This window comes from Neisseria sp. P0006.S004 (assembly GCF_051963015.1).
Lineage (GTDB): Bacteria > Pseudomonadota > Gammaproteobacteria > Burkholderiales > Neisseriaceae > Neisseria.
Map to the genome: position 1 here is coordinate 228,873 of NZ_JBQCUS010000001.1, position 57,671 is coordinate 286,543.

At 49.3% G+C, this 57,671-nt stretch carries 47 protein-coding genes and 2 tRNA genes (1 of these 49 only partly in view); 29 read left to right on the top strand and 20 right to left on the bottom strand.

Going from position 1 to position 57,671, the window contains the following annotated elements; genetic code table 11:
- Positions 1-79 precede the first annotated feature (79 nt).
- From ACTHR2_RS01055 to pyrC, 3 genes are all read left to right on the top strand, one after another.
- Positions 80-304: a sulfurtransferase TusA family protein gene (locus tag ACTHR2_RS01055; protein WP_003681929.1), complete on the top strand. Its 225-nt coding sequence runs from the start codon at positions 80-82 to the stop codon at positions 302-304.
- A gap of 12 nt (positions 305-316) precedes the next feature.
- Positions 317-910 carry an NMCC_0638 family (lipo)protein gene (locus ACTHR2_RS01060; protein ID WP_263341324.1) on the top strand — a complete coding sequence of 198 codons (594 nt, stop codon included), beginning with the start codon at positions 317-319 and terminating at the stop codon, positions 908-910.
- 97 nt (positions 911-1,007) lie between these two features.
- Positions 1,008-2,042, top strand: coding sequence for a dihydroorotase (pyrC, locus tag ACTHR2_RS01065; protein ID WP_263341326.1), 1,035 nt, complete (start codon positions 1,008-1,010; stop codon positions 2,040-2,042).
- A gap of 133 nt (positions 2,043-2,175) precedes the next feature.
- Here the strand turns inward: pyrC and ACTHR2_RS01070 are convergent, their stop codons facing one another.
- Positions 2,176-2,739 (bottom strand): RBBP9/YdeN family alpha/beta hydrolase, encoded by a 564-nt coding sequence (locus ACTHR2_RS01070; RefSeq protein ID WP_003681918.1) that lies wholly within the window; start codon positions 2,737-2,739, stop codon positions 2,176-2,178.
- Positions 2,740-2,971: 232 nt separating this feature from the next.
- A complete protein-coding gene (gene cysD / locus ACTHR2_RS01075) occupies positions 2,972-3,904 on the bottom strand; it encodes a sulfate adenylyltransferase subunit CysD (RefSeq protein WP_107723672.1) in 933 nt (310 codons plus the stop codon).
- Positions 3,905-4,102: 198 nt separating this feature from the next.
- Here cysD and trhA point away from each other — a divergent pair, with 198 nt between their 5' ends.
- A complete protein-coding gene (gene trhA, locus ACTHR2_RS01080) occupies positions 4,103-4,729 on the top strand; it encodes a PAQR family membrane homeostasis protein TrhA (RefSeq protein ID WP_049331323.1) in 627 nt (208 codons plus the stop codon).
- 58 nt (positions 4,730-4,787) lie between these two features.
- On the opposite strand, the gene ACTHR2_RS01085 is transcribed toward trhA, so the two are convergent.
- Positions 4,788-6,218: an alanine/glycine:cation symporter family protein gene (locus ACTHR2_RS01085; protein WP_107697005.1), complete on the bottom strand. Its 1,431-nt coding sequence runs from the start codon at positions 6,216-6,218 to the stop codon at positions 4,788-4,790.
- Between the two features lie 365 nt (positions 6,219-6,583).
- On the opposite strand from ACTHR2_RS01085, the gene ACTHR2_RS01090 reads away from it, so the two are divergent.
- The gene (locus ACTHR2_RS01090; protein ID WP_049331317.1) at positions 6,584-7,312 is read left to right on the top strand and encodes a YebC/PmpR family DNA-binding transcriptional regulator; all 729 of its coding nucleotides are present in this window, start codon (positions 6,584-6,586) and stop codon (positions 7,310-7,312) included.
- 60 nt (positions 7,313-7,372) lie between these two features.
- Here ACTHR2_RS01090 and ACTHR2_RS01095 read toward each other — a convergent pair whose 3' ends face one another.
- The 4 genes from ACTHR2_RS01095 to tgt form a co-directional block, all read right to left on the bottom strand.
- Positions 7,373-7,864 carry a disulfide bond formation protein B gene (locus ACTHR2_RS01095; protein ID WP_003745954.1) on the bottom strand — a complete coding sequence of 164 codons (492 nt, stop codon included), beginning with the start codon at positions 7,862-7,864 and terminating at the stop codon, positions 7,373-7,375.
- 205 nt (positions 7,865-8,069) lie between these two features.
- The gene (locus tag ACTHR2_RS01100) at positions 8,070-8,468 is read right to left on the bottom strand and encodes a c-type cytochrome (RefSeq protein ID WP_263341336.1); all 399 of its coding nucleotides are present in this window, start codon (positions 8,466-8,468) and stop codon (positions 8,070-8,072) included.
- A gap of 120 nt (positions 8,469-8,588) precedes the next feature.
- The gene (gene hemH / locus ACTHR2_RS01105; protein ID WP_263341338.1) at positions 8,589-9,599 is read right to left on the bottom strand and encodes a ferrochelatase; all 1,011 of its coding nucleotides are present in this window, start codon (positions 9,597-9,599) and stop codon (positions 8,589-8,591) included.
- 85 nt (positions 9,600-9,684) lie between these two features.
- The gene (gene tgt, locus ACTHR2_RS01110) at positions 9,685-10,800 is read right to left on the bottom strand and encodes a tRNA guanosine(34) transglycosylase Tgt (protein ID WP_003745960.1); all 1,116 of its coding nucleotides are present in this window, start codon (positions 10,798-10,800) and stop codon (positions 9,685-9,687) included.
- Between the two features lie 237 nt (positions 10,801-11,037).
- Here tgt and ACTHR2_RS01115 point away from each other — a divergent pair.
- The 13 genes from ACTHR2_RS01115 to accD all read left to right on the top strand — a co-directional run bounded on the left by ACTHR2_RS01115 (position 11,038) and on the right by accD (position 22,773).
- Positions 11,038-11,114 (top strand) — tRNA-Val (locus tag ACTHR2_RS01115).
- A gap of 52 nt (positions 11,115-11,166) precedes the next feature.
- Positions 11,167-13,080 (top strand): threonine--tRNA ligase, encoded by a 1,914-nt coding sequence (gene thrS, locus ACTHR2_RS01120; RefSeq protein ID WP_070843132.1) that lies wholly within the window; start codon positions 11,167-11,169, stop codon positions 13,078-13,080.
- A 17-nt stretch (positions 13,081-13,097) separates the two neighbouring features.
- Positions 13,098-13,619, top strand: a complete 522-nt coding sequence (gene infC / locus ACTHR2_RS01125; protein WP_079453677.1) for a translation initiation factor IF-3 — start codon at positions 13,098-13,100, stop codon at positions 13,617-13,619.
- 142 nt (positions 13,620-13,761) lie between these two features.
- The gene (rpmI, locus tag ACTHR2_RS01130) at positions 13,762-13,959 is read left to right on the top strand and encodes a 50S ribosomal protein L35 (RefSeq protein WP_003675505.1); all 198 of its coding nucleotides are present in this window, start codon (positions 13,762-13,764) and stop codon (positions 13,957-13,959) included.
- Between the two features lie 12 nt (positions 13,960-13,971).
- Positions 13,972-14,331 (top strand): 50S ribosomal protein L20, encoded by a 360-nt coding sequence (rplT, locus tag ACTHR2_RS01135; protein ID WP_003675502.1) that lies wholly within the window; start codon positions 13,972-13,974, stop codon positions 14,329-14,331.
- A gap of 248 nt (positions 14,332-14,579) precedes the next feature.
- Positions 14,580-15,572 carry a phenylalanine--tRNA ligase subunit alpha gene (pheS, locus tag ACTHR2_RS01140; RefSeq protein WP_263341349.1) on the top strand — a complete coding sequence of 331 codons (993 nt, stop codon included), beginning with the start codon at positions 14,580-14,582 and terminating at the stop codon, positions 15,570-15,572.
- 37 nt (positions 15,573-15,609) lie between these two features.
- Entirely contained in the window at positions 15,610-16,407 is a 798-nt protein-coding gene (locus tag ACTHR2_RS01145; RefSeq protein WP_263341351.1) for a restriction endonuclease, read from the top strand.
- A 2-nt stretch (positions 16,408-16,409) separates the two neighbouring features.
- Positions 16,410-17,516, top strand: coding sequence for a site-specific DNA-methyltransferase (locus ACTHR2_RS01150; RefSeq protein WP_263341353.1), 1,107 nt, complete (start codon positions 16,410-16,412; stop codon positions 17,514-17,516).
- A 91-nt stretch (positions 17,517-17,607) separates the two neighbouring features.
- Entirely contained in the window at positions 17,608-19,971 is a 2,364-nt protein-coding gene (gene pheT, locus ACTHR2_RS01155; RefSeq protein WP_440375247.1) for a phenylalanine--tRNA ligase subunit beta, read from the top strand.
- Positions 19,972-20,085: 114 nt separating this feature from the next.
- Positions 20,086-20,388: an integration host factor subunit alpha gene (locus tag ACTHR2_RS01160; RefSeq protein ID WP_003680933.1), complete on the top strand. Its 303-nt coding sequence runs from the start codon at positions 20,086-20,088 to the stop codon at positions 20,386-20,388.
- Positions 20,372-20,719 carry a hypothetical protein gene (locus ACTHR2_RS01165; RefSeq protein ID WP_263341358.1) on the top strand — a complete coding sequence of 116 codons (348 nt, stop codon included), beginning with the start codon at positions 20,372-20,374 and terminating at the stop codon, positions 20,717-20,719. Before ACTHR2_RS01160 ends, ACTHR2_RS01165 begins: the two co-directional genes overlap by 17 nt.
- A 326-nt stretch (positions 20,720-21,045) precedes the next feature.
- Entirely contained in the window at positions 21,046-21,831 is a 786-nt protein-coding gene (trpA, locus tag ACTHR2_RS01170; protein ID WP_263341360.1) for a tryptophan synthase subunit alpha, read from the top strand.
- A 75-nt stretch (positions 21,832-21,906) separates the two neighbouring features.
- Entirely contained in the window at positions 21,907-22,773 is an 867-nt protein-coding gene (accD, locus tag ACTHR2_RS01175) for an acetyl-CoA carboxylase, carboxyltransferase subunit beta (RefSeq protein ID WP_070826505.1), read from the top strand.
- 63 nt (positions 22,774-22,836) lie between these two features.
- Here the strand turns inward: accD and ACTHR2_RS01180 are convergent, their stop codons facing one another.
- The 6 genes from ACTHR2_RS01180 to ACTHR2_RS01205 form a co-directional block, all read right to left on the bottom strand.
- A complete protein-coding gene (locus ACTHR2_RS01180; RefSeq protein ID WP_004519479.1) occupies positions 22,837-23,283 on the bottom strand; it encodes a GatB/YqeY domain-containing protein in 447 nt (148 codons plus the stop codon).
- Positions 23,284-23,385: 102 nt separating this feature from the next.
- Positions 23,386-23,598 (bottom strand): 30S ribosomal protein S21, encoded by a 213-nt coding sequence (rpsU, locus tag ACTHR2_RS01185; protein WP_003680926.1) that lies wholly within the window; start codon positions 23,596-23,598, stop codon positions 23,386-23,388.
- Positions 23,599-23,875: 277 nt separating this feature from the next.
- Entirely contained in the window at positions 23,876-25,723 is a 1,848-nt protein-coding gene (locus ACTHR2_RS01190; RefSeq protein WP_263341367.1) for a lytic transglycosylase domain-containing protein, read from the bottom strand.
- A 178-nt stretch (positions 25,724-25,901) separates the two neighbouring features.
- The gene (locus tag ACTHR2_RS01195; protein ID WP_070712314.1) at positions 25,902-26,369 is read right to left on the bottom strand and encodes an FxsA family protein; all 468 of its coding nucleotides are present in this window, start codon (positions 26,367-26,369) and stop codon (positions 25,902-25,904) included.
- Between the two features lie 167 nt (positions 26,370-26,536).
- Complete coding sequence (locus tag ACTHR2_RS01200) at positions 26,537-28,054, bottom strand: polyamine aminopropyltransferase (RefSeq protein ID WP_349306316.1); 1,518 nt, start codon at positions 28,052-28,054, stop codon at positions 26,537-26,539.
- Positions 28,055-28,178: 124 nt separating this feature from the next.
- On the bottom strand, positions 28,179-29,249 hold the full coding sequence (locus ACTHR2_RS01205) for a porin (RefSeq protein ID WP_070823476.1): 1,071 nt from the start codon (positions 29,247-29,249) through the stop codon (positions 28,179-28,181).
- Between the two features lie 327 nt (positions 29,250-29,576).
- Between ACTHR2_RS01205 and ACTHR2_RS01210 the strand changes: the two genes are divergently transcribed.
- The 5 genes from ACTHR2_RS01210 to ACTHR2_RS01230 all read left to right on the top strand — a co-directional run bounded on the left by ACTHR2_RS01210 (position 29,577) and on the right by ACTHR2_RS01230 (position 36,831).
- Positions 29,577-31,196: an ABC transporter substrate-binding protein gene (locus tag ACTHR2_RS01210; protein WP_263341375.1), complete on the top strand. Its 1,620-nt coding sequence runs from the start codon at positions 29,577-29,579 to the stop codon at positions 31,194-31,196.
- 75 nt (positions 31,197-31,271) lie between these two features.
- Positions 31,272-33,068: an aminopeptidase P family protein gene (locus tag ACTHR2_RS01215; protein WP_263341377.1), complete on the top strand. Its 1,797-nt coding sequence runs from the start codon at positions 31,272-31,274 to the stop codon at positions 33,066-33,068.
- Between the two features lie 232 nt (positions 33,069-33,300).
- A complete protein-coding gene (gene oppB, locus ACTHR2_RS01220) occupies positions 33,301-34,221 on the top strand; it encodes an oligopeptide ABC transporter permease OppB (protein WP_036490316.1) in 921 nt (306 codons plus the stop codon).
- A 72-nt stretch (positions 34,222-34,293) separates the two neighbouring features.
- On the top strand, positions 34,294-35,202 hold the full coding sequence (oppC, locus tag ACTHR2_RS01225) for an oligopeptide ABC transporter permease OppC (protein WP_003683112.1): 909 nt from the start codon (positions 34,294-34,296) through the stop codon (positions 35,200-35,202).
- Between the two features lie 24 nt (positions 35,203-35,226).
- Positions 35,227-36,831, top strand: a complete 1,605-nt coding sequence (locus ACTHR2_RS01230) for an ABC transporter ATP-binding protein (RefSeq protein ID WP_440375248.1) — start codon at positions 35,227-35,229, stop codon at positions 36,829-36,831.
- Between the two features lie 241 nt (positions 36,832-37,072).
- Here the strand turns inward: ACTHR2_RS01230 and ACTHR2_RS01235 are convergent.
- Together ACTHR2_RS01235 and yaaA are read right to left on the bottom strand one after the other, a co-directional pair.
- Positions 37,073-37,163: transfer RNA gene (locus tag ACTHR2_RS01235), tRNA-Ser, on the bottom strand.
- A gap of 79 nt (positions 37,164-37,242) precedes the next feature.
- A complete protein-coding gene (yaaA, locus tag ACTHR2_RS01240; protein ID WP_263341383.1) occupies positions 37,243-38,022 on the bottom strand; it encodes a peroxide stress protein YaaA in 780 nt (259 codons plus the stop codon).
- 170 nt (positions 38,023-38,192) lie between these two features.
- On the opposite strand from yaaA, the gene ACTHR2_RS01245 reads away from it, so the two are divergent.
- Positions 38,193-38,582: a RidA family protein gene (locus tag ACTHR2_RS01245; protein ID WP_263341385.1), complete on the top strand. Its 390-nt coding sequence runs from the start codon at positions 38,193-38,195 to the stop codon at positions 38,580-38,582.
- 69 nt (positions 38,583-38,651) lie between these two features.
- A complete protein-coding gene (locus tag ACTHR2_RS01250; protein ID WP_263341387.1) occupies positions 38,652-39,482 on the top strand; it encodes a symmetrical bis(5'-nucleosyl)-tetraphosphatase in 831 nt (276 codons plus the stop codon).
- A gap of 53 nt (positions 39,483-39,535) precedes the next feature.
- Here the strand turns inward: ACTHR2_RS01250 and ACTHR2_RS01255 are convergent, their stop codons facing one another.
- Both ACTHR2_RS01255 and ACTHR2_RS01260 read right to left on the bottom strand, forming a co-directional pair.
- Complete coding sequence (locus tag ACTHR2_RS01255; protein WP_440375249.1) at positions 39,536-40,909, bottom strand: FAD-binding oxidoreductase; 1,374 nt, start codon at positions 40,907-40,909, stop codon at positions 39,536-39,538.
- A 95-nt stretch (positions 40,910-41,004) separates the two neighbouring features.
- Positions 41,005-41,259 carry a hypothetical protein gene (locus ACTHR2_RS01260; protein ID WP_440375250.1) on the bottom strand — a complete coding sequence of 85 codons (255 nt, stop codon included), beginning with the start codon at positions 41,257-41,259 and terminating at the stop codon, positions 41,005-41,007.
- A gap of 508 nt (positions 41,260-41,767) precedes the next feature.
- Here ACTHR2_RS01260 and ACTHR2_RS01265 point away from each other — a divergent pair.
- From ACTHR2_RS01265 to ACTHR2_RS01280, 4 genes are all read left to right on the top strand, one after another.
- Positions 41,768-42,250: an FKBP-type peptidyl-prolyl cis-trans isomerase gene (locus ACTHR2_RS01265; RefSeq protein WP_003683125.1), complete on the top strand. Its 483-nt coding sequence runs from the start codon at positions 41,768-41,770 to the stop codon at positions 42,248-42,250.
- Between the two features lie 217 nt (positions 42,251-42,467).
- Positions 42,468-46,754 (top strand): 1,4-alpha-glucan branching protein GlgB, encoded by a 4,287-nt coding sequence (glgB, locus tag ACTHR2_RS01270; RefSeq protein WP_440375251.1) that lies wholly within the window; start codon positions 42,468-42,470, stop codon positions 46,752-46,754.
- 145 nt (positions 46,755-46,899) lie between these two features.
- Positions 46,900-48,885 (top strand): glycogen debranching protein GlgX, encoded by a 1,986-nt coding sequence (glgX, locus tag ACTHR2_RS01275; protein WP_440375252.1) that lies wholly within the window; start codon positions 46,900-46,902, stop codon positions 48,883-48,885.
- Positions 48,886-49,200: 315 nt separating this feature from the next.
- Positions 49,201-51,681 carry a glycogen/starch/alpha-glucan phosphorylase gene (locus ACTHR2_RS01280; protein WP_263341401.1) on the top strand — a complete coding sequence of 827 codons (2,481 nt, stop codon included), beginning with the start codon at positions 49,201-49,203 and terminating at the stop codon, positions 51,679-51,681.
- 129 nt (positions 51,682-51,810) lie between these two features.
- On the opposite strand, the gene ACTHR2_RS01285 is transcribed toward ACTHR2_RS01280, so the two are convergent.
- The 3 genes from ACTHR2_RS01285 to tdfG all read right to left on the bottom strand — a co-directional run.
- Complete coding sequence (locus tag ACTHR2_RS01285; RefSeq protein ID WP_263341403.1) at positions 51,811-53,304, bottom strand: surface lipoprotein assembly modifier; 1,494 nt, start codon at positions 53,302-53,304, stop codon at positions 51,811-51,813.
- 218 nt (positions 53,305-53,522) lie between these two features.
- Entirely contained in the window at positions 53,523-54,449 is a 927-nt protein-coding gene (locus ACTHR2_RS01290) for a Slam-dependent surface lipoprotein (protein ID WP_263341405.1), read from the bottom strand.
- 279 nt (positions 54,450-54,728) lie between these two features.
- Positions 54,729-57,671, bottom strand: the 3' portion of a protein-coding gene (gene tdfG / locus ACTHR2_RS01295; RefSeq protein WP_263341407.1) for a TonB-dependent receptor TdfG. 705 nt of this gene lie beyond the right edge of the window; only the last 2,943 of its 3,648 coding nucleotides appear in the window; its start codon lies off the right edge, out of view; its stop codon occupies positions 54,729-54,731.

Below are 57,671 nucleotides of genomic sequence, written 5' to 3' on the forward strand. Positions count from 1 at the left end.
TTTATGGGCTTGCAGGGTGGGGTGCAAGTAAGTGCGGTATAATTGACGTTAATTCTGATTAATATGACGAGTTTTCATCATGAATACACAAACTCTGGATGTCATCGGTTTGAAATGCCCTCTGCCGATTTTGCGTGCCAAAAAAGCTTTGGCGCAAATGCAGGAGGGCGAAGTGCTGACCGTATTGGCTACTGATGGCGGCGCGCCCGGCGATTTTGAAGCGTTTTGCCGTCAGACCGGACATGTCTTGTTGGAATCGAGCGAGGCTGACGGCGTGTTCAAGCTGGTGTTGAAGCACAAATAAAGGCCGTCTGAAATGTCTAAAGCCGTCGCGTTGTCTGCCGCCGTATTGGCCGTCTGCCTCAGTGCATGCGGCAATGAAGGCGTTTCGCCGCAGAACGCTGCCGATTATGCCCAAAATGTAACCGACTTGTTCCGCCAAAGCTGCGTGGCCGCAGACGGCGATGCCGCCCTTGTCGGCGAGTTTGCCAATGCCAACAAACTGGTTTTATTGTCGAAAAAAGATATTACCGATTTGCCTGCCGGAATGATGGATTTGGAGGCATTAAGCATTTGGAAGAAAACGGTAAACGGCGCGGATTATTATTTGAGCCTGACCGAAGACAGTTGTAGTGTGCGCACGGCTAAAGCCGACGACCATCTGATTTTTAAACAATTTTTGGCTTTGGCAGAAAATCCGCCGCAAGGTTTGAACGCTGAGTTGCGTGCCGATAATTTGTCGGAAGCCCCGTTGCCTATGCGTCAGATTTCCTACGCATGGCGCGCGTCCGGCAGTCCGAAAGAAACCTTGCTGACCGTCAAAACAACGTCGTCCGAGCATTTTCCGGTACAGGCTGTTTTTTATTTGACCCATCATTCTTACGACAATAAGGCCGCCGTTTTGCCTTAGGCCGGTTGACGATTGAAACATCAAATTAATAGAAACCGTTACCGCCGAATAAAGGCCGTCTGAAACATTATCAAACCAAACCACTCGAAAGTAAGCTATGCAAACCCTGACCATCATCCGCCCCGACGATATGCACTTACACCTGCGCGACGGTGACGCGCTCAAAGCCGTTGCCCCGTACACCGCCCGACAAATGGGCCGCGCGGTTATCATGCCCAACCTGAAGCCGCCCGTTGTTAGCGTTGCCGATGCCCAAGCATACAAAGCGCGCATTATGGCCGCCCTGCCAGAAGGCAGCGCCTTCCAGCCGTTGATGACGCTTTATTTGACCGACAACGCTACTCCCGAACTCGTGCGTGAAGCCAAGGCTGCCGGTATCGTGGCTTTCAAACTTTATCCTGCAGGCGCGACCACCAATTCCGATTCCGGCGTGACTGACTTGTTCAAACTGATTCCCGTGTTGGAAGAAATGGCAAAACAGGGTATTTTGTTTTTGGTTCACGGCGAAGTAACTGATTCAGAAATCGATATTTTCGACCGCGAGGCCGCCTTTATCGAGCGCGTGATGAAGCCGGTTTTGGCACAAGTGCCGAATCTTAAAGTAGTGTTTGAACACATTACCACTGCAGAAGCCGCCCGACTGGTATTGGAAGCAGGCGATAATGTTGCCGCGTCCGTGACGCCGCAACACTTGCTGCTCAACCGCAACGACCTTTTGGTCGGCGGCGTGCGCCCTCATCATTTCTGCCTGCCCGTACTCAAACGCGAAACCCACCGTCAGGCCTTGGTTGCCGCCGTTACCGGCGATAAGGCGCACAAATTCTTCCTCGGCACGGATTCTGCGCCACATGCTAAAACTGCCAAAGAAAATGCTTGCGGTTGCGCCGGTATGTTCAGCGCGATGACTGCTATCGAGCTTTATGCCGAAGTGTTTGAGAAAGCAGGCGCGTTGGACAAACTGGAAGCCTTTGCTTCTAAAAACGGCCCGCGTTTCTACGGTCTGCCTGAAAATATCGATACCATCACATTGCTCAAACAAACGCAAACCGTACCTGCCAGCGTACCTTACGGCGATGGCGAACTTGTACCGATGAGGGCCGGCGGTGAGATTGAATGGACGGTGCAATATTAAATTTGCCGTCAATAAGGCATAAAAAGAAACAACCTGCTTGAAAGGGCAGGTTGTTTTTTATTGTCGTTCAGACGGCCTGTCATGGGGAAGGGAAGCATACAAGGCCGTCTGAAAACCGGATTAGAGTGTGTGTTTATTCGGTCAACATGGGTTTCAGTGCTTCCCAAGCCTGCGGCAGTTGGGTAAAGCCGTCCGAAGCCATCAAATGGCCGCCTTCGGGAATATGGGTAACAGGGCTTTTGAGTTTGGCCGCCATGTCTAAAGTCAGTTCGGGCGGAACATGGGTATCGTTGTCGGAAACCAGACAGTGTTTGGGCATGTCGATTTTGCGCAGGATGTCGAAATCGGGGGACGCTGCTTTAATGTAGGCATCGAGTGCGGGCAGGGGAGGCAACGTATCGGCAAAACCCGCGGCAAGCAGCAGACCGCCGATTTTTTGCGGCTGTTGTCGGCTGAGGAAGTGAAGGAGGGTAATGCAACCGAGGCTGTGGCCGACTAGGAAGGTATGGGCATCAGGCTTGCCGATGTGCTGGTCAAGGGTAAACTGCCACGCGGTCGTGCTTGGTTTGTCGGGATTGGGCATGGCGAGGGAGATTGCTTGTGCGCCGGTGCTTTTGACTTGGGCGCAAAGCCAGTCAAACCAATTGCCGTGCGGATTGCCTTCAAAGCCATGTACGATATAAACGCGTCGATTCATGTTTTTCCTCCTTCAGACGGCCTGAGACTTTTGTCTAAATCTCTGCCTGTAAGCGTTCATTATACCATGTTTGTTTATGTTTTATTGTTTGTCGCTTGGTAAGGATTTTTAATTAAGCTTTTGTTGTTAAATGATATTTGCAAGAATAATAAAGCAAACAACACGGCAGGGGCGGATGGCGTTGCCGTGTTGTTCGGGTTTGAAATATATAGGGGTCGTCTGAAAAAACGGTTTAGAAATAGCCTTGTTTTTTGCGCTCTTCCATTGCCGCTTCCGATACGCGGTCGTCCATGCGTGTGGCGCTGCGTTCGGAAATGGTTGCGGCGGCGGTTTCGGCAATGATGTCTTCCGGCGTGGCGGCGGTGCTGGCAACAGGGCAGGTGCAGGAAATATCGCCGACGGTGCGGAAACGGACATCACGGATTTGGGCAACTTCGCCTTCGCGTTTTGGGGTCAACGGGGTAACGGGAACGAGCAGGCCGTTGCGTTCGACGACTTCGCGTTTGTGGGTGTAATAAATTGGCGGCAGGGCGAGTTTTTCGCGTGCGATGTATTGCCAAATGTCCAATTCCGTCCAGTTGGAAATCGGGAACACGCGCATGTTTTCGCCTTGAAATAGGCGCGTATTGTAGAGCGACCATAATTCAGGACGTTGGTTTTTAGGATCCCATTGGCCGAACTCGTCGCGGAAAGAGAAGATGCGTTCTTTGGCGCGCGCTTTTTCTTCATCGCGGCGCGCGCCGCCCATCAGCGCATCAAAGCCTTGTTCTTCGATGGTTTCAACCAGTGTAACGGCTTGGGCGGCGTTGCGTGAATCGGTTTCGCGGCGTAAGACGACGCTGCCTTTGCGGATGGATTCTTCTACGCTGCCGACCACAAGTTGTACGCCGGTGCGTGCGACCGTATCATCGCGGAAACGGATAACTTCGGGGTAGTTGTGGCCGGTATCGACGTGCAGGAGTTTGAACGGCAGCTTCAGCGGACGGCCTTCGATTTGGAAGGCTTTGACGGCCAGCGCCAGCAATACGACGGAGTCTTTGCCGCCGGAAAACAGCAGAGCCGGGTTTTGGGCATTGGCAATCACTTCGCGGATGATGTAGATAGACTCGGCTTCGAGCCAGTCGAGGTGGTGGTTTTGGATGGACATTTTTTCTCTCTTTGCAATCTTGGCGATAGTCGATACTTTAGTGAGGCCGTCTGAAAAAGGGAAAGAATGGTTTGTTTGTTGCAAAGATGTTTTTGTTATATTGCAAGGCCGTGTTTTTCAGACGGCCTTTGCGCTTTAACTTATTTTTAACCCGATTTTTCTGACGAAGCGCCTGTCTTAGCGTACACTTTGGTCTTTTATAAATGAGAATGGTTTATGTATCACGGCGAGAGATTTAATGCGTACAGCCATTTGGCCGGTTTCTTGTTGGCAGTGGCGGCGTTGGTGCTGATGCTGGTGAAAGCGGTGGAATCGGCGGACGGCTATCGGATTGCCGGTGCACTAACTTACGGAGTCTGCCTACTACTCCTGTATTTGGGCTCAACCTTATACCACAGTATTCCGCAGCCGAAGGCCAAGGCAATTTTGCAAAAGGTCGATCATTGCATGATTTATCTTTTGATTGCAGGCAGCTATACGCCGTTTACGCTGATTACCCTTCACGGCGGCTGGGGCTGGTCGCTTTTCGGCGTTTCGTGGGGGCTGGCTTTGCTGGGCATTGTTCAGGAGCTGACGATAGGGCGTAAAAGCGAGAAGCGGCTGCTGTCGATGGTGATTTATGTGTTGATGGGCTGGCTGATTGTGGTGGCGGTGTGGCCGCTGATACAGTCGCTTTCGGCCGGCGGGTTGTTTTGGCTGGTGTTGGGCGGCGTATTGTATAGCGTGGGGATTTATTGGTTTATCAACGATACGAAAATCCGCCACGGCCACGGTATCTGGCACTTGTTTGTCTTGGCAGGCAGTTTGACGCAATTTATCAGCATTTATTTTTATGTGTTGTAGTTTCAGACGGCCTGAAATAAAAAACCTCTCAGTTTGACTGAGAGGTTTTTGTTTGTCGTTAACCTGGGTTTTTGTCGTGGAATTCGTGGAATTCATAGTTGTAGGTCAGCTCTTTGCCGGCTTTGGTTTGCGCCAGATAATCGTCGTAAACCGCACGGATTTCCTTACGCAGCAGGAAGAGGGCGATTAAGTTCGGCAAGACCATAAAGCCGTTGAACATATCGGACATACTCCAAACCAAATCCACTTTGCCCAATGTACCCAATACGATGGCCACCAAAACCAGTGCGCGGTAGATGCCCAAGTGTTTGCCGCGGAACAGGAAGCGGATATTGGATTCACCGAAGTAGTACCAGCCGATGATGGTGGTAAAGGCGAAGAAGGTCAGACAGACGGCGAGCAGTTGCGAACCGAAACCAGGGAAGGCTTTGTTAAAAGCCAGTTGGGTAACTGCCGCGCCGGTTTCGCCGGACAAGTTGGCGTCGGTCAGCAGGATAATCAGCGCGGTTGCCGTGCAGACCATCAGTGTATCGATAAAAATACCGATAAATGCGGCCATACCTTGTTGTACAGGGTGTTTGACGTTGGCAGTCGCATGAGCGTGCGGGGTCGAACCCATACCGGCTTCATTGGAAAACAGGCCGCGTGCCACACCGAAACGGACTGCCTCGCGCATACCGATACCGGCCGCACCGCCCAATACCGCTTCAGGATTGAAGGCGGCCACAAAGATACTGTGGAACATCGGGATGATGTGGTCGGAGAATTTGAACAAAATAATCACCGCACACAAGATGTAAATCACCGCCATAAACGGCACGACAAATTGCGCGATACCGGCAATGCGGTTGATGCCGCCGATGATGATCAGGCCGGCGAATACCGCCAAAGCAATGCCGACAGCCATCGGGGGAATATCGAAAGCCAAATTCATAGCCGAGGCGATGGAATTGGATTGGGTCGCGTTACCGATGAAGCCCAGCGCGATAATCAAGGCAATGGAGAAAAAGCCGGACAGGAAACGCGCCGCACCACGGCCGATTTTCGGCGTCAGACCGTGCGTGATGTAAAACGCAGGGCCGCCGATGTATTTGCCGTGGCTGACCACGCGGTATTTTTGCGCCAAAACGGCTTCTGCAAAAATGGTGGACATGCCCAGAATGGCAGACAGCCACATCCAAAAAATGGCACCCGGGCCGCCGGCAGTAATCGCAGTGGCGACACCGGCAACGTTACCGGTACCGATTTGCGCGGAAATCGCTACGGCAAGCGCTTGAAATTGAGACAGGGATTTGCCTTCGTGGTCTTTGTCTTTTTTGCTGAACAAGCCGCCGAAAACGGCTTTAAAACCCGCCCCCAATTTGGTCACTTGCGGCGCGCCCAAGTACAGGGTAAAGAACAGGCCGATACCGATTAAGGCATAAATCAGCAGGTAGTCCCAAAGAACCTGATTGACTGCACCCACCAGAGCAGACAATATTTCTTCCATAATAAAACCTTTAATAAAAACAATAAAAATAAAATGATACGGGTAACTACTCCCACTCATTTTTCGCGTTTGGCAATATCGGCGAGCAGGCCGTTTTGCCATTCGATACCGGTTAAGTTGTTAACAATTTTGACCGATTTTGTCATCATACCGTAAACCTTCGTGAATTAAAACGAAAAACTGACAAAGGGTTGCCGCAAATGTGCTTCTTTATTTAAAAAAGGTTTCTTTGTTTTCAGACGGCCTTTTTTTGCAAATGTTTGGGCCGTCTGAATATTTTGGCTAAAGGCAACTTATGATAAAATGCACGCCTTACAAATGAAGCAAATTCCGCCTCAACGCGTGAAAAAACGAAAGGAATCAACATGGCAGGCCATAGTAAGTGGGCAAATATCCAACACAAAAAAGCCCGACAAGATGCCAAACGCGGCAAAATCTTCACCCGTCTGATTAAAGAAATTACCGTTGCTGCCCGCATGGGTGGCGGCGATCCCGGCGCGAACCCGCGCCTGCGCCTGGCTTTGGAAAAAGCCGCTGAAAACAATATGCCTAAAGACAATGTGCAACGTGCCATCGATAAAGGTACGGGCAATCTGGAAGGCGTGGAATACATCGAGTTGCGTTACGAAGGCTACGGCATCGGCGGCGCGGCTTTGATGGTGGACTGTCTGACAGACAACAAAACCCGTACCGTTGCCGATGTGCGCCATGCGTTCACTAAAAACGGCGGTAACTTGGGTACCGACGGCTGCGTAGCGTTCAACTTCGTTCATCAAGGCTATTTGGTGTTCGAACCGGGCGTTGACGAAGATGCGCTGATGGAAGCGGCTTTGGAAGCCGGTGCGGAAGATGTCATCACCAACGACGACGGTTCCATCGAAGTGGTTACCGCGCCAAACGACTGGGCAGGCGTGAAAGCGGCATTGGAAGCGGCAGGTTACAAATCTGTTGACGGCGACGTTACCATGCGCGCCCAAAACGAAACCGAGTTAAGCGGCGAAGATGCGGTTAAGATGCAAAAACTGATTGACGCATTGGAAGATTTGGACGACGTACAAGACGTTTACACTTCTGCCGTGTTGAATCTGGACTAAACAGTTTAAAGAACAAAAGGCCGTCTGAAATTTCAGACGGCCTTTTTATATCGAAACCAATCAGATTTTTCTGGTTTTCAACCAAGCCCAAAGCAGCAGCAATACCACGAAGCTGAAATACAAAATACTCCACACCGGCAGGGCGACGCCGAATAGATAGTCCGGCTCGGCGCAGTTGCCAAAGCCGCGGACGATGGGTTCAAACCAATCGAACAAAGGCCAGTCGCGCAGGCGGAAAGTCCAAGGTGCGCCGCAAGAAGGGGCGGTGCCGGGCGGCAGGCTTTGCAACCAAATTTGATAGGCGGCGACACCGGCGCCGTAAACGGCCGGGGCGGCAATCAACAATGCCGAGAGCGAGCGGGCAAATTTGGAAGATTGAGAGCTGAACGCCGTAACAATGGCCAACAGCCCGACACCCAATACGCACAAGCGTTGCAGGATGCACAATACGCACGGGTTCATGCCCAAAACGTATTGGGAAATAAAGGAGCCGCAGGCGGCAAATATGGAGAGGACGACTAGAAATAAAACAGTCTTGCGGAAAAAGTTCATAACATAAAACCTTTCAGACGGCCTGGACGTAAAACAGCCGCTAAATAACGTTTACTTTAACACAAAACGCATATGCTTTTTTTGGTTTGACGGTTTTTTGCGTATGTTTGTTGATGTTGCGTAACCATAAATATGGAAATAAGAATGTGTTCCATATCGAAAAGGCCGTCTGAAATGTTCAGACGGCCCTTAGGGGAGAGACGTTTTATTTTTTCCCGTGAGATTTTTTGACATCTGCTTCAGTAATCGTACCGCCGCCATTATTGAAGGCGTTCATGATGTAAGTGGCAACGGCGGCGACATCGGCATCGTTGATGGCGGTAGAAGGCATGAAGCCGTTGTAGGATTTGCCGTTTACTTTAATTGGGCCGTTGATGCCTTTGGTCATGCTTTGCAACAGGACTTGCGGTTTTTTGTTGATATAGTCGGACTGGAATAAAGGCGGGAACATGGCACCTCGACCTTCGCCTTTTTTACCGTGGCAGGCGGCGCAGTTGGTTTCGTAAATCTTTTGTCCTTTGCTCATCAACGCGGCATCAGTGGCAAAAGCGGTTGGGATGCTGAGTGCGGTCAGAAGGAGCAGGATAGGGCGGAGTGCAGTCATGATGTGTTCCTTTTTGAGTAGTGTTTTTGATGGCCACACGCTTGGTTTGCGTTTTAATAGCTTGATGATAACGCTAAAGGCCGTCTGAAAGTGGATTTTTCAGACGGCCTTTGGTTTAGGTCAAATCCAGCCTTGCAGATTGGCTCGACTTAATTGTGCAAGTGCGGCAATCCAGTCGGCGGAATCGTTGAGGCAGGGGATGTAACGGTATTCTTTGCCGCCTGCGGCGTGGAATTGTTCGCGTCCCATAATGGCGATTTCTTCCATGGTTTCGAGGCAGTCGGCCAAGAAGCCGGGGCAGAATACGTCGAGTTTGGTTGTGCCTTGTTTCGGCAGCTGGTCAAACAGGGCTTGCGTGCTGGGCTTGACCCATTGGGATTTGCCAAACTGGCTTTGGAAAGAAACGATGTATTCTTGTTCGGCCAAGCCCAATGCCTGCGCCAGCAGTTCGGCAGTATGGTGGCACTCGTCAGGATAAGGGTCGCCGTCGTCGTGATGCTTTTGCGGAATGCCGTGGAAACTCAACATCAGTTTTTCGCTGCGTCCGTTTTGGGCCCAATAGGCTTCAATATGCTGCTTCATGGCTTGAATATAGGCGGCATCGTCGTAGTAACGGGAGACGGTGCGGACACTCATTTGGTTGCGTTGCAGCAATAATTCTTGAAACACTTTGTCCAAAGCCGCGCCGGTAGAAGAGCCGGCATATTGCGGATAGAGCGGGATGACCAGCAATTTGCCCACGCCTTGGGCTTTGAGTTCCGCCAAAACATCGGCAACGCTTGGATTGCCATAAGTCATGGCATGACGGACGATAACATCGGGCAAATGTTTGGCCAGGGCTTCTGCTTGGCGGTGTGTGTAAACCTCAAGCGGCGAACCTTCTTTAAACCAAACTTTTTCATAGGCATGCGCGCTTTTTTTGGGGCGAAAAGTCAATACTAAGCCGCGCAATATCGGTTGCCATAAGAGCTTGGGCAGTTCGACAACGCGTTGATCAGACAGAAATTCTTTCAAGTAAGGTTTGACTGCGGCAGCAGTGGGCGCGTCAGGCGTGCCGAGGTTGAGCAGCAGGACGGCGGTGCGGTTTTGTGCGGTGTAGGCTAAGGGCGGTTCGGTATGGAAACGGGACATGATTGTGCTTTATTAATTAAGAATATTGAGGCCGTCTGAAAAGCAGTTTGAATTAAAACCTGATTTCAGACGGCCTTTAAAAGGACTAATCCACACCGCGGGCGCGGTTTTCATGGAATTGCGCCTGCCAATCGGCAAATTTGCCTTGTTCGATGGCTTCGCGCATTTCTGCCATGATGACTTGGTAGAAGTGCAGATTGTGGATGGTGTTGAGCTGCGCGCCCAAAATTTCGCCGACTCGGTGCAGATGATGCAGGTAGGAGCGGCTGAAATTCTGACAGGCGTAGCAGGTGCAGCTTTCATCAATCGGACGCTTGTCGAGTTTGTGTTTGGCGTTTTTGATCTTCAAATCGCCAAAACGGGTAAACAGCCAGCCGTTACGCGCATTGCGGGTAGGCATAACGCAGTCGAACATATCTACGCCGTGTGCCACGCCGTACACCAAGTCTTCAGGCGTGCCGACGCCCATCAAATAATGTGGCTTGTGTTCCGGCAGGATAGGGCCAACAGCGCGCAACATGCGGTACATTTCGGGCTTAGGTTCGCCAACGGACAATCCGCCGATGGCCAAGCCGGGGAAGTCGAGCTCTTCCAAACCTTTCAGCGATTCTTCGCGCAAATCTTCATACATCGCGCCTTGTACAATGCCAAACAGCGCATTCGGGTTTTTCAGGTCTTCAAAAGCCTTTTTGCTTCGTTCTGCCCAGCGCAGGCTCATTTGCAGCGATTTTTGCGCTTGGCTGTGCGTTGCTTCGCCAGGGGTACACTCGTCCAACTGCATCACGATGTCGGAATTCAATACGGTTTGGATTTTCATCGACACTTCAGGCGAGAGGAACAGTTTGTCACCGTTGATCGGGCTTTGGAATGTACAGCCTTCTTCGGTCAGCTTGCGCATATCGGACAACGAAAATACTTGGAAACCGCCCGAGTCGGTCAAAATCGGCTTATCCCAGCCGATAAATTCGTGCAGGCCGCCGAATTGTTCGATGACTTCCAAACCTGGGCGCAGCCACAGATGGTAAGTGTTGCCTAAGATGATTTGTGCTTTGATGTCATGCAGGTTTTGCGGGTTCATTGCTTTGACCGAACCGTAAGTGCCGACAGGCATAAATACCGGCGTTTCGATTTTGCCGTGGTTCAGTTCCAAAGTGCCGCGTCGGGCATGACCGTCTTTTTTGTGTAAGGTAAATTTGAGCATAGTAATAATAGATTGGACGTTCGCGTGTGTGCGAAATGAAAGGGCAGATTATAAAGGATTTTTCGTTGGTTGACGGCTGGATTTTATCTTTGTCAAAACAATGCTTCAGACGGTCTGAATGATGGAGGAAATAAAAAATGAGGTATAAATCAAACAAAAATATTCAGGCCGTCTGAAAAGTATTTACAGATGCTTGCAAAAGGGAACACGCTTCGTTACAATAAGCGACTTAGATGAAGGCACATAGCTCAGTTGGTTAGAGCACCACCTTGACATGGTGGGGGTCGTTGGTTCGAGTCCAATTGTGCCTACCAAATTTCCATAACGGCTTTATGCCGTTATTTTTTAATGTTTTGGAGCTTTCTGATGTTGAACATTACCTTGCCGGACGGTTCGGTCCGCCAATATGAATCACCCGTTACCGTGGCGCAAATTGCAGCGTCTATCGGTGCAGGTCTGGCAAAGGCAACGGTAGCGGGCAAGGTTAACGGTAAATTGGTGGATGCTTGTGATCCGATTACCGAAGATGCTCATGTTCAAATCATTACGCCAAAAGACAAAGAGGGCGTGGAAATTATCCGCCACTCCTGCGCGCACTTGGTTGGTCATGCGGTCAAGCAGCTCTATCCAGATGCCAAAATGGTTATCGGCCCGGTCATTGAAGACGGGTTCTATTACGATATTGCGACTGAAAAACCATTTACGCCTGATGATGTGGCCGCTATCGAAGCGCGCATGAAAGAGTTGATTGCACAAGACTATGACGTTATTAAAGTGATGACGCCTCGTGCAGAAACCGTCAAAATTTTCCAAGATCGCGGCGAAGAGTACAAATTGCGTCTGATTGAAGACATGCCTGAAGTGGAAGCAATGGGTATGTATCATCATCAAGAATACGTCGATATGTGCCGCGGTCCTCACGTTCCCAATACCCGTTTCTTGAAAAACTTCAAGCTGACCAAGCTGGCAGGTGCATACTGGCGCGGCGACAGCAATAATGAAATGTTGCAACGTATTTACGGTACGGCTTGGGCAAGTAAAGACGAATTGAAAGCCTATATCCAACGCATCGAGGAAGCAGAAAAACGCGATCACCGTAAGCTGGGTAAACAATTGGATTTGTTCCACCTGCAAGATGAAGCGCCGGGTATGGTGTTCTGGCATCCTAAAGGCTGGGCTTTGTGGCAAGTGATTGAGCAGCATATGCGTAAAGAGCTGAATGCTGCTGGTTATAAAGAGGTGAAAACACCTCAGATTATGGATAAAACCTTCTGGGAAAAATCCGGCCACTGGGAAAACTATAAAGACAATATGTTCGTGACCAGTTCCGAAAAACGCGAATACGCGGTTAAACCGATGAACTGTCCGGGTCATGTGCAAATTTTCAATAACGGTTTGCGCTCATATCGCGATTTGCCAATGCGTTTGGCTGAGTTCGGTTCTTGCCACCGCAATGAACCAAGCGGTGCATTGCATGGTCTGATGCGTGTTCGCGGTTTTGTGCAAGATGATGCGCATATCTTCTGTACCGAAGATCAAATCGTTGATGAAGCACGTGCATTCAATGAATTGCTGGTTCGCATTTACAAACAATTCGGATTCCATGATGTTGCCGTGAAGCTGTCCCTCCGCCCTGAACAACGTGCAGGTTCTGACGAAGTTTGGGATAAAGCCGAACAAGGTCTGCGTGACGCATTGACCGCTTGCGGCGTAGAGTGGGAAGAGTTGCCTGGCGAAGGTGCATTCTATGGTCCTAAGATTGAGTACCATGTCAAAGATGCCTTGGGTCGTTCTTGGCAGTGCGGTACCCTGCAGTTGGACTTTGTATTGCCGGAGCGTTTGAATGCCGAATATGTAACAGAAAACAACGATCGTGCGCGTCCTGTAATGTTGCATCGTGCTATTTTGGGTTCGTTGGAGCGCTTCATCGGTATTCTGATTGAAAACCATGCAGGCTCATTCCCATTGTGGCTTGCGCCGGTTCAAATGGTGATTATGAATATCACCGAGAACCAAGCAGATTATTGTCGTGAAGTGGCTGCTAAGTTGCAGGCAGCAGGCTTCCGTGTTGAATTGGATTTGCGTAACGAAAAAATCGGTTACAAAATTCGCGACAACAGCCAATACCGTTTCCCTTATCAAATCGTTGTCGGTGATAAAGAGAAACAAGAAAACAAAGTTGCGGTACGCCGCAAAGCAGAAGACTTGGGTTCTTTGAATGTAGATGATTTTATTGCGCAATTGCAGCAAGAAATCACTGACGCCCTCGTCAATCATTAATTTTTATAGGAGTATTCATCATCGCTCAAGAACGCGAAGCACGAATCAATGGTGAAATTACCGCCAAAGAAGTGCGATTAATCAGTGAGTCAGGCGATCAGCTTGGTGTCGTTTCAGTTCGTGAAGCTCTGGCTATGGCCGAAGAGCAAGATGTCGATTTGGTAGAAATTTCCCCGACTGCCAAACCGCCCGTATGCAAACTGATGGATTACGGTAAATATAAATACCAACAAGCCAAGAAGCGCGACGAAGCCAAGAAAAACCAAAAGCAGGTACAAATCAAGGAAATTAAATTCCGTCCGGGTACTGATGAAGGCGACTATCAAATCAAGATGCGCAACATCAACCGCTTCCTTGCCGATGGTGACAAAGTCAAAGTGACATTGCGTTTCCGCGGTCGTGAGATGGCCCACCAACAATTGGGCGCCCAACTGCTTGAACGCGTAAAAGAAGAGTTGGCTGAAGTGGCACAAATCGAGTCCTTCCCTAAAATGGAAGGCCGCCAGATGGTGATGATGATTGCGCCTAAGAAAAAATAAAGCTATAATGCAAGGCTTATTTCGATTGCCGCTCGAAATAAGGTTTAATTAGCGGCAAAAACCGTGGTGTTTTGGGTTCCAAGTGTTTGAAATTTATTTCAAAACCCCTTATACCTTATCTAATAACGAATGGAGTTTTCCAATGCCTAAAATGAAAACCAAGTCTAGCGCGAAAAAACGCTTTAAAGTACTGGGTAACGGTGGTGTAAAACGCGGTCATGCGTTCAAAAGTCACATCCTGACCAAAAAAACCACTAAAACTAAACGTCAATTGCGCGGCACCGCTATGGTGGATTCACGCGATTTGGCTTCTGTTGCTAAAATGTTGCCCTACGCTTAAGGAGTTTAGAATATGCCACGCGTAAAACGCGGTGTTACCGCTCGTGCTCGTCACCAAAAAGTCTTCGCGTTAGCCAAAGGCTACCGCGGTCGTCGTAAAAACGTTTACCGTGTTGCCAAACAAGCGGTAATGAAAGCCGGTCAATACGCATACCGTGACCGTCGCCAACGCAAACGTCAATTCCGTCAACTGTGGATCGTTCGTATCAACGCAGGTGCTCGTGAAAATGGTCTGTCTTACAGCAAATTCATGAACGGCCTGAAACGCGCTGCTATCGAAATCGACCGCAAAGTATTGGCTGATTTGGCTGTATTCGACAAAGCTGCATTCGCACAATTGGTTGAAAAAGCTAAAGCTGCTTTGGCTGCTTAATTCGATAAGATTATTTAAAAAGGAAGCTTATGCTTCCTTTTTTCTTTTCTTAAAGAAATCCTATGTAGTTGATTTTCTTTCTTTAAACTCTATTTTTTTATACTAATTTGCGATAGAATAGGCCTCTCTTATCAAACGGATTGGCCGCAATAAGACAAAAGGCCGTCTGAACGGGTTTGCAATCAAATCCAACAGACGGCTTTGTTGTTTCAGACGGCCTGCCATCAACAAACAGACGATAAACCACTATGGAAAATGTAAACCGTATCGTTGCAGAAGGTATTGCCGCTATTGAAACCGCGCAAGACTTCAATGCCTTAGAACAAATTAAAGCACGCTATCTTGGTAAAACCGGCGAATTGACCGGGCTTTTGAAAACTTTGGGTCAAATGTCTCCTGAAGAGCGTAAAACCATAGGCGCACACATTAACGAATGCAAAAATCAGTTTCAGACGGCCTTTAATGCCAAACGCGATGCCCTGAATGAAGCCAAGCTGCAAGCCCAATTGGCTGCAGAAGCCTTGGATATTACTTTGCCGGGCCGTGCACAAGAGCATGGCGGTTTGCATCCGGTTACTTTGACTTTGCAACGTGTGGTTGATCTGTTTCACGGTATGGGTTTTGAAGTGGCGGACGGCCCTGAAATCGAAGACGATTTCCACAATTTCCAAGCCTTGAATATTCCTGCAAATCACCCAGCGCGTGCAATGCAAGATACTTTCTACGTTGAAAACGGCGACGTTTTGCGTACACACACTTCGCCTATTCAAATCCGCTATATGCTCGACAAAAAAGAGCCGCCTATCCGCATTATTGCTCCCGGCCGCGTTTACCGTGTGGACAGTGATGCCACTCACTCGCCTATGTTCCATCAGGCCGAAGGTTTGTGGGTGGAAGAGGGTGTCACTTTTGCCGACTTGAAAGCAGTGTTCACTGATTTTATCCGTCGCTTCTTTGAACGCGATGACCTGCAAGTACGTTTCCGTCCGTCTTTCTTCCCGTTTACCGAGCCTTCTGCCGAAATCGACATCATGGGCGAAAACGGCAAATGGTTGGAAGTTGGCGGTTGCGGTATGGTACATCCTAACGTGTTGAAAAACGTTAATATCGATCCTGAGAAATACACCGGTTTCGCCTTCGGTATCGGTCTCGACCGCTTTGCCATGTTGCGCTACAACATCAATGACCTGCGCTTGTTCTTCGATAACGATTTGAACTTCTTGAAGCAGTTTGCAAAATAACGGGATTTTGGTCATCTGAAAAAGGGAAATAGAACATATGAATTTATGGACGCAAAAAAGTATTGAGTTGGCAGCTCAAAGTAATTACCTGGATCAACTCTACCGTGTGTATCCCATGTCAATTAATTTGCGCCGAGAATTATCTTTAGAAACGAAAAAAGAAATTCGCGTACATCTGGATAATCAGGACGGTGAAAAGTTGCTGTACGTTTTGCTCAAACAGGAAATATTTCCGATTAAAGACAGCTATGTCGCCTACCTGAAACGGGACAAAACTGCGATTGCCCGCAATCCTGCTACTGTAAGCCGTTTGGCGGGGATGTTGATCGAAATGGGTTTTGATGAGATTTTGGACAAAACTACTGTTCCCAAAGAAACTAACCGCCAAATCGGCCCATTGTTTAAAAATTGGATTGCTAGCGGTGCGTTGGGTGTGCCGGTTACTGATAATGTAGATGAATTTCTGAATTATCAAGGGAATATTGTGTTTAATGCTGGCGATAAGGCAATGGAAGTATTTGCTAAAACACATTTGGGCTATCAACATAATAAGGGATTGGATTTTATCGCTAAATTCAATCAGACGTATATTATCGGCGAAGCCAAGTTTTTAACCGATGTTGGCGGACATCAAAATGCTCAATTTAATGATGCATTGGCAACTATGCGTGCGCCGCTTGCGTATTCTCCTTATCAGGTCAAAACCATCGCAATTTTAGATGGTATTTTATATATTGAAAGCAGAGGTAAAATGTTTACTGAGCTTTCCTCGTTTACTAATGACGAAGTGGTCGTATCGGCGGTTTTGTTGAGAGATTATTTGTTTTCGGTATGACCATGCAGCTTATTTATCCCAACAAGCAGTCTGAAAATCAGATTATCGCACAAGCTGAAAGAATTCCGCCGCTTGCCTTAAATAAACCGCTTCCGCTTTTGTTTTTCGGCGATAATTTCCATGCACTCTCCGCCTTGCTTAAGAGTGGCTATCGCGAACGGATTGATTTGATTTACATTGATCCACCATATAACACAAAACAAAATTTCACTGTATCAGATGGACGAAGCAGTACCATAAGTCGTACTACTTACGGCATTACTGCATATTCTGATAGTCGCAGCATGGAAGAGTATTTGGAATTCATGCGTGAACGCCTGATTTTAATGCGTGAATTATTGTCGCCTCGTGGATCAATTTATGTACATATTGATAGTAAAGTTGGGCATTATCTGAAAATTATTATGGATGAAGTATTTGGTGCGGAAAATTTTAAAAATGATATAGCCCGAATCAAATCGAACCCCAAAAATTTTGTACGGCGAGCATTCGGCAATGAAAAAGATATGATTTTGTTTTATGCTAAAAACGCTAAAAAAAATATTTTCAACAACATTACCATTCCACTAACCAATGAAGACAAAATAGAAATGTTTCAAAAGGTTGATGAGAATGGGCGACGTTATAATACGGTCCCTGTCCATGCACCAGGTGAAACGCAAAATGGGGAAACAGGTGGAATGTGGCGTGGAATTTTGCCTCCGAAGGGTAGGCATTGGCGCAGTACCCCATCTGAATTAGATAAGCTGGATGAACAGGGATTATTAGAGTGGTCAAAAAATGGTGTTCCGCGTATAAAAAAATTTGCCGATGAGCATAAGGGAAAAAAGATACAGGATATTTGGCAGTATAAAGATCCTGTTTACCCTATTTATCCAACTGAAAAAAATGCTCAAATGCTGGAAATGATTATTGCTCAATCATCTCTCCCTGACTCTATTGTTTTAGACTGTTTTGCAGGCAGTGGCTCAACCTTGTGGGCAGCACAAAATTTAGGGAGAGAATGGATTGGCATCGATGCATCGGAAGTTGCCGTTCACGTCATACAACAAAGATTTGGCCTGTTCCCTGTACAAACGATAACGATTGAAAAATTTCAAGCTGGCTGAAATTCTAAAACTCAGCCTACCACCCAAGAAAAGGTTGTTTGAAAACAAAATCTGATAAAACAAAAGTTAATTAGTTGATTGAGAACATAACATGCAATTTCCTTATTCATGGCTGAGAACCCAAGCCAATCCTGATCTTTCTGCCGATAAACTGGAACATCTTTTGACCATGGCCGGTTTGGAAGTGGAAGAAATCGATACTGCCGCCCCTGCTTTCAGTGGCGTGGTTGTTGCCGAAGTAAAATCTGTTGAAAAACATCCTGATGCAGACCGTTTGAACGTTACTCAAGTTGATGCCGGTACGGGCGAGTTGGTTCAGATTGTTTGTGGTGCGCCGAATGTCAAACCGGGCATTAAAGTGCCGTGTTCCTTGCCGGGTGCTGTTTTGCCGGGCAATTTCAAAATTAAGCCGACTAAAATGCGCGGTGTGCCATCAAACGGTATGCTGTGTTCGACCAATGAACTGGGTTTGCCTGATGATGGTGTAGATGGTCTGCACATTTTGCCTGAAGATGCGCCTGTCGGTGCCAACATCCGCGAATACTTGGATTTGGACGATACGCTGTTTACGTTAAAAATTACGCCTAACCGCGCTGATTGTTTGAGCGTTAAGGGTATTGCGCGTGAGGTTTCTGCATTGACTCAATGTGCGTTTACGCCTGTTGAAATTCAGACGGCCTCTATCGGCAGCGAGAAAAAACAGGCTGTCCGTATTGATGCACCGGCCGACTGCGGCCGTTTTATCAGCCGCGTTATTGAAAATGTCAATGCGAAAGCGGCTACTCCCGATTGGATGAAACAACGTTTGGAACGCAGCGGTATCCGCAGCATTTCCGCATTGGTGGACATTGGTAACTATGTGATGCTGGAAATCGGTCAGCCTATGCATGTTTTCGATGCTGACAAGCTGTCAGGCAGTTTGATTGTCCGCCGTGCTCAAAATGGCGAGACTTTGGCGTGTCTGAATGAGAAGATGGTTACTTTGGCTGACAATACACTGGTGGTCGCTGATGAAAAAGGTGCGTTGAGCTTGGCCGGCTTGATGGGCGGCGAGGCAAGCGCGGTTTCTGATGAGACACAAAATATTGTGTTGGAAGCTGCTTGGTTTGCTCCAGAGATTATTGCCGGTAAATCCCGTCAATACGGTTTTGGCTCGGATTCTTCTTTCCGTTTTGAACGTGGTGTGGATTACCGCTTGCAAGCTGATGCCATTGAGCGTGCTAGCGAATTGGTGTTGCAGATTTGCGGTGGCGCGGCCGGTGAAATGGTTGAAGCACAAGGCAAATTGCCCGAGGCAAAACAGGTCGAATTGCGTTTAGGCCGTCTGAAAACGGTATTGGGCGTTGAAATCCCTGCCGAGCAAGTCGAAATTATCTTGCAACACTTGGGTTTGCAGCCTGAGAAAACTGCAGAAGGCTTCCGTGTCACTTCTCCTAGCTTCCGTTTCGACATCGAAATCGAAGCCGATTTGATTGAAGAAATCGGTCGTGTTTACGGTTATGAAAATATTCCCGACGACTATACTTCAGGCCGTCTGAAGATGTTGGCTTTGCCTGAAACCAAACGTCCGCGTTTTGCGGTTTATAACGAAATGGCGGCTCGCGGTTACCGCGAAGTAGTCAGCTATGCGTTTGTGGATGAGCAATGGGAGCAAGACTTTGCTGCCAATACCAATCCTATCCGCCTGCAAAATCCGTTGGCGGCGCAGTATGCCGTTATGCGTTCTACGCTTATCGGCGGTTTGGTGGAAGTTTTGCAAAACAATTTGAACCGTAAGCAAAACCGCGTACGCGTGTTTGAAATTGCCCGTGTGTTCAGCAAAGATTCGGCTGATCAATTTGTTCAAAACGAACGTATTGGCGGTTTGTGGTATGGCTCCGTGTTGCCTGAGCAATGGGGTGAGAAAACACGCTACGTAGATTTTTACGATATGAAAGCCGATGTTGAGAGCCTTTTGAAAAACAAGGAAGTATCCTTTGTTAAGACAGAACATCCGGCATTGCATCCAGGACGTGCCGCCAATATCGTTTCAGACGGCAAAGTAGTTGGTTTTGTTGGCGAGTTGCATCCGAAATGGCTGCAAAAATATGATTTGCCACAAGCGCCGCTGGTGTTTGAAATCGATATGGATGCGGTATTGGGCCGTGAGAAAACCCGTTATCAGTCTGTATCCAAATTCCAACCTGCGCGCCGAGATTTGGCATTTGTAATGCCTGAAGCTGTAACGCATGATGATTTGTTAAATGCCCTGAAAGCGGCGGCAAACAAGCTGGTTCAAGAAATCAGCGTGTTTGACGTTTACCGCGGTACGGGCGTGCCTGAAGGCATGAAGAGCGTTGCCGTCAAAATCATTTTGCAAGATATGGAAAACACGCTGACAGATGAAGTCATCGAGCCTTTGGTTGCGAAAATGATTAAAGCGGCAGCCGAAAAAGACGCACAGCTTCGCGCTTAAAATAAGATAAAAGTTGTCGCCAAAAATCACCAATAATATTTGATTTTTTGGTGAGGACTTGATTTTTAAAAGAATTTTGGTAATAATTGCACCAGTTTGAATGAAGGTAAACACATGACACTAACTAAAGCAGAATTGGCTGATATTTTGGTCGACAAAGTCAGCAACGTCACCAAGAATGATGCCAAAGAAATCGTCGAGCTCTTTTTTGAAGAAATCCGCAGCACTTTGGCGCGTGGTGAAGAAATTAAAATTTCCGGTTTCGGTAATTTCCAATTACGCGACAAACCTCAACGCCCTGGCCGTAACCCTAAAACAGGCGAAGAAGTGCCGATTACCGCACGCCGTGTGGTAACTTTCCATGCCAGTCAAAAACTCAAAGGCATGGTGGAGCATTACTATGACAAACAACAATAATCCGGTTATTCCTGCCAAGCGTTATTTTACGTTGGATGAAATGTGCCAATTGGTGCAAATCAGTCCGGCTCAGTTTGCCCAATGGCAGCATGAAAATAATGTTGTGATTGGATACGGTGGCGATCGATATACGCGCTCAGATGTAGTTAAGTTGTTGAAACTGAAAGATACGTTTGAACCGTATATCGATACGTTCAGCCGTGGCGCTTTGGATGCAAACGGCAATCCTGCCGCCAATGCGGAAGAAGTCCGTCATGGTCTGACGCAGATTTTGTCTGATTTAGAGCGTCATCTGAGCTCTGAAAAACAAAATCACCATGTCGAGCTGTAATCGATAGGGAAATTGTGATCAAAAGTGCGAAGGCATACAAAGATTTGCATAATTGATTCTAATAAAGGCTGTTTGAATGATTTTCAGACGGCCTTTATTGTTTTATATTGCTTTCAAAATATCAGAATCTTGATTGCAAATGATTCTATGAAATAGCCGTAAATGTTATACTTAGCCTCTTGTTTGCCAATTTGGAAGAAACAGTCATTAGATAATGCGGATAAATGCCGCTTATTCATGGCAGACTGAGGTTTTTAAAACAAATATAACGGCAGAATAAACAGGTTGCCGGACAACATTCAAATCGATGAAATGGATAGCAGAAAATGAGCAGAATCCAACAAACTTTCTCAGCGCTCAATGGCGCAAAAGCACTGATTCCTTATATTACAGTGGGTGATCCCAACCTTGAGACGACCTTGGCATTGATGCATAGCCTGGTGGCTAATGGTGCTGATATTTTGGAACTGGGTGTGCCGTTTTCTGACCCGATGGCAGATGGCCCGACTATTCAACGTGCGGCTGAAAGGGCGTTGGCAAATCAAGTTTCCTTGCACGACGTATTGGAAACAGTGCGCTTGTTCCGCCAAACCAATGATAAAACGCCGGTCGTGTTAATGGGCTATTTGAACCCAGTACATAAAATGGGTTATCAGGCGTTTGCACAAGCGGCTGCCGAAGCAGGTGTTGATGGCGTGTTGACCGTGGATTCTCCGGTAGAAACCATTACGCCTTTGCATGAGTCGTTGAAAGTACAAGGTATTGATTGCATTTTCCTTATTGCACCAACAACAACTGAGGAGCGTATTCAAACGATTGCCAAAGTAGCCGGCGGTTTTGTGTATTATGTATCTCTCAAAGGTGTAACCGGTGCGGCAAGTTTGGATACTGAAGAAGTTTCGCGTAAAATAGAGCTTTTGCGCAAATACATTGATATTCCGATTGGTGTCGGCTTCGGCATCAATAATGCGGAGAGTGCGCGTAAGATTGGTGCGGTAGCAGATGCCGTTATTGTCGGCAGCCGTATCGTCAAAGAGATTGAAAGCCACGCAGGTAGCGAGGCTGAAGCAGTAGGCGTGTTGGTTAAAGAGTTGAAAGACGCGATTCGCTAATATTTTTTATTCCATTATTTCAGACGGCCTTACGTTCAACAGGCCGTCTGAATTCTGAATACCAAGGAGTCATTCATGAGCTGGCTAGATAAAATTCTTCCTCCGAAAATTAAAAACCGAAGCAGTTCGTCCAGCGTCCCTGAAGGCCTGTGGCACAAATGTCCGTCTTGTTCGGCAACGGTTTATTCAACCGAGTTGAAGCAAAACAGCGAAGTCTGCCCGAAATGTAATCACCACAATCCGCTTTCTGCGCGCGAACGTTTGGACCTGCTTTTGGATGAAGAAGGCCGTGAAGAGATTGCAGCCAATATTAAACCGACAGATCCGCTGAAATTCAAAGACAGCAAAAAATATCCCGACCGCCTCGCGGCTGCGCGTAAAGCAACCGGCGAAGACGATGCATTGGTTGTTATGAAAGGCACCATGAACGGTCTGCCTGTCGTTGTGGCTGCGTTTGAATTCCGTTTTATCGGCGGCTCTATGGGTTCGGTCGTGGGCGAGCGTTTCGTGCAGGGTGTACGTCGTGCCGTTGCAGATAATTGTTCGTTTATTTGCGTGGCGGCTTCCGGTGGTGCGCGTATGCAGGAAGGGATTAACTCTTTGATGCAGATGACGAAGACCAGCGCAGCTTTGCATTTGCTGACTGAAAAACGTCTGCCGTTTATTTCCGTATTGACCGACCCGACCATGGGCGGAGTGTCTGCCAGCTTTGCCTTCTTGGGTGATGTGGTTTTGGCAGAACCGAATGCGCTGATTGGTTTTGCAGGTCCGCGCGTTATCGAGCAGACTGTACGCGAAACCTTGCCGGAAGGTTTCCAACGTGCAGAATTTTTGTTGGAGAAGGGCGCAATCGACCAAATCGTCGATCGCCGTTCCATGAAAAAACGTATCAGCGATTTGATTACTTTGTTGCGTCATGAAGGTAAAGTAACTGCTGCTTGATTGGCATAATAAGAAAGGCCGTCTGAAAATAATATTTCAGACGGCCTTTTTAATTATTGATGATTAAGCAGTCAATGCGGTTTTCAAAACCTTGTTGACTTCGCCCATGTCGGCTTTGCCGGCCAGGCGGGTCTTCAATACGCCCATGACTTTGCCCATATCTGCCATACCTGATGCACCGGTTTCTGCAATGACTGCTTCCACGACAGTCTTGATTTCTTCTGCGGACATCATTTGCGGCAGGTAGCGATTGAGGATTTCGATTTCCGCGTTTTCTTTGTCAGCCAAATCTTGACGGCCGGCTTCGGTGTAGATTTTGGCGCTGTCTTTGCGCTGTTTTACCATTTTGGTCAGGATAGAGATGACTTTTGCGTCATCGGCTTCGGTGCGCTCATCTACTTCAAATTGTTTGATGGCGGCATTAATCAGGCGGATGGTGCTTAAAGACACTTGGTCTTTGGCACGCATGGCGGTTTTCATGTCTTCGGTTAATTGTGTTTTTAGGCTCATAATGTTCTCACTTTATATCAATAAAAAGGTGCCGTCTGAAAAACAAAACACACCGCAAAGCTGCCCTTGCGGTGTGTCGTTTATCACAGGGCAGGCCTGTAATTAGTACATTTTAGGAGGCAGTTGTTGGCTGCGCAGACGTTTTTGCAGACGTTTGGCTGCAGCAGCTTTTTTGCGTTTGCGTTCAGTAGTTGGTTTTTCGTACGCTTCACGGGCGCGCAGTTCGGTCAACAGACCGGTTTTTTCTACGGCACGTTTGAAACGACGCATGGCAACTTCAAATGGTTCATTCTCTTTAACACGAATAGCAGGCATTTTATTTCCTTTAAATTTTGTTCAATCAAACCGTTTTAAGAAATAGAGGACGGTTTGTCATAATGGGGGAGTTGTTGTATCGCTGGTTTGCCTAGGGCAGGGCGGGATACGCGCCGTGATGTAAACATCACCTCCTAACAAGTCGGCTTTTGCCGTGCAAGTGACCTTTTCGGTCAGAAACAATCGGGCGATTATCTTATAAACCCGATAGTCTGTCAAGGTTGCAGGCCGTCTGAACGTTTGATTCTGTCTCACTTTTCAGACGGCCTATCGGGTATTAATAACGGCCGGGAACCGTACCCATACGTTGTTTCAACGAAGTTTGCGGTTCGTTGAACAATGACGCGTAATAAGTCGCGTTGGTCATGACTTTTTTCACGTAATCACGAGTTTCGGTGAATGGGATGGTCTCGGCGTAGATGGCGCCTTCCAAAGGAGAAGAAGCCTGCCAGTTGCGGGCGCGGCCGGGGCCGGCGTTGTAGCCTGCGGTGGCCATCACTTCGTTATTTTGCAGGCGGCGTTTGGCATCTGCCATGTACCAAGTACCCATGCGGATGTTGCCGTCCATGGTGTAGAGTTCGCTGCTGCTCATGCCGATTTTGCCGGCAATTTCGCGGGCGGTTGCAGGCATGACCTGCATCAGGCCTTGTGCGCCGACGCTTGATTGCGCGCCCATGACAAAGCGGCTCTCTTGGCGAATCAAACCGTAAACCCATGCCGGGTCAACGCCTGCCTGTGCGGCATAGCGGACGGTCAGGTCTTTAAACGGAGAGAGATAGCGCAGTTTGTAGTTGAGTTTGTGGTCGGTACGGTCGGCGCTGTTGATTGCCATGTCGTAGAACTGGTTGTCGAAAGCGACTTGTGCGGCAGTCAGCAGGTTGTCTTCGTTGAAGTCGCGGGTGGCAAAACGCCATTCCGCCTGTGCCTGACGGCGCATTTTGGAATCGCCGTTGCTTTGGCTGTTTTTAAACAGAACCAATGCGCGTTTGATGGCACCGTCTTCGCTCATACGGCGGACGTCTCTGGCATCGGCATCAGAAACATTGTTGCGCGTATTGATGCGGCGGCCCAGTTCTTCACCTGCCATTACGGCGTAGAAATTGCGGCCGGAAGCGGCAGCTTTTTCATACATTTCTTTGGCTTGGCTGCTTTTGCCTTGTGCGGCAAAGCTGCGGCCCAGCCAATATTGCCATGTCGGGTCTTTTTGCAGTTTTTCAGGCATATGCTGAATCACGCTTGCCAATTCGTCCCAACGTTGCAGACGCAAAGCGGCGCGTGCGTACCATTCCAATTGTTCGTCGGTCAGTTGTTTGCGGTCGGAAACGCGACCGTAGTAGCTCAAAGCGGTCGGCATATTTTGGCTTTGTGCATGGTAGTGGCCCAATACGCCCCATGCGAAGCTGCGTTGTTCGCGGCTGAGGCCGGATTCCATGTCGGACAGGGTGGCGGCGGCAGAAGCGGATTTACGTGCATCTTTGCCGATTACGCTCAACAGGCTGTATTCGGCCGCACCTTGCGTGCCACCTTCAAACGGGCTGCCCAATGCGGCAGCGAGGTTGCGTGCATCTGTGGTTTGGCTGTTGCTCAATAAGCCGCGTACGCGACGCCATGCGTCGTTGGTGTTCAGACGGCCTGAAGCTGCCGCGCTTTCAACTAAGCGGGTACAGCCGGCAGGCAGTTTGCCGGTAACGCGAACCAGCTCGGCGGCTTTGCTGTAATTGCCGCTGCTCAAATCGGCATAACATTGCACTTCTTGTGCGACGCCGGCGGCGTTCAATTTACTGAATTCTTGACGGAACAAATCCCATTGGCCGCGCGCACCCAAGGTTTTCAGCCATTCGTTGCGGACGTTTTCAGCCATTGCGCTGTCGCTGGCTTGGGATAAAAATTGTTGTACCCAAGCATCGTCGCCGCGTTTGGCGGCATCGATGGCGCTTTGGTATTGACTGTAATCGGACAGGACTTTGGATTCGCTGTCGGCGCGGCGTGAAGGAATAGAAGTAGATTTAGGCTGAACGACGGTTTCGGTTTTCGAAGCAGTCGGTGTGTTTTGGGTGGCGCACGCCGATAAAACAGCGGCGGTAATCAAGCTGAGGGAGAGAGGGAAAAGACGTTGAACGTTCATTGGATACCGTGTCGTTTTTAGAATCAAAATAGCTGCTTATTTTAAATGATTTATGCGGAATAACCGAATTACAAACCGATATTTACATTTTCAAAGCCCGGAAATGACTAAGGCCGTCTGAAATATGAAACACTTTTGAGGTATTCCTAATTCAGACGGCCTTTTATGAAGGAAGTCGTCAATCGGGTTTGTGTTCGATATAGTCTTGCGGCTTGTCGGCTTTGCTGGTGCGCGTAACCGTATATTCGCCTTCGATAATGTCTTCATCCTCTTTGGCGGAGCTGTAAGTCTGACGGCTTTGGAAAGACTGCGTAGAAGAAGCGGTCGCGTTGCCTTTAAACGGAATCAGCAAGAGCAGGGCGACGGCGGTTGAAATAAAGCCGGGACTGAGCAGGAAAACCGCGGCAGCAGTATAGCGAATCGGCCACAACATCTGATAGAGGGAAATGTTTTGGCCGCTGCGGACGGCTGCGCCTGCGAGCAAAAGGCCGGAAATGCCGGTATGGCGCAGCATAAAGATACCGCTGATAAAGCTGAGAGCCATCACAAACAGCGTCCAGCCGCCACCTATCCAGTCTGCAACCCAGACGATGGACATGATTTCCAAAAAGATTAAAACCAAAAAACCGATTCCAAAATACTGCATAAGTGTTTGTTCCTTCATTCAACGGATAGTGTCGATTGTGTTCTATCTAGATAAAGATAAACCTTATTTTTTCAAGCAAATGCTGTGTGAAAAAGGGTAAACGGGTAATGAGGCCGTCTGAACAGAGATAAAAAGAAGGAAGATATTTCAGACGGCCTTTAGATATTCTATCGCATCACATTGTTCCAATCGCTTTCAAAATAACTGACGAGAATTTGGTTGTTTAAATAATTTGCTTCCACCTTGCGCCTTGCCATATCAGGCGGAAAACGGAACATTTCGGCAACGGTCTGGGCATTAAGATAGCGGGTGCGTACGTCGAATTTTTGCGGAATGGGGAAGTTTTGGTCAAACCCTGCCAGCACAAATCCCCATTCGCCAAAGGAAGGGACGTAAACATGATAGGGCGCGGTATTCAACTTGGCCGCTTCGAGGGTGGCAACGACCGACCAGTAGGCATTGGGTGCGAAATAAGGCGAAGTGGATTGCACAACAATCTTGCCCTGCGGTTCAAGATGGCGGGCAACGAGGCGGTACATGGGGACGGAGTAAAGTTTGCCCAGCGAGAAATTGGACGGGTCGGGCAGGTCGATGATGATAACGTCGAATTTTTCAGACGACCCTTCCAGCCATTTGGCGGCATCGTCGTTGACGACGTGCATTTTGGGATGGGACAGCGAGCCTTGGTTGAGCGCGCTCAAGGTGGCGGAGGTTCTAAAGGTGGCGGTCATGTCGGGGTCGAGATCGACCAAAGTCACATTTTTGACCTGCGGGTATTTCAAGACTTCGCGTGCCGCCAATCCGTCGCCGCCGCCGAGAATCAGGATGCGTTCGGCATGGGGCACCATCTGCATGGCAGGCAGAACAAGTGCTTCATGGTAACGTGCTTCGTCGCGTGAGGAGAATTGCAGGTTGCCGTTGATATAGAGACGGGTATCATCTTTCCAGCGTGTAACGACCAGCCGTTGGTAGGGAGAATGGCTTTGATAGACGACGGGATCGCCGAAATAGCTTTGTTCGGCTTTGAAAGAGATACGGTCGGCGTAGATGAAGAGCGTAATGAGCGCGGTCAATACGATAAACGCACGCGTACGGATGGCGTGATAGCGGGGTAATTCGGATTTGAATACGCGGGCGGTCAGATAGGCGACGGCGGCGTTGAAGATGCCAAACAACAAGGCGGAACGCGCCATGCCGAGTTTGGGGGCGAGCAGGAGCGGAAATAATAACGAGACGGCAAGTGCGCCCAAGTAGTCGAAAGTCAATACTTTGGAAACGAGTTCTTTAAACTCTGCGCCTTTTTGGTTTAACACGCGCATGACCAAAGGAATTTCCATGCCGACAACCATGCCGACAATCAGTACAAAAGCGTAGAGCAGGGTGCGGAACGGGGCGGCGGATAAACCGAAGGCCACAAATAATGCCAGCGCGGAAATACCGCCGATGATGCCGACCAGAAGTTCGATTTCGATAAAGCGGTGCAACACGTCTTTATCTTTGATGTATTGGGTCAGGTGGGCACCGATACCCATTGAAAACAGATAAAGCCCGATGACGGAGGAAAACTGCAAAATACTGTCGCCCAAAAGATAGCTTGCGAGCGCGGCGATGATAAGCTCGTAAGCGAGGCCGCAGCTTGCGACGATAAAAACGGAGATGATGAGGGTGCGGTGGGCGTTCATGATGACGTTTTTGTTGCTTGAGTGTGGGCAATGTAATGATTTTTAAGGTGGGCTGCAAGTTTAATTATAGGATGTAGAAAAGGCCGTCTGAACAAATTGTTTCAGACGGCCTTTAATCTGTCAGGCATTAATAGCGGTGTTTGAATACCATGCCCACTGCGTAAGAAGATTTTTTCGGCAAATCTTCGTCGTATTTCGGATTGACGTTTTCTTTCAACCAGCCGGCACCAAGTGTGGCGGTTGTTCGTTTGGAGAAGCTGTAATCGGTGCTGACGGCGACGTGTTTGTAGTCTTCGCCGACAGAGCTTTTACCGTAGGCAAAGCCGATTTGAGGTTTGAAATTGCCCACTTTGTATGAGCCGGACACCATAAATTCTTTGGTGTTGTTGATTTCTTTGTCGTAAGAACCGGCTACGTTGCCCGCTGCATCTTTCCATACGCCCCAGCAGCTGAAGCCGTCGCAAGTGTTTTTGGCGTATTGGAACGCAGCATCGACGGAGATTTTGTCTTTGCTGTATCCGGCCATGAATGCGTGTGCTTGGAAGTCTTTGGTTTCGGTTGGAGAGTCGTTGGGTGCGTATTCGGCAGCGTAGTGCGCGTTAAAGCCGTTGTTTGGGTGGTAGTAGTCTACACCCCAGCCGAAGACCCAGTCGCCGTCACGTTTTTTGTCCGGATTCCAGTCATTGTTGTTGCGCGCGGCATTGGAACCGGGGGAAACGTTGAATTTGAATTGGAAACCGTTTTTCCAAGGCGACTCATAAGCCATGGAAACACGGCGTTGGCCGAAGCGGGAAATTTTGCCGAACTCCAAAATCGGGCTGTTGGTGTCGAACGGGTTCAGATAAATGCTGTTCATGGGCGTACTGATGTAACCCATTTTGACGGTGCCAAGGTTTTTGTAGCTGTTGAGCGCGACGTATGAGTCGGCAGTACCCCAGCCGCCCCAGCGGTCGGAATCGAAGTAAATAAAGGAGCCAAGTTGCCATTTCAACCATAAGTCGTCGTTGAGTCGTACTTCATCGGAGAGATAAAGACTAGAACTTTTATCGGAAATGGTTGTATTGGTTACACCGGTTTTATTGTTGTGTTCTACCTCGGTCATGATGTAGATGGTGCCGCTCATTTTAGGTTCGGCGTGGGCGGCACTTAGGGAAGAGCCGATGAGGGCAGTGGCAATAAAGTAAGATAACTTCTTCATTTGATTCTCCTTTTTATGTCTTTTTCTTGCTTATGGCGAAAGAGTTCGGATAATCTTATTTGACAAAACATAAAAAATCAATACATTTGTAACTTATCGTAGGATAAATTGAAAAATAGTTTTCAGTTACGTATTTTTGTGTTAATTTGCCGACAATCTTAGACGGCTATTATTATTTCGATGGAATATGTGGTTTAAAACACTATTTTCATGGTTTGAAATGGATGATTTAACTATGCTAGAGAACTTCTAAATAAATGTAGTTGAGTGTAGTTTGAATAATCAGGCCGTCTGAAAAAGAAGAATACCCAAAAGAAGGAATGAAATATGGCCGGAAAAACCTATCCGCTGTTGGCTGCATCATTGGCTGCCGTATTCGCATTGTCAGCGTGCAGCCGCGATGTCAAACCTGCTCCTGAGTTTAAACGTACCGATTATGAGCGCGTGGTGGTCAGCAACGGCGTCGAGCCGGGTACGCTGGATCCTCAGATGAGCGGCGATATGGCGGCCGGTGCGATTATCCGTCAGTTGATGGATGGTTTGGTTGGTACGGATGCCGAAGGCAAAACCATTCCTGCTTTGGCGGAAAAATGGGAGAGCGAGGGCGAGCGTGTTTGGACCTTCCATCTGCGTGATGCCAAATGGAGCAATGGCGATCCGATTACTGCCGAAGATTTTGTATACAGCTTCCGCCGTCTTGCCGATCCGGCCACCGGCGCACCTTTCGGCAGCTATTTGGTCGATGCCCAAGTGGAAAATGCGGAAGATATATTAAACGGCAAAGCCAAGTCTGAGACATTGGGCGTCAAGGCGTTGGACGCGAAGACTCTGCAATTTACGCTGATTGCGCCCGTGCCTTATTTCCCCGATATGCTGATTCAGCAATTCACATTTCCGGTTCACCGCGCCACTGTCGAAAAATATGGCAATAAGTGGACGCAGCCCGGTCATTATGTTTCCAGTGGCGCTTATCTGTTAACGGATTGGAAAGTCAACAGCCACATCAATATGGAACGCAATCCCAATTATTACGATAAAGACAAAGTGGCCATTCCGAAGGCGGTTTTCTTGTCAGGTAGCGGCGAGTACAACCGTTATCGCGCCAATGAAATTGATGTGACTTACGGTATTCCCAGCGATCAGGTTAAAGTGGCGGATATTGAGTTTCCAGGGCAAGTGAAACGTACAACTTCTTTGTGCAGCTGGTATTTGGAGCCGAACCACGAAGCAGCGCCGTTTAACGATCCGCGCGTCCGCAAGGCACTCAATATGCTGACGCGCCGCGACATCGTCGTCAAAGTCGGCGGCCGTGGTGATACGCCTGCGTTCCAATTGACGCCGCCGCAAATGCAAGGTGTGATTCCTGTTTATCCGGAGTGGAAGGAGTGGACGCCTGAAAAACGCATCGAAACTGCACGCAAACTGTTGAACGAAGCAGGCTACAACGATGACCATCCGCTTGAGTTCGATATTTTGTACAGCACCAGCGAAGCGTCCAAAAAACAAATTACTGCCGTGCAGTCGGTGTGGAAAGCCGCCATTCCGTTTATCCGTCCGACTTTGTCCAACGAGGAATGGAAAACTTATTTGGATACGCGCGCGCAAGGTAATTTCAAGGTTTCGTTCAGCGGCTGGTGTTCCGATTTTAACGATCCGGCGGGCATGCTCAATATTTTGAAATCCAACAACTCAAACAATGCATTCCGCTACAAAAGCGCGGCGTTTGACACATTTATGAACAATACGCTGAAAGATGGCGTCAGCAAGGAAGCGCGCAGCCATCTCTATGCCGATGCGGAGAAGCAGCTTCAAGAAGACGCTGCGCTGATTCCGCTGTATCATCAGGTTGAAGTGCGTATGGTCAAACCCGATATTATCGGCTATTCCGACAAAGACCCTTTGCGGAACTATACGGTCAAGAGCTGGTCGTTCGCACCGAAAAAATAGATTGATTATAGACAGTACAAGTTTTCAGACGGCCTTGATGACAGAGGCCGTCTGAAACAACAGGAGACATAACACATGAAATCTGTACAACAACGTTTGTCCGCTTTACGCGAAGCCATGAAAAAACATGGTGTGGACGCGTTTGTCATTCCTTCCGCCGATCCTCACCTTTCCGAATACCTGCCCGAGCATTGGCAGGCACGTCGCGATTTTTCCGGCTTTACCGGTTCGGCCGGCACTTTGGTGGTGACCGCCGATAAGGCAGGCGTGTGGACGGACAGCCGCTATTGGGAACAGGCAGGCCAACAGCTTGCGCCAAACGGCATCGAGCTGCAAAAAATGGGCGTTGATGTGCCTTATACCGAGTGGTTGGCACAAAATCTGCCCGAGGGTGCAGTCGTCGGCGCGCCTGCCGATATGTTCGCACTCAGCGGCGAGCGCGGTTTGAAACAGGCACTTGCCGCCAAAAACATCCGCCTCGAATATCCTGAAACTTTGTTGGACGAAGTGTGGGACGACCGTCCTGCATTGCCGACTCCGGAAATCTACGTTCACCATCCCGACTATGTTTCCGAAACGGCGGCCGAAAAACTGGCCCGTATCCGTGCGGCCATGAAGGAGCAGGGCGCAGATGCGCATTTGGTTTCTTCTTTGGACGACATCGCTTGGATTACCAATCTGCGCGGCGATGATGTGCCGTTCAACCCTGTGTTCTTGTCCCATTTGTTTATCAGCCAAGACAAAGCCGTATTGTTTACCGATGCAGGCCGTCTGAAAGCCGAATCTGCCGAAGCCTTGAAAGTGGCAGGTTTTGAAGTGTTGCCTTATGCGCAAGCGGCGGACTACTTGGCAGGCGTTAACGGCGCATTGCTGATTGATCCTAACAAAACTGCTGTAGGCACTTTGCGCCGCCTGTCTGAAGACGTCCGTTTAATTGAAGCCATCCACCCAAGTACATTCTTCAAATCGGTTAAATCCGATGCCGACATCGCCCATATCCGCAATACCATGGCGGAAGACGGCGCGGCATTGTGCGGCTTCTTTGCCGAGTTTGAACAAATCTTGGCAGACGGCGGCGAATTGAGCGAGCTGGACATCGACGGCATGCTCTATAAACACCGCAGCCAACGTCCCGGCTTTATTTCGCCAAGTTTCGACACCATCGCCGGCTACAATGCCAATGCCGCCTTGCCTCATTACAGCGCGACACCGGAAAACAACAGCAAAATCAAAGGCGACGGTATGTTGCTGATTGATTCTGGCGGCCAATACTGGGGCGGTACGACCGACATCACGCGCGTGGTGCCTGTCGGCAATCCGAGTGCGGCCATGAAGCGCGACTACACTTTGGTGTTGAAGGCGCATATTTCTCTGGCGGAGACCATTTTCCCTGAAAACATCAAAGGCCCGATGATTGATGCCATCTGCCGCAAATCGCTCTGGCAGGCGCAATGCGATTACGGTCACGGTACAGGTCATGGTGTGGGCTATTTCCTCAATGTGCATGAAGGCCCGCAAAGCATTGCCGTTGCCGCCGTACCGCAACCGCATCACGCGATGAAGTCAGGCATGCTGACTTCCAACGAGCCGGGTCTTTACCGTCCGGGCAAATGGGGTATCCGTATCGAAAGCCTGGTAATCAACCGTCCGGTTGAAAACCCAGAGGAAACCGAGTTCGGCAAATTCCTGTATTTTGAAACCGTTACCCTCTGCCCAATCGATACGCGCCTGATCGATACCAAACTGATGACCGGCAGCGAAATCGAATGGCTGAACCAATATCACGCCGAAGTGCGCCGCCGTCTTGAGCCTTTGACAGAAGGCGCGGCCAAAGCATGGCTGATTGAACGCACCGAACCTTTGGCGCGTTAACGTGAAAGGCCGTCTGAAACGGCGGATACAAAGTTTCAGACGGCCTTATAACAACAATTATCTAAAAACTAAAAAAACCTTACCCGACTCCGAATAAAAACAATAACCCGGTCGGAATAGAGAGAGAAACCGGCGCGGCGACGTTACAGACGCCTGCTGCCATTCATCCGATTTCCGCTTCAGGTCAGCTTGTTTTCACGAGTCCGGTATGTTCAGACAGGACAGCCTGATTATGTTGAAATTCATCATCAAACGGATATGTGCTTCCATCCCGACCATGCTGGTGTTGATTACCGTATCTTTTTTCCTGATGCGGCTTGCACCGGGTAGCCCGTTCACAGGTGAACGCAATTTGCCGCCTGCGGTCATGGCCAACATTGAAGCCAAATACCACCTCAATGATCCGATGTACCTCCAATATTTCCACTACCTCAAGCAGTTGGCTCAGGGGGATTTGGGGCCGTCGTTCAAATATAAAGATTTCAGCGTTAATGAGTTGCTTGCCCAATCCCTGCCGGTATCGGCAGAACTTGGCTTCTACGCCTTTTTGATTGCCGCTATCTTCGGCATGTTTATCGGCATTATCGCCGCCTTAAAACAAAACAGCTGGCTGGATTATGCGCTGATGAGCGGCGCGATGACCGGTATCGTCGTTCCCAGTTTTGTGATGGCGCCGGTATTGGTGCTGGTGTTTGCCGTCAGACTGCAATGGCTGCCTGCGGGCGGTTGGAACGATGGCGCACTGATGAACTTGATTTTGCCCGTCGTTACTTTGTCCATCGGTTATGTATCCAGTATCGCGCGGATTACGCGCGGCGCGATGATTGAAGTATTGAACAGCCCTTTTATCCGCACGGCACGCGCCAAAGGCCTGCCCATGAGCCGCATCATCCTGCGCCATGCGCTGCGTCCCGCCATGCTGCCGATTGTTTCTTTCTTAGGCCCTGCATTCGTCGGCATCATCACCGGCTCCATTGTGATTGAAAACGTGTTCGGTATTCCCGGCGTCGGACAATTATTTGTCAACGGCGCACTCAACCGCGACTACGGCATGATTTTGGGTTTGACGATTTTGGTCGGCATTATGACCATTTTGTTCAACGCCATCCTCGATATTCTGTATGCCATTATTGACCCGAAAATCCGTTATTAATCCCATTTGCGCAAAGGCCGTCTGAAACGTTCAGACGGCCTGAAGAAAGAATAAAAAGCGAGAGAGAACATTATGTTATTCAAAAAGAAGCAGACTCAGGCCCTCGCAGAGGCAGCAGAATACGCCCAAGTACACGGCAAAAGCCTGTGGAGCGACGCATGGCGGCGTTTTAAACAGAACAAAGCGGCGGTGTACAGCATTATCATCCTGTTGCTGATCAGTATTTTTGTGATTGTGGCACCATGGATTGTCCGCTACACCTACGACTTTACCGACTGGGACAATATGCAGATTCCGCCGTCCTTTTCTACCCATCACTATCTGGGTACGGATTTGCTCGGTCGTGATTTGCTGTCGCGTGCGGCAACCGGCGGACGTATTTCCTTGCTGGTCGGTGTGGCCGGCGCATTGGTGGCCGTTGTCATCGGTACGCTTTATGGCGCGATTGCCGGCTTTATCGGCGGTAAGCTCGATTCGCTGATGATGCGCTTTTTGGAAATTTTGAACGCGTTTCCGTTTATGTTTTTCGTGATTCTGCTGACCACATTCTTCGGCCGCAACCTGCTTTTGATTTTTGCCGCCGTGGGTTTGGTGTCTTGGCTGGACGTGGCGCGTATCGTGCGCGGTCAAACCTTGAGCTTGAAGCATAAAGAGTTTGTCGAAGCAGCGCGTGTGAGCGGTGTGGCGAAACGTAAAATCGTAACGCGCCACATTATTCCGAATGTTTTAGGCGTGGTGATGGTGTATGCCTCTTTGCTGGTGCCGGGCATGATTATGTTTGAATCCTTCTTGAGCTTCTTGGGCTTGGGCGTGCAAGAGCCGATGACCAGTTGGGGTTCGATGTTGCAAGAAGGCGCGATTTCGATGGAGGCCGCACCATGGCAGCTGCTCGTGCCGAGTTTCTTCTTGGTAACCACTTTGTTCTGTTTCAACTTTATCGGCGACGGCCTGCGCGATGCGCTCGACCCGAAAGACCGCTAAACCGCAACCAAAAGGATAATCAAAATGACAAAACAGTTACTGGTTGTAGAAAATCTGGACATCAATTTTGAATTGCATGAAAAAAACGTGCATGCCGTGCGTAATGTCAGCTTTAAAGTGGCAGAGGGCGAAACATTGGCTTTGGTCGGCGAATCCGGCTCGGGCAAATCTGTAACATCTATGTCCGTTATGCGCCTGCTGCCTGAGAAATTTGCCCGATACAGCAAAGATTCGCGCATTACTTTTGACGGCATTTCCATTTTGGATGCCGATGAGAAAACCCTGCGTGATTTGCGCGGCAATCGCATCAGCGTGATTTTCCAAGAGCCGATGACCTCGCTCAATCCGTTTATGCGTATCGGTACGCAACTGATTGAAGCGGCGCGTGTGCACAATAAAAAGCTCGGCCGCAAAGAAGCAGGGCAGAAAGCATTGGCATTGTTGGAACGTGTGGGCATCAAAGAAGCCGAGCGCCGCATGAAACAATATCCGCACGAGTTTTCCGGCGGTCAGCTGCAACGCATTATGATTGCCATGGCGCTCATCAATGAACCTGACCTGCTGATTGCCGATGAGCCGACCACGGCTTTGGATGTGACCATTCAAGCCGAGATTCTCGATTTGCTCCATGATTTGCAACAGCAAATGGGCATGGCGATTATCTTCATTACCCACGATTTGGGTTTGGCGGAACACTATTCCAAAACCGTCTGCGTCATGCGTAACGGCGAAATTGTCGAGCGCGGCAAAATCAAAGAAGTATTTGCCCATCCGAAACACGAATATACCGCCGAACTCATCAATGCCATTCCAAAAGGCATGAAAGAGCCGGAAGAAAACAACGCCGGTGTGTTAATCGATGCCGATAATGTCAATGTTTCTTTCGTATTGAAGCAAAATTTTTTCGGCAAGCCGCTCAAAACTTTTGATGCGGTCAAAGGCATCAGCCTCAAAATTAAAGAAGGCGAAACATTGGGCGTCGTCGGCGAGTCCGGTTCCGGCAAATCCACGCTGGGCAAAGCCGTCATGCAGATGCTGCCTTATACCGGCCATATCTCCTTTGAAGGCAAAGACCTGAAAAACTATACCGCCGAAGAAGCACGCCGTCTGAAATCGCAACGGCAAATTGTGTTCCAAGATCCGTTCGGTTCGCTTTCTCCACGCTTGACCGTTGGCGAAATTATTGGAGAAGGTTTGACGGTTCATCATCCCGAGATGACCAAAAAAGAACGTATCCAACGCGTTTTGGAAGTCATGAAGGAAGTGTCCCTGCCGCTTGATGCGCTCAACCGTTATCCGCACGAATTTTCCGGCGGCCAGCGTCAGCGTATCGCCATTGCACGCGCCGTTATCCTGCGCCCGAAATTCATCCTTTTGGACGAGCCGACTTCTGCACTTGACCGCTCCGTACAATCCAAAGTGGTCGAACTTTTGCGCGATTTGCAGAAGAAATACGGCCTGACTTATATGTTCATCAGTCATGACCTGTCTGTCGTGCGCGCTGTCAGCGACAATGTGATTGTGATGAAGCAGGGCGAAATGGTTGAGTACGGCAGCGCGGATCAGATTTTCCACCATCCGCAAAACGACTATACCAAACGTTTGATTAACGCCGCATTTGATTTGTAGAAAAGGAAAAGGCCGTCTGAAGTAGTTTTCAGACGGCCTTTGGTTTTGTATTCGGTTATAAACAGGGAAGGGGTACTTGGATAGGTATAAAGTTTAAAAGGCCGTCTGAAACCGGATAGGGAAGTTTCATACAGCCTTTTGTTTATCGATAATGTTGACCTATCAACATAAACTTAAATTTCAAAAGGACAAAAATAAAAAAAGACTTGAATCAATCAAGTCTTTATATCCTTATCAAGGATGGCGGAAGCGGTGAGATTCGAACTCACGGAGGGCTATCAACCCTCGACGGTTTTCAAGACCGTTGCATTAAACCGCTCTGCCACGCTTCCGTTCTTGAAGCCGTAATACTAATGGAACTTACGGCCTTTGCCAAGAGGTATTTTAGAAAAAATATCTAGGATTCTGTTTTTATTTGGATTGTTCTTCACGCATGAATACCCATTCGGCTTCGTTTGAAGCTGCTTCATTGAATGAATAGCCCTCGTAGTCGAAATTTTTGAGTATTTCAGGCTCGGTAATGCCGTGTTCTGCCGCGTAGCGCACCATCAAACCGCGTGCACGCTTGGCGTAGAAGCTGATGATTTTGTATTTGCCGTTTTTCTCATCTTTAAAAATCGGTGTAATCAGGCGTGCGTTGAGTTTTTTGGTGTTGACGGATTTGAAATATTCTTGTGAGGCGAGGTTGATTAAAACGTCGCTATCGGCCTGCTTCAGCGTTTGGTTGAGCAGGTCGGTAATTTTATCGCCCCAAAATTCGTAGAGGTTTTTGCCGCGCGAGTTGGCAAAGGCCGTGCCCATTTCCAAGCGGTAGGGCTGCATCAAGTCGAGCGGGCGCAGTATGCCGTATAGGCCGGAGAGCAGGCGGACGTGTTGTTGCAGGTAGTCGATTTGCTCCGGTTTGAGCGTATTGGCGGCGATGCCTTCATAGACGTCGCCGTTGAACATAAATACGGCTTGTTTGGCGTTTTCAGGGGTAAACGGCGTGTGCCATACGGCATTGCGTTCGGCGTTGAGCAGGGCGATTTTGTCGGAAACATGCATCAGCTCGGCGATTTGTTGGGGGGCAAGCTGGCGCAACTCCTGCATCAGGATTTCTGCTTCGGGCAGAAGGTCGGGCAGGGTAAAGCTGCTGACGGGGGAGGGGTCTTTTTCGTTGAGGTTTTTGGCTGGGGATAAGACAAAAAACATAATAATTTCGGCTTTGAAATGAATAATGTGTGGGATTGTAGGTTTAAAATCGGGGAAGAACAAGACGGGCTAAACGCATTAATTGAATGCTTTTATTGAAACGTATTTCTGTTGAAAGTAAAATTCGAAGCTTCCCCCTGTTTCTGACATTTCTACTTGAGGAGAATATCATGTCTAAAACCATTATTCATACCGACAAAGCCCCTGCCGCGATTGGCGCATACAGCCAAGCAGTCCGCGCAGGCGATACGGTTTATATGAGCGGTCAGATTCCTTTGGATCCAGCTACGATGACTGTGGTCGGCAATGGCGACTTCCGCGCCGAAGCAGTGCAAGTATTTAAAAACCTGCAAGCCGTAGCCGAAGCGGCCGGCGTTTCTTTAAACGATATCGTCAAACTCAATGCTTATTTGACGGATTTGGCCAACTTTGCCGTGTTCAATGAAGTGATGGCTGAATTTATCGAACAACCTTTCCCTGCGCGTGCGGCGGTTGGCGTGGCCAGCCTGCCTAAAGGTGTTCAGGTTGAAGCGGAAGCAGTATTGGTTTTAAACGCATAATTGATGTTTCAGACGGCCTGGGCTGGGCTTGAGGCCGTCTGAAAATAATAACAACGGAAAACAATAATAATGGCACATTACGCAATCGGAGACATTCAAGGCTGTTTTGACGAGCTGACTTTGTTGCTTGCCAAAATCGGCTTTAATCATGGTACGGACACCCTTTGGCTGGTCGGCGATATTGTCAATCGCGGCCCGAAGTCCTTGGAAACCCTGGAATTTGCCAAAGAGCATGACAGCAGTGTGCAAATGGTTTTGGGCAATCATGATTTACATCTTTTGGCAGTCGGTTGCGGTGAAGGAACGCTTAAGCGCAGCGATACGGTTGAGCCGATTTTGACCCATCCCGATAGTCATGCCATGCTTGACTGGCTGCGTCATCAACCGCTTTTGGTACGCGGCGACAGGCATGTGATGGTGCATGCTGGTATTTTGCCGCAATGGTCGGTTGATAAAGCCGAAAGTCTTGCCAGAGAAGCTGAGGATGAATTGCAAGGTAAAAAGTACAGGAAATTTTTTGGCAAAATGTACGGCAACAAGCCGACCGAGTGGACGGACGATTTGACAGGCTATGAGCGCCTACGCATGATTATCAACGTCTTTACCCGTATGCGTGCGCTGACGTACAAAGGCGAATTGGATTACGAATATAAATCCACTCTGAAAAAAATGCCGCTTTACCTGCGCCCTTGGTTTAAAGCGCCTGATAGGCAGAATTTGGATTATATTACCGTTTTCGGACATTGGTCGTCATTGGGCTACGTTAATACCGATCAGGTTATCGCTTTGGACACCGGCGCGTTGTGGGGTGGAGAGCTGACAGCGGTCAATTTGGATACCAATGAAGTGATACAGGTACCGTCCTTGGGCGGATTGGATTGGAAAACGGCATTGAAATAGTTTGAATAAGATAAAAGGCCGTCTGAAATGTTTCAGACGGCCTTTTATATTGGTTAATCCAAAGAAGGCAGGAGTTTGTCCGGATTCATAATGCCATAAGGGTCAAGCTGATTTTTGATGGCATGCATCAGAACGAGTTCAGCCTGCGTACGCACTCGGGGCAGCCAATGTTTTTTAATAATGCCTACGCCGTGTTCGGCAGCAATCGTGCCGTGGCAGGCAAGGATGTTTTCATAAACAATGGTATTGACGGCGTCTTCGTATTGGTAGGCTTCGTTGCTCAATACGTTGGGCAGGAATGTATTATAATGTAGGCTGCCGTCGCCTAAATGTCCGAAGCAGACAATTTGTATGCCGGGAAAACGGGTTTCCAGGTCAGGGGCGCATTGGCGGATAAAGGCGGCCACTTGGGCGATAGGGACGGCGATGTCGTGTTTGATGCTGGTACCGAGTTTGCGTTGGGAGGCGGAAATATTTTCACGCAAGGTCCATAAGTCGGAGCGCTCTTGCTCGGATTGCGCCAAGATACTGTTTTCCCATCCGTTTTGATAGAGAAATTCGGCAAGCTTTTCATCCAGTCCGGCATCAGGAACGGAATCTGCGAGTTCAATTAAAATATGCCATTCCGCATCGGCAGGCTTTTTGAGTTGGCTGAATTCCGAAGATAAATCGAGGGCAAAGCGGCTGATCAGCTCGAAGCTGGTCAAGCGCTCGGCAAAATGGCCTTGTACCGCAGTCAAAAGCGAGACGGCGGATTCAATATCGTCTAAACTTACCCATGCTGTCGCTTTGGTTTTGGGCTGGGCAAAGAGTTTGAGTGTGGCGGCGGTAATAATGCCCAATGTTCCTTCGCTGCCGATAAAAAGATGGCGCAAATCGTAGCCGGTCGTGTTTTTGTGCAGGGGCTGAAGGTGGGAAACCAGTTCGCCGTTTGGTAAAACGACTTCCAAACCCAATACCAAATCACGCATGCTGCCGTAGCGCAAGACATTCAAACCGCCGGCATTACAGGCGATATTGCCGCCGATTTGGCAAGAGCCTTCGCTGGCAAGGCTGAGCGGAAACAGTCGTCCGGCTTCGGCTGCCGCCTTTTGAGCATTTTGCAAAATCACGCCAGCTTCAACCGTCATGCTGTTGTCGGCAAGGTTGATATCGCGGATGCGGTTTAGCTTGGAGAGGTTGAGCAGTACGCCCTCGGTGGTTACCGTTGCGCCGCATAATCCGGTATTGCCACCTTGCGGGGTGACACGGATGCGGTTTTCAAAACAGAAACGCATGATTTTCTGCACGCTTTCGACAGAGTTCGGCTGTAAGACAATATCCGGAGAAGAAGTAAAACGGCAGCGTTGGTCGTTTAACAAGGCCGGAGTGGCTTCGATGATTTCAGAGGCAGAAAGAAACGTTGCAAAACGGTCGTGAAGGTGCATGGCAGTCAGGCGGAAAAGTCGGGAAGGGGAGTGTGAGGAATGTAAAAAAGCAGGATACGCAATGGTATCCTGCTTTTCTTATATTCAAAAGAATATTATTTAGCAGCTTCAGAAGCAGCGGCTTCAGTAGCAGATGCAGCAGCTTCAGTAGCAGAAGCAGCAGCTTCAGTAGCTTCGGTAGCAGCAGAAGCGGCAGCTTCAGTAGCAGATGCAGCAGCTTCAGTAGCAGATGCAGCGGCTTCGGAAGCAGCAGAAGCGGCAGAAGCAGCAGTTTCAGCAGCTTTATCAGCACCGCCACAAGCGGCCAAAGCTAAAGACAACAAAGCAGCAGCGAACAGAGATTTTTTCATTTTTAAGAACCTTTTTTAAATCGATTTAAACTAAAAATAGCCGTCAGACGGCCTATACAGTAGAAATTCATTGCTGAATTTTTCAATATTATGCCCCACGGGATAGGTCAATGCAACGTTGCGTAACCGTTTGCCGGCTAAAATCAATACGAAAATAGTGAAAATAATGTAAATCATATTGGCGCGCGAAAAATCATCTAAAAATATTCATTATTAATGAAGATTTTAAAAATACATTGTATTCAATGAGTTGTGTATTTTTATTTGTTATTGGTTTTAAGGGTTTGGAATGTTTTTGCTTTGAGGAAGTTTTTTGTAATCTAATCACTTTGTGTTGTGAAAAAGCAACTTTTGCGTATTGAAATCATTTGATTTTGCTTTTTTATATAGGCTTTTATCTTTTTGTTGTATTTGCACAAGGTATTTATTAAAGCAAGCCGATTGTTTGGTTGCGACTATGATAGAATAACCGTAGCGCAACTTTTAAATATTGATTAAGGACGGCATGATGTCTATTGTTAAAAATTCCGTAGTTTCCCTGCATTATGAAATGTACGATGCCAACAACCAACTGTTGGACAAAACCGAAGAGCCGATTGCTTACCTGCATGGCGGTTATGACGGTATTTTCCCTTTGGTGGAAGAAGCGTTGCACGGCAAAAATGTAGGCGATACCGTTGAAGTGGCTTTGTCGCCCGATGATGCTTTCGGCGAGCAAGATCCTGAGCTGGTGCGCATTGAAGATGTCAGCGTGTTCCCTGTTGAAGTTGAAGTCGGCATGATGTTTGAAGCCGATGATCCGGAAACCGGCGATGTATTGATTTATCGTGTAACCGATGTTGCCGACGGTAAAGCCGTAGTGGACGGCAACCATCCTTTGGCCGGTATGAAAGTATTGTTCAAAGCGACCGTTGAAGGTGTGCGCGATGCGACTGAGGAAGAAATTGCCCACGGTCACGTACATGGCCCGCACGGTCATCACCACCACTAATCAGGCTTGAAACATGATAAAGGCCGTCTGAAAAGGAATGAAACCTTCCTTTTCAGACGGCCTTTGAGTTTTTACAAGACAGATAAATAGGAAATTTTGGCTCAGGTCAAATCAAGCGGGGAAATATGGATTTTGTTAGAGACTACAATGAATTACATGTAACGGTGCGACAAAATCTGTATTAAGATTCAGATGTTGGTAAAACAGGCAGAATGCAATGAGTGAAACATTGGAGCAGCAGGCTGTAGAGGCCGGTATTGATTTAGGCTACCACGACATCAACGGTACATATCATGCGACCAAACCTGAAGTTTTGGAATCGATCGTTGCTGTTTTGGACAAAAGCAAACCGGATTCAGACGGCCTTTATCTGAATACGATGGTTGCGCATGAAAACGGCGAAGAATCTTTACAGATGCCGTCTGAATTTCATGGTGCGGAAGTGGTCGTATTGAGTGATGAGGCGGATGAGTGCCAGAACTTGACTTTATATCCGGGCGACAACGATACGCTTTGGATTAAGCTGCCCCAACTGGCTTGCGGTTATTACACTTTGTCGGTCGAGACCGGCGGCAAATGTCGCCTTGTACGCCTGATTGTCGCGCCTGAATCGGTTTACCAACCCAAACTGCTTGCCAATGGCGGTCGGATGAATGGTCTGACCATGCATTTGTATAGCCTGCGTTCCGAGCGCAACTGGGGCATAGGCGACTTTACCGATTTGCTGAATCTGATGAAATATGCGGCGGAGAAAAAGCTGGATTTTGTCGGTATCAACCCTTTACACGCCTTGTTTACCAGCAAGCCTGCCTTTGCCAGCCCGTATAGCCCTTCTTCGCGCGAATGGCTTAATCCGATTTATTTGGATATCGAGAAAGTCGGCGCGTTTACTTATAACGAGCAACTGAAAAACTGGCTGGCTCAACCGAAAATCCGTCAGCGCATTGCCGCTTTACGTATTACGGAAACGGTGACTTATACAGCGGTTTGGGCATGCAAGCGTGATGCGTTGCACATGGCGTTTAACGCGTTTGAACAAGATACTTGCGAAGCTGCGGCAAATGAACGGGCTGCATTTGAAGCATTTGTATTAGAAAAAGGCAAGGCTTTGCAGGGCTTCGGTTTGTTTGAGGCTTTGGACCAGTATTACAGCCGTCCCGGACAAGTGGGTTGGCAGTCATGGCCGTCTGAATTTCATCAGCCTGATGGCGAAGCGGTAGAAAAATTCGCGCGCAGCCATGAGCGGGAAATCCGTTTTTATATGTGGTTGCAATGGCTTTGCGCGGAGCAGTTACACGAAGTCAACCAAGCCGCTGCCGAATACGGTGTCAAACTCGGCATTTACGGCGATTTGGCAGTCGGCGTGGCGCGCGGCAGCGCGGATACTTGGTTGAACCGCCAAGATTATTGTATGGACTTGTCAGTCGGCGCGCCGCCCGATCCTTTGGGGCCGACAGGGCAGAATTGGGATTTGCCGCCGCTTAATCCGTCGATGTTGAAGCATACGGGCTATGAGAAGTTTGCCCATTTGTTGCGCGAAAACATGCGCCTGTATGGCGTGTTGCGGATTGACCATGTGATGGCATTGTGTCGTTTGTGGTGGGTGTTAAACGGTAAAACAGCAGATTTCGGCGCGTATGTGCATTACGATGCCGAAGTGATGTTTGCTATTTTGGTATTGGAAAGCCGGCGCAACCGTTGCGTCATTATCGGCGAGGATTTGGGTACGGTACCTGACGAAGCCCGCCATCTGCTCAACCGCTATCAGGTGTTCTCGTACAAAGTAATGTATTTCAGCAAGGGCTGGAACGGTTTCCAATTACCTGAAGAATACCCCGAGCAGGCGATTACGGTCATCAGCACCCACGATGTCGCGCCCTTGGCAGGTTATTGGATAGGCAAAGATTTGGATACGATGTTCAGACTCGGTACTTTGCCTGATGCAACCGCTTTTCAGACGGCCTTGGATGAACGCGAACACGATAAAGCCGATTTGCTGGATAAATTGAAAGATACCGGCTGTCTGGGTGCAGACGTACAAATGCCGGCAAAAGCCGATGAAACCTTGCTGGCGGCTTTGCACAAATACGGCGCATTGAGCCGCAGCAAACTTTACGCCGTACAACTGGAAAACCTGCTGGGCGTTATCGACAATCTGAATGTCCCGGGTGTAACCGAAGGCTATCCGAACTGGGCGCAAAAAATGCCGGTTTCTTTGGAAGATTTCCTACAACACCGCCTCATGGGCGGCCAACTTGCCATTATTGACGAGGTACGCATGAAAACAAACAGCCAAATCAAGACTTATCATGAACTTGACCAAATCGAGCGCGATACGGTCGAAAGCCTGTTTCTTGCCACCCATAGCGATGTGTTCGCTTATCTGGGACGACACCGCCTTGCAGAGGGTGATGAAGTAGTACGCGTTTTGATTCCAGGCGCAGTAAGCGTGGATATCGTGAACCGCCGCAGCGGCGAACTCATCGTGCCGTCTGAAAAAATTGATGAACGCGGTTTCTTTGTGGCCGTCTTGCCCGATGATGCGTCCGATTACGCTTTGCGTATCCGTTACACCGAAGACACCGAGCCAGTGATTGAAGAAGACCCTTATCATTTCGGCTCTGCGTTGCAAGACATGGATTCCTGGCTGTTGGCCGAAGGCAAACACCTGCGTCCTTATGAGACTTTAGGCGCGCATTTTGCCGAGTTGGACGGCGTGAAAGGCGTATGTTTTGCCGTATGGGCGCCAAATGCGCAACGCGTTTCCGTTATCGGCGAGTTCAACAACTGGGACGGCCGCCGCCATGTGATGCGTTTCCACCGCGACAACGGCATTTGGGACATCTTCATTCCTGCCGTCAAACTCAATGCCCTCTACAAATTTGAAATCCGCGATGCCAACGGTAATGTACGTGAAAAAGCCGACCCGTATGCTTTCGGTGCGGAACTGCGCCCGACCACGGCATCTATCGTGCGCGGTTTGCCTGACGAAGTGGAAGAACCGGCTTTCCGCGCCCGTGCCAACGCCATTGATGCGCCGATCAGCATTTATGAAGTGCATTTGGGTTCGTGGAAACGCAATCCGGAAAACAACTTCTGGCTGACTTACGAAGAGCTGGCCAAAGAATTGGTGGCATACGTCAAAGACATGGGCTTTACCCATATCGAGTTTCTGCCTGTTTCCGAATATCCGTTTGACGGCTCATGGGGCTATCAGGCAACCGGTTTGTATGCGCCAACCAGTCGTTTCGGTTCGCCGGAAGAATTGCGCGCATTGATTAAAGCCGCGCACAACGAGGGCATCAGTGTTATCCTCGACTGGGTGGTCGGCCATTTCCCAACCGATGATCACGGCCTGGCCAAGTTTGACGGCACCGCGCTGTACGAACACGCCGACCCGCGCGAAGGCTACCATCAAGACTGGAACACCCTGATTTACAACTTCGGCAGAAACGAAGTGAAAAACTTCCTGCAAGGCAACGCCCTGTATTGGATAGAACGTTTCGGCTTCGACGGTATCCGTGTTGACGCGGTTGCTTCCATGATTTACCGCAACTACTCGCGCAAAGACGGCGAGTGGATTCCGAACCAATACGGCGGCCATGAAAATCTTGAAGCCATCGCTTTCCTGCGCGATACCAACACCATGTTGAAAGAAGAAGTTCCGGCTGCGACCGAAATTGCCGAAGAATCCACTTCATTCGCCAATGTGACCCGTCAAGAAGGTTTGAACTTTAGCTTCAAATGGAATATGGGCTGGATGAACGATACTTTGCGTTACATGATGGAAGACCCCATCAACCGCAAATATCACCACAACAAAATGACCTTCGGCATGATGTACCAGTACAGCGAAAACTTCGTCCTGCCACTTTCACACGATGAAGTCGTACACGGCAAACGCTCGCTGCTCGGACGTATGCCCGGCGACTGCTGGCAGCAATTTGCCAACCTGCGCGCCTACTACGGCTTTATGTACGGTTTCCCTGGCAAAAAACTCTTGTTTATGGGCAGCGAGTTTGCACAAGGCCGCGAGTGGAACTACAACGAAGGACTGGATTGGTTCCTGCTGGAGCAAGAGGGCGGCTGGCACAAAGGCGTACAAGACTTCGTGCGCGAATTGAACCATGTCTATAAAGGCACCGCGCCGCTTTACCAATTGGACCAATGGCCGGAAGGCTTCGAATGGCTGGTCGCCGACGACGGCAACAATTCCGTTTTCGTCTTCGAACGCCGCGACCGCGAAGGCAACCGCGTTATCGTCATCAGCAACTTCACGCCTGTGGTGCGCGAAGGCTATCGTTTTGGCGTGAATTCTGCCGGCGAATACCGCGAAATCCTCAATTCAGACGACCTGCATTACAAAGGCAGCGGCGTTTCTGCCGGCGCAACGGTGGAGACAGAAGAAGTTTGGTCGCATGGCAAACCAAATTCCTTGTCTGTTACCGTGCCGCCGTTGGCAACCGTTTACCTGTATCAGGCGGCAGTCAAAGACGAAGCGTAAATCAACTTTGAGGGTGGGCATCATGCCTGCCCAATCAGCTGAAAATTAAAAGATAGTGACATCAATATGACTCAAGGCCGTCTGAAAGATTTTCAGACGGCCTTATATTGGACACGAAACCAAATACATACCAAGGAATCATTCTATGTCTGCCAAATCATGGCATATCGAGGAAGGCAAGCCTTATCCCATGGGCGCGACCCTGACAAGCAAGGGCGCGAATTTTACCTTGTTTTCCATCAATGCCGAAAAGGTCGAATTGTGTCTGTTTGATAAGGGTAAAGAAACCCGTTTGGAGATGCCTTCGCGGCGCGGTTCGGTATTTTACGGATTTGTGCCGGACGTTAAGGCAGGGCAGCGATACGGTTTCCGCGTGTATGGACGTGAAAACGCAGAATACGGCTCATGTTTTAATTCCAATAAATTGCTGATTGACCCGTATTCCAAAAAAATTGACGGTAAACCAAGCTACCGTACTGCCGAAGAAATGGCATGGTTCAGACCGGAAGATGAACGCGACAATGCCGCCGTTGCGCCGAAAAGCGTCGTGGTCGGACGCAGCCGATTCAATTGGGCCAAAGATTGCCGTCCGGAAATACCGTGGGGCAAAACCGTCATTTATGAAGCCCATGTCAAAGGGTTGACCAAGCAATTCCCCGATTTGAAGTACGCAGGCACTTATAAAGCCTTGTGCGATAAACGGGTTTTGGCCTATTTGCAAGAATTGGGGGTAACGACGGTCGAGCTGCTGCCGATTCATCATCATCTGGATGAATACCATCTTCAGCAGATGGGTTTGAGCAATTATTGGGGCTACAACACTTATTCCCATTTTGCCGTCGAACCGTCTTATGCCGACAATCCCGAACGTGCGGCGGCGGAATTTAAACAAGCGGTCAAAGCACTGCATCAGGCAGGTTTGGAAGTGATTTTGGATGTCGTGTACAACCACACGGCCGAGCAGGACGACAAAGGCCCGATGCTGTGTCAGCGCGGTATCGATAACACCTTATGGTATTGGCACACCCCTTACGGCAATTATGAAAACTGGTCGGGTTGCGGCAATACGCTCAATATTGTCCGGCGTGACGTTACCCGTTGGGCGGCAGACAGCCTGCGCTATTGGGCGGAAGAGTTTCATGTCGACGGCTTTCGTTTCGATTTGGGAACCGTATTGGGACGCGAGCCTGATTTCCAATCGTATGGCCGTTTTTTCCAAGTCTTGTATCAAGACCCGGTATTGGCCGGTTTGAAGCTGATTGTCGAAGCATGGGACATCGGCGAGGGCGGCTATCACTTGGGCAATTTCCCGCAACCTTTTGCCGAATGGAACGGCCGTTTCCGCGATGATATGCGAGCGTTTTGGTCATGGGAAAGCGGCAATTTGGGCGCATTTGCCGAACGTTTGGCCGGGTCGTCCGATATTTTCAACCACAGCGGCCGCCATCCGTCCGCCAGCATCAACTTCATCACTGCACACGACGGCTTCACTCTACGCGATTTGGTCAGCTACAACGAAAAACACAACGAAGCCAACGGCGAAAACAACCGCGACGGGCATAATGAAAACATCAGCTACAACCACGGCGTAGAAGGCGAAACCGATGATGAAGAGGTTTTGCTCAACCGCGAATACACTTCCAAAGCGCTGCTTGCCTCCTTATTTTTATCCAACGGTACGCCCATGCTTTTGGCCGGCGATGAGTTCGGCAACAGTCAGCACGGCAACAACAACAGCTACTGCCAAGATAATCCGATTACATGGTTGGATTGGCAAAATGAGTCCCATGTGTTGCAAGATTACACTCAAGAGCTGATACGCGTCCGCAGCCGAATCAAGCTGCTGACAGATGATTGCTGGTGGCAAAAAGAGCGTGTGCAATGGCTCAATTCCGATAGCAGCCCGATGACCGAATATTGTTGGCACAACAGGGGCAGTAAGGCGATTCAGGTTGTTTTGGACGATGAATGGCTGCTGTTGGTCAATGCCAAACGTAGTCGTCAGTTATTTAACCTGCCTCAAGGCAATTGGGAAATTTCTTGCGTACCATCTGAGAAATTTAATTACGAAGAATCAGGAAAATGTGTTGTTGAGCATATGGGGATTTGGATTTTACATAAAACAAATTAAATGAGAATTAAACTATTGATTGATTAACTCTTTGATATTTTGTCGATATTTGTTCATTTTTAGCTTGGTAGTATAAATTGAAAATGCCGATAAGATGATGAATGGTTTAATTGTTAATTGAATGTTTTATAAAGAAAAATATATCCTTTTTTTTGAATCTTTCCGCTATAATCTCCTTAGTTTGTAACAAATCTACGCACCATTCCTTTCAGACGGCCTGTTGCCGTTGTCAGGCCGTCTGAAAACCGAGTTTCGTTGTTTTTAATAAAACCATCAGGCGCGTTGTCCAGTGCCTCACGCTAGAGAAAGGCTTCCATGGCTAAGAAAAAACTCCCCATCTCCGGTTACGATTATGTAATGCCTAAACCGGACGCCGAAACCATCCGCAAGTCCATCGTTTACAAGCTGATTTTCATCTTGGGCGTAGATCCGAAGGAGGCAACTTCACACCAATGGCTCAACGCCGCCATGCTTGCCGCGCGTGACCTGATTGCGGAAGATTTCCTCAAAACACGCCGCGCCCACATCGATAACAGCAAACGCATGGTTTATTACCTGTCTATGGAATTCCTGCTTGGACGTTCGTTTGTCAACGCGCTGATTAACGAAGGCGTTTATGCCGAGTTTGAAGAAGCCTTCAAGCAACTGGGCAAAGAATTTGCCGATGTATGCGAACAAGAAGAAGATCCGGGTTTGGGTAATGGCGGTTTGGGCCGTCTGGCCGCCTGCTTCCTCGACTCTTTGGCAACCCTGCGCATTCCGGCCATGGGCTACGGTATCCGTTACCAATACGGTATGTTCAAACAAGAAATCGTGGATGGCCAACAAGTTGAAAAACCTGATTTGTGGCTCGACCAAGATTTGGCATGGCAATTTGCCCGTCCGAACAAACAATATTCCGTCCGTTTCGGCGGTCAAGTGTTGAACTTGGGCGACAAAAAAGAATGGCAGCCGAGCGAAGAAATTTCCGCTTGGGCATACGATGAAATCATTCCGGGCTATGGCGGTGAATGTGCCAACCCATTGCGTTTGTGGACCGCACACGCAGGCAACCTGTTTGACCTTGCCGACTTCAACCGAGGCGATTATGCCTCTGCCGTTCGCGCACAAAACAGCGACGAAAATATCTCACGCGTTCTGTATCCGAACGACTCCACCGATTCCGGCCGCGAATTGCGCCTGAAGCAAGAATACTTCTTGGTTTCCGCTTCCGTTCAAGACATCGTCGCCCGCCACAAATGCCGTTTCCCAAGCATCCGCACTTTGGCGGACGAAGTCGCCATCCATTTGAACGACACCCATCCGGTGCTCGCTATTCCAGAATTGATGCGCATCCTGATTGACGAAGAGGGCATCGCATGGACTGAAGCATGGAATATGTGCTGTAAGATTTTCTCTTACACCAACCACACATTGATGAGCGAAGCCTTGGAAACTTGGCAGGTTGACCTGATGGGCCGTCTGCTGCCGCGCCACTTGGACATCATCTTTGAGATCAACGCCTACTTCCTCAATGCCTTACGCGCCATCGGCAACTTCGACGATGACTTTGTCCGCCGCGTATCCATTATTGACGAAACCCACGGCCGTCGCGTCCGCATGGCATGGCTTGCCGTGATCGGTTCGCACAAAGTCAACGGCGTGGCCAAAATCCACTCCGATTTGATGACCACATCCATCTTCGCCGACTTTGCCAAAGTGTTCCCAGAACGCTTTACCAACGTAACCAACGGCGTAACCCCGCGCCGCTGGATCAACATCGCCAACCCGGGCCTGACCAAATTCTTGGACAAACATCTGGGCGACGAAGACTGGCGTCTGCATTTGGATAACTTGACCAAGCTCAACGACAAAGTGGACGATGCCTCCGTACAGGCAGAATTCGGCGAAGTGAAAAAAGCCGCCAAAGAGCGCCTTGCCAAATACATCGAAACCGAGCTGGGCATCAAGGTTAATACCGATGCACTTTTCGATATCCAAATCAAACGAATCCACGAGTACAAACGTCAAGCATTGAACGTGATGCATATCGTCGACCGCTACAACAAAATCCTGGAAAACCCAGATTTCGATTGGCAGCCACGCGTGTTCATCTTTGCCGGTAAAGCTGCATCCGCTTATTACATGGCGAAGAAAATTATCCGACTGATTAATGACGTCGCCAAAGTCATCAACAACGACACCCGTATCCGCGACCTGATTAAAGTTGTGTTCATCCCGAACTACAGCGTCAGCCTCGCCCAAATCATCATCCCAGCCGCTGATTTGCACGAACAAATCTCACTGGCGGGTACAGAAGCATCCGGTACCAGCAACATGAAATTCGCCCTTAACGGCGCGCTCTGCATGGGTACGCTGGACGGCGCGAACGTTGAGATTTTGGAAAAAGTCGGCGCGGACAACTGCTATATCTTCGGTAACACCGTAGAACAAGTCGAAGAAATCCGCCGCAACGGTTACGACCCGTTAAGCTATATCGAGCGAGACAGCGACCTGCGCCGCGTCGTCAACCAAATCAGCCAAGGCACTTTCTCTCCGGAAGAGCCAAACCGCTACAACGACGTGTTGCAACCATACGGTGACTTCTATCAACTGATGGCCGATTTCCGCAGCTACATCGACACGCAATACAAAGCGGACGAACACTACCGCAACGTATCCGCATGGCGCAAATCAGCCTTGATCAACATCGCCAACATGGGCTTCTTCTCATCCGACCGCTCCATCGCTGACTACTGCCGCGATATTTGGTACATCAAACCATTGAGCGAAAAAGAATTGCCTGGCAGAAATTAAGTGTTGAGCAGATAGCGAAAGCCGATACATCGGGAAGGTGTATCGGCTTTTTTTCAGACGGCATGAAATAGAAAGGATTAAAACAGTATGGTTGTATCGCTGTTTTAGGGTATTGCTAAATGACTCAATTTAAAATCGGTATTTAAAATTTAGTAGCCATTCATTTTGACGGTAGCGGTAATGTGCTGTATTGCTATGGGAGATTGAGCGTCTAAAACGAAATTCAGGATACACACCTTTAAGGTTCCACTGCGGAAAGCCTACAGCGGCTATCATGATGTATTGATTGTCGCGTCGCCGTCTGTTGTCGCTGACAAAACTTGCCGCGTCATAAAGACTGCGGCGGTGAAGCAGGATGGTATTGAGATAAGTACCGCTTGAAAAAAAACTATATGCGCCCAGCCGTGTCGTATATTCCTTGCTGGAAGAAGATTTTTCGGGATAAGCTTTGCGTGTTGCATCAAAGTTGGCGAACAGGCCGCTTTGGGGTGTGAGAGAAAATTCTGCCCCTACGCCCAGTTCGTATTGCTTATAGTTGGCAAAATAATCTTTGTTTTGTCCACTATATCCGGTCTTTTTTGCTCCGGCATGTGAGTTAATGCGCCAGCGTGGGGAGAGTGTGCGTGACCAGTTGACATCCGTGCCCCATGCGCGGTAGTGGGTGTGGCGGTTGCGGAAGTCGTATTCGAAATAGGGCAGCAGGGAAAAGGAGGAGCGTGCGTCGGCATAGGCGTATCCCGCGTAAAGCGAACCGTTGTGATAGCCGTAATCCGGCATGGCCGCCGAACTTTTGTCTTTTTCCGTGTAGCGGTTGCCGTACAGCACACCGCGCACCTGTACACCGTGATGCCCTTTGAGCGAGATGGTTTTTTCGGAGGCCGCGCTATAGGATGAGAAGGTCGAATCCGTTGGCGCAGGCAGGGTGCGCTCCATCAGGCACATGCCCGCGATTTCCCACACGCATTGGCTGATGCCGTTGCCTTGGTTTACATTGCTATTGTAGCCGTAGCCGAGGCTGATTTGGCCGTGCCAGCGGCGGCGTTTGCCCAGTTCGGATAGGTAGTTTTCCACGATGGGGCGGGTTTCAGCAGGAATATCTGTTTTCAGAACTTTTTCAAATGCGGCAGCGGACTCTTTGTTTTGGTTGTCTTCGGCATAAAACCGCCCCGCTTCGAGCAGCAGGCGTGGATTGTCGGGTTCGGCTTCCAAGGCCGTCTGAAAACTGTTCCCTGCCGCGCGGAAATCCCCTTCGTCCCGTTTTTGCAGCGCATCAGCCAAATGAATCAGCGCAGGTTTGTGCTGGGGCAGTTTGGCGTAGCGGGCAGCGAACTGGCGCACCTTGTGCCACTGCCGCGCGTTGAGGGCGTGGTAAATCGCGCTTTCCAGTTCTTCTGCCGTATCGCCGACTTGATAGACTGTACCGTCTATCATGATGTAGCCGTCGTTTTCCCCCACTTCCCCGCGTGCCTGTCCAGTGTCCAGCCAACCGCTTTCGCGGTATTGCTGCGTTTGGCGGCTGCCCTCGTCCAGCAGGCGGCGGCGTTCGTCTGCGGCCTCGTCGGACGGGGCGGCAAGACAGACTGTACAGAGCGGCAAGAAAAGCAGGCAGAAGTGGTGTTTCATGAGATAGTGTCCTTGGGGCGGAGAGGTCGTCTGAAAGAAGTAAAAACAGAAATTCCGCAAGGCAATGCAGGTTTGTACGGCACTTCGGAAACAGGTCAGCCGCAGTATATTTATGCCTACTGCGGCTGCGGTTAAAAAACGGCGGTTTTCCTGATTGCGGGAACGGACGGCCAAACGCCGAAAACACCGGCATTCCCTAATCGCGTAAGCGGACAAGGTTATTTTTTCGCGCCGCCGAAGGCTACGTCTTTATCCGCTCCCGTACGATCTACGATACCGGCCAAGGCTTCTGCACCGTTGCCGTAAAAACGGCCGGTAATATGTTCGTTTGCCTTGCCGTTGTCAAATGTGCCGTTGCTCCGAATATTGGTACCGGCGAAGTTTACACTGTCCCCGGCGCGGGAAATAGTGCCGGACAGTTCGTTTTTACCTGTTCCATAGTTGGCGGTCAGTATGCCGGTATAGAAATCATTTTTCCCTGGAGTATGCTTGTTAATACCTAATACATTGTATTTCGCATTGACCAGTTTCGGCATATTAGCTGTCGGATTCTCTCCCACGAACCAAACCGTGCGATTGCCGTCGTTCATATTCAAATCTGTGCTGTTGGCGATTTGATTACTATTTCCCCTGCGCGGTGCCCATTCTCCGAAGAAGACGTTGGTTGCCGCAGTTGGCACTTTGGCAAAGGTCATGCCGCCGAATTTCGGCGCAATCGGTAATTTGGGGTCGGCCATTTGGCGTACGCTGAACACTTCGGTGTTGTTGGCGCGTTTTTCATACCACACTTGGGCGAGCTTAGTTTTTGAGAACCAGCCTGCAATGGGGTTGATGTCGCCGGGTTGCAGATATTTCGGATTGGCCGTGCCATTTGCATTGGCGTTCTGATTACCGCCGTTGATGGGAGAATTCCCGTATTTATTACGGATGCGCTGCGCGGGACCGGCTTGGAGGTTGATAGAATTGGATAAGCCATTGCCTGTACTGACTTTGATGCCGGCAGCACCCGAACCAAAGGGCAGGGAATCGGATGTTTTGGGTTCGATTAAGTTCAGTTTGCTTGAACCACCTTCCACATTAACTGCATAAGCAGAGCTGAAGGTTGCAGTCAAAAGGACAGCGAGGGCTAATTGTGATGCTTTCATGATTTTTCTTTCAAAGAAAAGATATGGTGGATACCGCTGTTTTGTCTCGAGCGGCAAGGTGTATCGGGTGTTACCGATAGGGCGCATATTAATATAAATAAAAATATAAATCTAATTAAAACTCATTATTAAATGTAAAGTGCGGATTGCATTTGTCAATATTTTATTTTTAATATCATTGCATTATCATCTAATAAATACAAATATCATAGTAACGGTAACAGGCTGTAGCCGACGGGCAGATTCCTGCCCGTCGGCTACATAGGATACAGTCAAGCTCTAAAACCTACCCTTAATGCCGAAGGTAATTGTCCTGCCTGGGCCGGGAACCGGGGTGCTGGACATCGGGTCTAGGTAATAGCGGTTGGCAAGGTTGGTAACGCCGAAATTCAAGTCTATGTGCTTCCCTATGCGGTAGCGGGCATAGGCATCCAAAAGGGTGGCGGCATGCCAGCCGTAGGGTTTGCCGTTGCGCTCATACACCTTCCCCGCGCCGTCGGCAATCAGCTTGTCGTAGTTTTTCCGCTCCGCCTTGCTGTGATGGATGGCACGCATGCCCAATTCCAGTTTTTCATTAAAGAAGCGCGTGCCGACATCAAGGGTAAGCGAATATTTCGGCTGCAGGGACTGGAAGAAGCGGCTGAGGCCGAAGCCGCCTTCGAGGCATTCGGGTACGCGTTGCAGGTAATAGTCGAATTTGAAGGCGATGCCCTTGTCGCACACCATATGTTTCAAGCGGTAAGTGCCGCCGAAGGAGGCGAAGAAGCGGCCGCTGTCGAGGCGGCTTTGCAGTTCTACCCCCTTGCTGACTGCCTTGTCGTATTGGATCATGCCGCCGTCCATATTCGAGGTGTCGATTTGGTTTTTGATTTTATTGCTGTAGTAGGTGAGGCGGAGGTCGCCTTGGCGCAGCCTGGCGAAATGCGGGGCGAAATTGAAGTTGTAGCCGATTTCCCAGTTGGTGCTTTTTTCCGGCTTCAGGCTGTATTCGGCCACGGTCTGGCTGCCGTACAGCCCGCCGCTGCCGGTGGCGGCGGTCAGTTCGTAAAGGCTGGGGAAGCGGCTCATGCGGGCATAGCGGGCGAAGAGGCGGTGGTTGTCGGCAAGATCGTAGCTGACCGACAGCATGGGCGCCCAGGAATGCGCGCGCTGTTCCTGCGGCATGCGCCAGCGGTCGGCTTCGCCGAATTGATGCCGCATCCAAGCTGTACGGTTTAGGTCGCTATTGAATTCCAGTGCCTGATTATTGTCTTCTTTTGACGGAATTTGGTTTTCATTGGCCATACGTTCCATTTCTTCGCGTACCGGGTCGGTCATGTAAAGATGCGATCCTGGGATATAGCGGCGGTAGCTGCCGCTTTTTCCCTGCGGATTGTTTACCCTTTCGCGGTACATTTCCGGCGTAATCTGTATTTTATCGGTATCAAATTTGCCCGCGACCATTGGGATAATTTGCTTGCGGCGCAGGATATAAAGTGCGTCTTTATCTTTATCAGCCTGATTTTTTTTTGCAAAGCTGCCGTCAGCCTTGCCGTAAATACGGGTGTGAGACCAGGTGTCATCATAGTTATCGTCTTGTCTCAAATGATCAAAGCCATAGCCGTTTTTTTCGGTAAAGCGACGGTTCAGTTGCTTATACTCGTCGCTCTGCTTATCCATCTGATCCCAAAAATTGTGGTTGTAAGTCCGCCGCAAACCGTCTAATAAGCGCAAGTCTTCTTCATCCGCCAATTCGTAATAAGGCATCATCAGACCGGTAACATAGCTGTCCGAACCCAGGCCGTACTGATACCAGGGGTTGCGTGCGGCACGCTGCCGCGCCAGTTCGATATTGCGTCCTTTGAAGTTCTGATAGCGCACGCCCGCCTGTATGTTCAGGCGGGAAGTCGGTTTCCAATCGAATACCAGGTTCGCGCCCCATTCGCGCTTTTTCGCCGACTGCGGGCCGCCCAAGGCCGCCATGCGGGTCAGTACGCCGAAAGTATTCATCAAATCATTGCTGTCGGCGGTATCGGTGCGTTCTTCCAGAGTTTCGCGCTGGTAGTCGGCGGCAAGGGTGAGGCTGAGTTTGTCGGAAAGGCGGAAGCGGTTGCTGAGGTTGAAGCCGTTGCGGACGACGTCGGTACGCTGCCGCGCGCCGGGAACGATGATGCGGTCGGGATGTTCGATGTAGTAGCGTTCCTGATTCAGCTTTTGCTTCAGTTCGGCCAGGTTCATCAGCTTGCCGATTTGGTTGGTCTGGTCGGTCATCACATTTTTATCGGCGGGCGTGATGGCGTAGTAGCCGCCCGTATGCCCCATCCAGCGGTCGGTAATCGCACGGTTGTTTTCATCGTGTTCTGCCAGCTTGCGGGCGATTTTGTCGGGCGTGTCTTCTATCATGCGCAGCACTTCTTCATGGGTTCGGGCCGAGCCGTAGGTGTTCGACGCCATCGCGCTTTCGCAGCTTTCCCCCCGCAGGTTGGGCGACGGTTTTTTGCGTATGTTGCACCAGTACCAAAGGTCGTACTCATAGTCGGGCGTAATAACGCCGACGACGGGGCCGCCGCTCTGATGGCGGTTGCTGTCGGTTTTCACCCGCCACATATCGGCTTGAAGGTCTATCCATTTGTTGTTTTGCGGCTTCCATTCGTAGCCGATTTTGTAGGTTTTGCTGTCGATTTTCGTGCCTATCCCCGGTGCCTGCTGCGCGGGTTCGTCTAGGGATTGTTCGGCGAAACCGAGTATCCATGCCGTTATCAGGGGGTTGATTTCGCCGAAGCCGATTTTGTTGTCCATATATTGCAGGCTGATTTTTTGGTTGCCCGGCAGATACCAGTTGTTTTTCAGCAGCAGGGTTTTGGTGTCGGTGTGGCTGTTCATGATTTCTTCGCCCGGCCTGAACAGGACGGCCATATTCGGCACCAGGCTGGCGGAAGATTTGCAGAGTATGTCTTTTTCCCGCCATGATTTGTCAGGATACTGGTCGTAACAGGCATCCGCACCGTAAATGGGGTTGTTGAGGTAGCTTTGATAGCCGCGTTTGCCCGCGTAGTAGTTGCCCTTTTGGCGGTGGCTGTATGCGGCAAGGCCGTCTGTAATGTCGGTTTTGAAGGCGGCGGACAACATCAGCTGCCTGTCGTCTTTGAAGTTGGTGTGGCTTTTGCCGCCCGCATACTTCGTACCCGCTATGCCTTCGTCCAACAACAGGGCGGTGGGGGAAGGTTTGCCGGTATAGCCGGT

Bases quoted from the DNA above. Each gene is read 5' to 3' on its own strand.
- ACTHR2_RS01055 (WP_003681929.1), top strand. From the start codon at position 80: ATGAATACACAAACTCTGGATGTCATCGGTTTGAAATGCCCTCTGCCG.
- ACTHR2_RS01060 (WP_263341324.1), top strand. From the start codon at position 317: ATGTCTAAAGCCGTCGCGTTGTCTGCCGCCGTATTGGCCGTCTGCCTC.
- pyrC (WP_263341326.1), top strand. From the start codon at position 1,008: ATGCAAACCCTGACCATCATCCGCCCCGACGATATGCACTTACACCTG.
- ACTHR2_RS01070 (WP_003681918.1), bottom strand. From the start codon at position 2,739: ATGAATCGACGCGTTTATATCGTACATGGCTTTGAAGGCAATCCGCAC.
- trhA (WP_049331323.1), top strand. From the start codon at position 4,103: ATGTATCACGGCGAGAGATTTAATGCGTACAGCCATTTGGCCGGTTTC.
- ACTHR2_RS01085 (WP_107697005.1), bottom strand. From the start codon at position 6,218: ATGGAAGAAATATTGTCTGCTCTGGTGGGTGCAGTCAATCAGGTTCTT.
- ACTHR2_RS01090 (WP_049331317.1), top strand. From the start codon at position 6,584: ATGGCAGGCCATAGTAAGTGGGCAAATATCCAACACAAAAAAGCCCGA.
- ACTHR2_RS01095 (WP_003745954.1), bottom strand. From the start codon at position 7,864: ATGAACTTTTTCCGCAAGACTGTTTTATTTCTAGTCGTCCTCTCCATA.
- ACTHR2_RS01100 (WP_263341336.1), bottom strand. From the start codon at position 8,468: ATGACTGCACTCCGCCCTATCCTGCTCCTTCTGACCGCACTCAGCATC.
- hemH (WP_263341338.1), bottom strand. From the start codon at position 9,599: ATGTCCCGTTTCCATACCGAACCGCCCTTAGCCTACACCGCACAAAAC.
- tgt (WP_003745960.1), bottom strand. From the start codon at position 10,800: ATGCTCAAATTTACCTTACACAAAAAAGACGGTCATGCCCGACGCGGC.
- thrS (WP_070843132.1), top strand. From the start codon at position 11,167: ATGTTGAACATTACCTTGCCGGACGGTTCGGTCCGCCAATATGAATCA.
- rpmI (WP_003675505.1), top strand. From the start codon at position 13,762: ATGCCTAAAATGAAAACCAAGTCTAGCGCGAAAAAACGCTTTAAAGTA.
- rplT (WP_003675502.1), top strand. From the start codon at position 13,972: ATGCCACGCGTAAAACGCGGTGTTACCGCTCGTGCTCGTCACCAAAAA.
- pheS (WP_263341349.1), top strand. From the start codon at position 14,580: ATGGAAAATGTAAACCGTATCGTTGCAGAAGGTATTGCCGCTATTGAA.
- ACTHR2_RS01145 (WP_263341351.1), top strand. From the start codon at position 15,610: ATGAATTTATGGACGCAAAAAAGTATTGAGTTGGCAGCTCAAAGTAAT.
- ACTHR2_RS01150 (WP_263341353.1), top strand. From the start codon at position 16,410: ATGCAGCTTATTTATCCCAACAAGCAGTCTGAAAATCAGATTATCGCA.
- pheT (WP_440375247.1), top strand. From the start codon at position 17,608: ATGCAATTTCCTTATTCATGGCTGAGAACCCAAGCCAATCCTGATCTT.
- ACTHR2_RS01160 (WP_003680933.1), top strand. From the start codon at position 20,086: ATGACACTAACTAAAGCAGAATTGGCTGATATTTTGGTCGACAAAGTC.
- ACTHR2_RS01165 (WP_263341358.1), top strand. From the start codon at position 20,372: ATGACAAACAACAATAATCCGGTTATTCCTGCCAAGCGTTATTTTACG.
- trpA (WP_263341360.1), top strand. From the start codon at position 21,046: ATGAGCAGAATCCAACAAACTTTCTCAGCGCTCAATGGCGCAAAAGCA.
- accD (WP_070826505.1), top strand. From the start codon at position 21,907: ATGAGCTGGCTAGATAAAATTCTTCCTCCGAAAATTAAAAACCGAAGC.
- ACTHR2_RS01180 (WP_004519479.1), bottom strand. From the start codon at position 23,283: ATGAGCCTAAAAACACAATTAACCGAAGACATGAAAACCGCCATGCGT.
- rpsU (WP_003680926.1), bottom strand. From the start codon at position 23,598: ATGCCTGCTATTCGTGTTAAAGAGAATGAACCATTTGAAGTTGCCATG.
- ACTHR2_RS01190 (WP_263341367.1), bottom strand. From the start codon at position 25,723: ATGAACGTTCAACGTCTTTTCCCTCTCTCCCTCAGCTTGATTACCGCC.
- ACTHR2_RS01195 (WP_070712314.1), bottom strand. From the start codon at position 26,369: ATGCAGTATTTTGGAATCGGTTTTTTGGTTTTAATCTTTTTGGAAATC.
- ACTHR2_RS01205 (WP_070823476.1), bottom strand. From the start codon at position 29,249: ATGAAGAAGTTATCTTACTTTATTGCCACTGCCCTCATCGGCTCTTCC.
- ACTHR2_RS01210 (WP_263341375.1), top strand. From the start codon at position 29,577: ATGGCCGGAAAAACCTATCCGCTGTTGGCTGCATCATTGGCTGCCGTA.
- ACTHR2_RS01215 (WP_263341377.1), top strand. From the start codon at position 31,272: ATGAAATCTGTACAACAACGTTTGTCCGCTTTACGCGAAGCCATGAAA.
- oppB (WP_036490316.1), top strand. From the start codon at position 33,301: ATGTTGAAATTCATCATCAAACGGATATGTGCTTCCATCCCGACCATG.
- oppC (WP_003683112.1), top strand. From the start codon at position 34,294: ATGTTATTCAAAAAGAAGCAGACTCAGGCCCTCGCAGAGGCAGCAGAA.
- ACTHR2_RS01230 (WP_440375248.1), top strand. From the start codon at position 35,227: ATGACAAAACAGTTACTGGTTGTAGAAAATCTGGACATCAATTTTGAA.
- yaaA (WP_263341383.1), bottom strand. From the start codon at position 38,022: ATGTTTTTTGTCTTATCCCCAGCCAAAAACCTCAACGAAAAAGACCCC.
- ACTHR2_RS01245 (WP_263341385.1), top strand. From the start codon at position 38,193: ATGTCTAAAACCATTATTCATACCGACAAAGCCCCTGCCGCGATTGGC.
- ACTHR2_RS01250 (WP_263341387.1), top strand. From the start codon at position 38,652: ATGGCACATTACGCAATCGGAGACATTCAAGGCTGTTTTGACGAGCTG.
- ACTHR2_RS01255 (WP_440375249.1), bottom strand. From the start codon at position 40,909: ATGCACCTTCACGACCGTTTTGCAACGTTTCTTTCTGCCTCTGAAATC.
- ACTHR2_RS01260 (WP_440375250.1), bottom strand. From the start codon at position 41,259: ATGAAAAAATCTCTGTTCGCTGCTGCTTTGTTGTCTTTAGCTTTGGCC.
- ACTHR2_RS01265 (WP_003683125.1), top strand. From the start codon at position 41,768: ATGTCTATTGTTAAAAATTCCGTAGTTTCCCTGCATTATGAAATGTAC.
- glgB (WP_440375251.1), top strand. From the start codon at position 42,468: ATGAGTGAAACATTGGAGCAGCAGGCTGTAGAGGCCGGTATTGATTTA.
- glgX (WP_440375252.1), top strand. From the start codon at position 46,900: ATGTCTGCCAAATCATGGCATATCGAGGAAGGCAAGCCTTATCCCATG.
- ACTHR2_RS01280 (WP_263341401.1), top strand. From the start codon at position 49,201: ATGGCTAAGAAAAAACTCCCCATCTCCGGTTACGATTATGTAATGCCT.
- ACTHR2_RS01285 (WP_263341403.1), bottom strand. From the start codon at position 53,304: ATGAAACACCACTTCTGCCTGCTTTTCTTGCCGCTCTGTACAGTCTGT.
- ACTHR2_RS01290 (WP_263341405.1), bottom strand. From the start codon at position 54,449: ATGAAAGCATCACAATTAGCCCTCGCTGTCCTTTTGACTGCAACCTTC.